General features: G+C 53.5%; 50 protein-coding genes. 28 read left to right on the forward strand and 22 right to left on the reverse strand.

The window, feature by feature from the left end; genetic code table 11:
• Positions 1–368 (forward strand): prolipoprotein diacylglyceryl transferase family protein (locus QQ91_RS06405; RefSeq protein ID WP_166281218.1); only part of this gene is annotated, 368 nt, incomplete at its 5' end.
• Between the two features lie 15 nt (positions 369–383).
• Positions 384–1,055: a glycerophosphodiester phosphodiesterase gene (locus tag QQ91_RS06410; RefSeq protein WP_166281220.1), complete on the forward strand. Its 672-nt coding sequence runs from the start codon at positions 384–386 to the stop codon at positions 1,053–1,055.
• 164 nt (positions 1,056–1,219) lie between these two features.
• Here the strand turns inward: QQ91_RS06410 and psaB are convergent, their stop codons facing one another.
• A complete protein-coding gene (gene psaB / locus QQ91_RS06415) occupies positions 1,220–3,433 on the reverse strand; it encodes a photosystem I core protein PsaB (protein WP_166281222.1) in 2,214 nt (737 codons plus the stop codon).
• 24 nt (positions 3,434–3,457) lie between these two features.
• Positions 3,458–5,713 carry a photosystem I core protein PsaA gene (psaA, locus tag QQ91_RS06420; protein WP_166281224.1) on the reverse strand — a complete coding sequence of 752 codons (2,256 nt, stop codon included), beginning with the start codon at positions 5,711–5,713 and terminating at the stop codon, positions 3,458–3,460.
• Positions 5,714–6,300: 587 nt separating this feature from the next.
• On the opposite strand from psaA, the gene QQ91_RS06425 reads away from it, so the two are divergent.
• The 3 genes from QQ91_RS06425 (at position 6,301) to QQ91_RS06435 (ending at position 9,381) form a co-directional block, all read left to right on the forward strand.
• Entirely contained in the window at positions 6,301–7,464 is a 1,164-nt protein-coding gene (locus QQ91_RS06425) for a hypothetical protein (RefSeq protein ID WP_250833274.1), read from the forward strand.
• Positions 7,465–7,771: 307 nt separating this feature from the next.
• Positions 7,772–8,002, forward strand: a complete 231-nt coding sequence (locus QQ91_RS06430) for a hypothetical protein (RefSeq protein WP_166281228.1) — start codon at positions 7,772–7,774, stop codon at positions 8,000–8,002.
• A gap of 89 nt (positions 8,003–8,091) precedes the next feature.
• A complete protein-coding gene (locus QQ91_RS06435) occupies positions 8,092–9,381 on the forward strand; it encodes a site-2 protease family protein (protein ID WP_236096103.1) in 1,290 nt (429 codons plus the stop codon).
• On the opposite strand, the gene QQ91_RS06440 is transcribed toward QQ91_RS06435, so the two are convergent.
• Positions 9,378–10,094, reverse strand: coding sequence for a lipoate--protein ligase family protein (locus tag QQ91_RS06440; protein ID WP_166281230.1), 717 nt, complete (start codon positions 10,092–10,094; stop codon positions 9,378–9,380). The genes QQ91_RS06435 and QQ91_RS06440 overlap by 4 nt on opposite strands.
• A 63-nt stretch (positions 10,095–10,157) precedes the next feature.
• Positions 10,158–10,634, reverse strand: coding sequence for a YbjN domain-containing protein (locus QQ91_RS06445; RefSeq protein ID WP_166281232.1), 477 nt, complete (start codon positions 10,632–10,634; stop codon positions 10,158–10,160).
• Between the two features lie 145 nt (positions 10,635–10,779).
• On the opposite strand from QQ91_RS06445, the gene QQ91_RS06450 reads away from it, so the two are divergent.
• From QQ91_RS06450 to QQ91_RS06490, 9 genes are all read left to right on the forward strand, one after another.
• On the forward strand, positions 10,780–11,121 hold the full coding sequence (locus QQ91_RS06450; protein WP_166281234.1) for a hypothetical protein: 342 nt from the start codon (positions 10,780–10,782) through the stop codon (positions 11,119–11,121).
• Between the two features lie 40 nt (positions 11,122–11,161).
• A complete protein-coding gene (locus tag QQ91_RS06455) occupies positions 11,162–11,476 on the forward strand; it encodes a YtxH domain-containing protein (RefSeq protein ID WP_166281236.1) in 315 nt (104 codons plus the stop codon).
• A gap of 29 nt (positions 11,477–11,505) precedes the next feature.
• Positions 11,506–11,919 carry a DUF948 domain-containing protein gene (locus tag QQ91_RS06460; protein ID WP_166281238.1) on the forward strand — a complete coding sequence of 138 codons (414 nt, stop codon included), beginning with the start codon at positions 11,506–11,508 and terminating at the stop codon, positions 11,917–11,919.
• Positions 11,920–12,135: 216 nt separating this feature from the next.
• Positions 12,136–13,149: an adenosyl-hopene transferase HpnH gene (gene hpnH / locus QQ91_RS06465; protein WP_166281240.1), complete on the forward strand. Its 1,014-nt coding sequence runs from the start codon at positions 12,136–12,138 to the stop codon at positions 13,147–13,149.
• Between the two features lie 255 nt (positions 13,150–13,404).
• Complete coding sequence (gene grxC / locus QQ91_RS06470; protein WP_166281242.1) at positions 13,405–13,668, forward strand: glutaredoxin 3; 264 nt, start codon at positions 13,405–13,407, stop codon at positions 13,666–13,668.
• An 11-nt stretch (positions 13,669–13,679) separates the two neighbouring features.
• Complete coding sequence (gene gshB, locus QQ91_RS06475) at positions 13,680–14,669, forward strand: glutathione synthase (RefSeq protein ID WP_166281244.1); 990 nt, start codon at positions 13,680–13,682, stop codon at positions 14,667–14,669.
• 53 nt (positions 14,670–14,722) lie between these two features.
• A complete protein-coding gene (galE, locus tag QQ91_RS06480) occupies positions 14,723–15,739 on the forward strand; it encodes a UDP-glucose 4-epimerase GalE (protein WP_166281246.1) in 1,017 nt (338 codons plus the stop codon).
• A 315-nt stretch (positions 15,740–16,054) separates the two neighbouring features.
• On the forward strand, positions 16,055–18,139 hold the full coding sequence (locus QQ91_RS06485; RefSeq protein WP_236096107.1) for a tetratricopeptide repeat protein: 2,085 nt from the start codon (positions 16,055–16,057) through the stop codon (positions 18,137–18,139).
• Positions 18,133–18,429, forward strand: a complete 297-nt coding sequence (locus QQ91_RS06490) for a glutaredoxin family protein (protein ID WP_166281250.1) — start codon at positions 18,133–18,135, stop codon at positions 18,427–18,429. The genes QQ91_RS06485 and QQ91_RS06490 overlap by 7 nt, the downstream gene beginning before the upstream one ends.
• 17 nt (positions 18,430–18,446) lie before the next feature.
• Here QQ91_RS06490 and coaE read toward each other — a convergent pair whose 3' ends face one another.
• The gene (gene coaE / locus QQ91_RS06495; protein ID WP_166281251.1) at positions 18,447–19,091 is read right to left on the reverse strand and encodes a dephospho-CoA kinase; all 645 of its coding nucleotides are present in this window, start codon (positions 19,089–19,091) and stop codon (positions 18,447–18,449) included.
• Positions 19,092–19,406: 315 nt separating this feature from the next.
• On the opposite strand from coaE, the gene QQ91_RS21620 reads away from it, so the two are divergent.
• Entirely contained in the window at positions 19,407–23,000 is a 3,594-nt protein-coding gene (locus QQ91_RS21620) for an EAL domain-containing protein (RefSeq protein WP_166281253.1), read from the forward strand.
• A 104-nt stretch (positions 23,001–23,104) separates the two neighbouring features.
• Here QQ91_RS21620 and QQ91_RS06515 read toward each other — a convergent pair whose 3' ends face one another.
• Both QQ91_RS06515 and QQ91_RS06520 read right to left on the reverse strand, forming a co-directional pair.
• Positions 23,105–23,824: a DUF4335 domain-containing protein gene (locus QQ91_RS06515; protein WP_166281255.1), complete on the reverse strand. Its 720-nt coding sequence runs from the start codon at positions 23,822–23,824 to the stop codon at positions 23,105–23,107.
• Between the two features lie 6 nt (positions 23,825–23,830).
• The gene (locus QQ91_RS06520; protein ID WP_166281257.1) at positions 23,831–24,436 is read right to left on the reverse strand and encodes a DUF3038 domain-containing protein; all 606 of its coding nucleotides are present in this window, start codon (positions 24,434–24,436) and stop codon (positions 23,831–23,833) included.
• Between the two features lie 186 nt (positions 24,437–24,622).
• On the opposite strand from QQ91_RS06520, the gene QQ91_RS06525 reads away from it, so the two are divergent.
• The 3 genes from QQ91_RS06525 to QQ91_RS06535 all read left to right on the forward strand — a co-directional run bounded on the left by QQ91_RS06525 (position 24,623) and on the right by QQ91_RS06535 (position 26,756).
• Entirely contained in the window at positions 24,623–25,135 is a 513-nt protein-coding gene (locus tag QQ91_RS06525; RefSeq protein WP_166281299.1) for an adenine phosphoribosyltransferase, read from the forward strand.
• A 186-nt stretch (positions 25,136–25,321) separates the two neighbouring features.
• A complete protein-coding gene (locus tag QQ91_RS06530; protein WP_166281301.1) occupies positions 25,322–26,344 on the forward strand; it encodes an ABC transporter permease in 1,023 nt (340 codons plus the stop codon).
• A gap of 130 nt (positions 26,345–26,474) precedes the next feature.
• Positions 26,475–26,756: a hypothetical protein gene (locus QQ91_RS06535; protein WP_166281303.1), complete on the forward strand. Its 282-nt coding sequence runs from the start codon at positions 26,475–26,477 to the stop codon at positions 26,754–26,756.
• A 21-nt stretch (positions 26,757–26,777) separates the two neighbouring features.
• Here the strand turns inward: QQ91_RS06535 and QQ91_RS21625 are convergent, their stop codons facing one another.
• Both QQ91_RS21625 and hisA read right to left on the reverse strand, forming a co-directional pair.
• Positions 26,778–28,424, reverse strand: a complete 1,647-nt coding sequence (locus QQ91_RS21625; RefSeq protein WP_166281259.1) for a protein kinase domain-containing protein — start codon at positions 28,422–28,424, stop codon at positions 26,778–26,780.
• A gap of 166 nt (positions 28,425–28,590) precedes the next feature.
• Positions 28,591–29,364 (reverse strand): 1-(5-phosphoribosyl)-5-[(5-phosphoribosylamino)methylideneamino]imidazole-4-carboxamide isomerase, encoded by a 774-nt coding sequence (gene hisA / locus QQ91_RS06550; RefSeq protein WP_166281261.1) that lies wholly within the window; start codon positions 29,362–29,364, stop codon positions 28,591–28,593.
• Positions 29,365–29,613: 249 nt separating this feature from the next.
• On the opposite strand from hisA, the gene QQ91_RS06555 reads away from it, so the two are divergent.
• From QQ91_RS06555 to QQ91_RS06585, 7 genes are all read left to right on the forward strand, one after another.
• Positions 29,614–30,207 carry an alpha/beta hydrolase gene (locus QQ91_RS06555; protein ID WP_166281263.1) on the forward strand — a complete coding sequence of 198 codons (594 nt, stop codon included), beginning with the start codon at positions 29,614–29,616 and terminating at the stop codon, positions 30,205–30,207.
• A 109-nt stretch (positions 30,208–30,316) separates the two neighbouring features.
• A complete protein-coding gene (locus tag QQ91_RS06560) occupies positions 30,317–30,757 on the forward strand; it encodes a hypothetical protein (protein WP_250833275.1) in 441 nt (146 codons plus the stop codon).
• A 155-nt stretch (positions 30,758–30,912) separates the two neighbouring features.
• Positions 30,913–32,511, forward strand: a complete 1,599-nt coding sequence (gpmI, locus tag QQ91_RS06565) for a 2,3-bisphosphoglycerate-independent phosphoglycerate mutase (RefSeq protein ID WP_166281267.1) — start codon at positions 30,913–30,915, stop codon at positions 32,509–32,511.
• An 82-nt stretch (positions 32,512–32,593) separates the two neighbouring features.
• Entirely contained in the window at positions 32,594–32,830 is a 237-nt protein-coding gene (gene secG / locus QQ91_RS06570) for a preprotein translocase subunit SecG (RefSeq protein ID WP_166281269.1), read from the forward strand.
• 200 nt (positions 32,831–33,030) lie between these two features.
• The gene (locus QQ91_RS06575) at positions 33,031–33,738 is read left to right on the forward strand and encodes a matrixin family metalloprotease (protein WP_201277367.1); all 708 of its coding nucleotides are present in this window, start codon (positions 33,031–33,033) and stop codon (positions 33,736–33,738) included.
• 61 nt (positions 33,739–33,799) lie between these two features.
• On the forward strand, positions 33,800–34,933 hold the full coding sequence (locus QQ91_RS06580; RefSeq protein ID WP_166281273.1) for a quinone-dependent dihydroorotate dehydrogenase: 1,134 nt from the start codon (positions 33,800–33,802) through the stop codon (positions 34,931–34,933).
• A 235-nt stretch (positions 34,934–35,168) separates the two neighbouring features.
• Positions 35,169–36,011 (forward strand): N-acetylmuramoyl-L-alanine amidase, encoded by an 843-nt coding sequence (locus QQ91_RS06585; RefSeq protein ID WP_236096104.1) that lies wholly within the window; start codon positions 35,169–35,171, stop codon positions 36,009–36,011.
• 26 nt (positions 36,012–36,037) lie between these two features.
• Here the strand turns inward: QQ91_RS06585 and QQ91_RS06590 are convergent, their stop codons facing one another.
• From QQ91_RS06590 to cysC, 9 genes are all read right to left on the reverse strand, one after another.
• Complete coding sequence (locus QQ91_RS06590) at positions 36,038–36,598, reverse strand: 3'-5' exonuclease (protein ID WP_166281275.1); 561 nt, start codon at positions 36,596–36,598, stop codon at positions 36,038–36,040.
• 44 nt (positions 36,599–36,642) lie between these two features.
• A complete protein-coding gene (locus tag QQ91_RS06595) occupies positions 36,643–37,020 on the reverse strand; it encodes a hypothetical protein (RefSeq protein WP_166281277.1) in 378 nt (125 codons plus the stop codon).
• A gap of 54 nt (positions 37,021–37,074) precedes the next feature.
• Positions 37,075–38,757, reverse strand: a complete 1,683-nt coding sequence (locus tag QQ91_RS06600) for an ABC1 kinase family protein (protein ID WP_166281279.1) — start codon at positions 38,755–38,757, stop codon at positions 37,075–37,077.
• A gap of 115 nt (positions 38,758–38,872) precedes the next feature.
• Positions 38,873–39,589 carry an LOG family protein gene (locus QQ91_RS06605; protein ID WP_250833276.1) on the reverse strand — a complete coding sequence of 239 codons (717 nt, stop codon included), beginning with the start codon at positions 39,587–39,589 and terminating at the stop codon, positions 38,873–38,875.
• 4 nt (positions 39,590–39,593) lie between these two features.
• Complete coding sequence (gene gatB, locus QQ91_RS06610; RefSeq protein ID WP_166281281.1) at positions 39,594–41,075, reverse strand: Asp-tRNA(Asn)/Glu-tRNA(Gln) amidotransferase subunit GatB; 1,482 nt, start codon at positions 41,073–41,075, stop codon at positions 39,594–39,596.
• 100 nt (positions 41,076–41,175) lie between these two features.
• A complete protein-coding gene (locus tag QQ91_RS06615; protein WP_201277368.1) occupies positions 41,176–43,467 on the reverse strand; it encodes a hypothetical protein in 2,292 nt (763 codons plus the stop codon).
• A gap of 347 nt (positions 43,468–43,814) precedes the next feature.
• Complete coding sequence (gene rplT, locus QQ91_RS06620) at positions 43,815–44,165, reverse strand: 50S ribosomal protein L20 (protein WP_166281285.1); 351 nt, start codon at positions 44,163–44,165, stop codon at positions 43,815–43,817.
• Between the two features lie 84 nt (positions 44,166–44,249).
• Positions 44,250–44,447, reverse strand: a complete 198-nt coding sequence (gene rpmI, locus QQ91_RS06625) for a 50S ribosomal protein L35 (protein WP_166281287.1) — start codon at positions 44,445–44,447, stop codon at positions 44,250–44,252.
• A gap of 165 nt (positions 44,448–44,612) precedes the next feature.
• Positions 44,613–45,215 (reverse strand): adenylyl-sulfate kinase, encoded by a 603-nt coding sequence (gene cysC, locus QQ91_RS06630; protein WP_201277369.1) that lies wholly within the window; start codon positions 45,213–45,215, stop codon positions 44,613–44,615.
• A gap of 221 nt (positions 45,216–45,436) precedes the next feature.
• On the opposite strand from cysC, the gene QQ91_RS06635 reads away from it, so the two are divergent.
• Entirely contained in the window at positions 45,437–45,895 is a 459-nt protein-coding gene (locus QQ91_RS06635) for a protein-tyrosine phosphatase family protein (RefSeq protein WP_166281291.1), read from the forward strand.
• A 99-nt stretch (positions 45,896–45,994) separates the two neighbouring features.
• Here the strand turns inward: QQ91_RS06635 and panD are convergent, their stop codons facing one another.
• Positions 45,995–46,375 carry an aspartate 1-decarboxylase gene (gene panD / locus QQ91_RS06640; protein WP_166281293.1) on the reverse strand — a complete coding sequence of 127 codons (381 nt, stop codon included), beginning with the start codon at positions 46,373–46,375 and terminating at the stop codon, positions 45,995–45,997.
• Positions 46,376–46,466: 91 nt separating this feature from the next.
• Between panD and QQ91_RS06645 the strand changes: the two genes are divergently transcribed.
• Positions 46,467–47,024 carry a tetratricopeptide repeat protein gene (locus tag QQ91_RS06645; protein WP_236096105.1) on the forward strand — a complete coding sequence of 186 codons (558 nt, stop codon included), beginning with the start codon at positions 46,467–46,469 and terminating at the stop codon, positions 47,022–47,024.
• Between the two features lie 26 nt (positions 47,025–47,050).
• Here the strand turns inward: QQ91_RS06645 and QQ91_RS06650 are convergent, their stop codons facing one another.
• The 3 genes from QQ91_RS06650 to QQ91_RS06660 all read right to left on the reverse strand — a co-directional run bounded on the left by QQ91_RS06650 (position 47,051) and on the right by QQ91_RS06660 (position 49,524).
• Complete coding sequence (locus tag QQ91_RS06650; RefSeq protein WP_250833277.1) at positions 47,051–47,272, reverse strand: hypothetical protein; 222 nt, start codon at positions 47,270–47,272, stop codon at positions 47,051–47,053.
• 83 nt (positions 47,273–47,355) lie between these two features.
• Entirely contained in the window at positions 47,356–48,654 is a 1,299-nt protein-coding gene (locus QQ91_RS06655) for a TldD/PmbA family protein (protein WP_166281295.1), read from the reverse strand.
• 6 nt (positions 48,655–48,660) lie between these two features.
• Positions 48,661–49,524 (reverse strand): Tab2/Atab2 family RNA-binding protein, encoded by an 864-nt coding sequence (locus QQ91_RS06660; RefSeq protein WP_166281297.1) that lies wholly within the window; start codon positions 49,522–49,524, stop codon positions 48,661–48,663.
• Positions 49,525–49,733: 209 nt separating this feature from the next.
• On the opposite strand from QQ91_RS06660, the gene QQ91_RS06665 reads away from it, so the two are divergent.
• Positions 49,734–50,414, forward strand: a 681-nt coding sequence (locus QQ91_RS06665; RefSeq protein WP_375340941.1) for an ammonium transporter, incomplete at its 3' end; no start/stop codon positions are given.

Genomic DNA, 50,414 nt, shown 5'->3' on the forward strand with positions numbered 1-50,414 from the left:
CCTGGAAGCTTTTTATTCCCACAGCACAACGGCCAGGGGGCCTGAAGGATGTGGCCTACTTTCATCCCACATTTCTGTATGAATCGATCTGGAACTTTGCCACCTTTGGGATTCTAATCGGGCTAATCTATGCTTTTCCGACACTAAAGCGAGGCAGTATTTTTCTCATCTATGGCATTCTCTACAGCCTGGGACGATTCTGGATTGAGGGCTTGCGCCTTGATAGCTTAATGCTAGGGCCACTGCGTATTGCTCAGGGGGTGAGCTTTGCTGGGGTCATTCTGGGGCTGTTTGGACTTTTCTGGCTCTATGGGTTAAAGCGGAGCCTTCCCGATGGGGTGCCGCTCAAATCGACCGATCGAGGATAAGGGAAAGGTCATTCCATGGAACTGTATAGCCACCGTGGATTTCATACGGATCTGTTGGAAAATACCCTGGCAGCCTTTGCCGCTGCAGTGGCCCTGGGGGTCGATGGCATTGAAACCGATCTTCGCCTCAGTGCAGATGGGCAGATCATGGTGTTTCATGATGCCGTGGCCCCTAGCGGCGAAGCCGTGGCCGCCCTTACCCTGTCGCAACTCTGTGATCAGGCCGGACAGGCAGTGCTTACCCTTCCGCAGGTTCTAGACTGGACTGAACAGCACAATTACGCCTTTCGCTGGAACTTTGAGATAAAGACCCCTGAGACTTTTGGACCGACGCTGGATTTGTTGACGACGCGATCGCTCCCCCAACCGCCGCTGGTGACGTCCTTCTGGCACGATTGCATTCAGGCAGCGGCAACGCAGCGCTCAGACCTGGACTTTGGACTGATCTGGGCGCATTATCCCGCTGACTTTGATCAGGTACAGTGGTTTGATCTCCGGGCCAATGTTTCCACCCTGGTGGTCTATCAAGAGCGGTTAACGCCGAATTTCGTTAGCCAGGTTCACCAGCGGCAAATGCGTCTGTTCACCTATGGGGATCAAAGTCTCCAGGATTTGCAGCGTTTGCACACCTGGGGGGTGGACGCAGTGATTAGCGATCGCCCTGACTGGTGGCTAGACGATGAATGATCTACTCCCCTGCGTGACTTTATAAAACCGACGTCATAAAAGACGTCATAAAAAAAGGAGCCTTGATAGAAGGCTCCTCTGATATAGCATCTAGACTTGAACCAAAAAGCTCCTACCGCTGGGTCAGGAGCTTTTTGGCGTAGCGTTAAATCACGACTTGGATCCTAACCGAACTTGCCTGCAGTGGATGCAATCAAGAAGGCGGCGTAGGTCAAGACGAAACCAACCGCAAAGTGAGCTAAGCCCACGAGACGAGCCTGAACAATGGATAGGGCAACAGGCTTGTCCTTCCAGCGAACCAGATTCGCCAGAGGAGTGCGCTGGTGCGCCCAGACAATTGTTTCAATCAGCTCTTGCCAGTAACCTCTCCAGGAGATGAGGAACATGAAGCCTGTGGCCCACACTAGGTGGCCAAACAGGAACATCCAGGCCCAAACTGAGAGATTATTGGTACCCAGCGGATTGTATCCATTAATCAGCTGAGAAGAGTTCAACCAGAGGTAATCGCGGAACCACCCCATTAGGTAGGTTGAGCTTTCGTTGAACTGGGCGACGTTTCCTTGCCAGATCCCCAGGTGTTTCCAGTGCCAGTAAAACGTCAGCCAGGCAACGGTATTCAAGGCCCAGAACAGAGCTAGGTAGAAGGCATCCCACGCAGAAATGTCGCAGGTGCCGCCCCGGCCAGGACCATCACAAGGAAAGCTGTAGCCGAAGTCTTTCTTGTCGGGCATGAGCTTGGACCCACGGGCATCCAGCGCACCTTTGACCAGAATTAAGGTCGTGGTGTGCAGACCCAGGGCGATCGCATGGTGAACGAGGAAGTCACCCGGCCCAATGGTTAGAAAGAGTGAGTTGCTTCCCGCATTAATGGCATCCAACCAACCCGGTAGCCAGACGTTCCCATAGTTCGGGAATGCCGTGTAAGCAACACTGTCTGGATTAGACAGCAGGGTGTCAAAGCCATAGAGGAGCTTACCGTGTGCCGCCTGAATCCACTGGGCAAAGACCGGTTCAATCAGGATTTGCTTTTCAGGAGTCCCAAACGCCACCACCACATCGTTGTGAACGTAGAGTCCCAGAGTATGGAAACCCAGGAACAGAGACACCCAGCTCAGGTGCGAGATAATCGCTTCCTTATGCTCAAGCATCCGGGCTAAAACATTGTTCTTATTCGCAACTGGATCATAGTCCCGCACGAAGAAGATCGCTCCGTGGGCAAAGGCACCACACATTAGGAAAATTGCAATGTACTGGTGGTGAGTGTACAGAGCCGCCATCGTCGTGTAGTCCTGAGCCAGGAATGCGTACGGTGGCATGGAATACATGTGCTGCGCAACCAGGGAAGTCACCACGCCCAGACAAGCGAGAGCCAGACCCAGTTGGAAGTGCAGTGAGTTATTGACGGTGTCATATAACCCCTTGTGTCCATCCCCAAGCTTGCCGCTCGGCGGCTTGTGAGCGCTGAGAATTTCCTTAATGCTGTGGCCAATCCCGAAGTTGGTTCGGTACATGTGGCCCGCAATGATGAAAATAACGGCGATCGCCAGATGGTGATGGGCAATATCCGTTAGCCAAAGGGCCTGAGTTTGGGGATGAAAACCTCCCAAAAACGTCAGAATGGCAGTTCCTGCCCCATTGGCAGTACCAAAGGCATGATTGGCTGTATCGGGATCTGCAGCGTAAACGCCCCAGTTACCAGTAAAAAACGGAGCCAATCCGGCAGGGTGAGGGGCCACCGTCAGGAAGTTATCCCAACCCACATGCTGCCCCCGTGCTTCCGGGATCGCAACGTGAACCAGGTGACCGGTCCAAGCCAAAGAGCTAACCCCGAACAAACCAGCCAAGTGGTGGTTCAGACGAGATTCAGCATTCTTAAACCAGGACAAGCTGGGACGGAACTTGGGCTGAAGATGGAGCCAGCCTGCAAACAGAAAGATAGCTGACAAAATCAGCAGGAAGATCGCACCCTGGTAAAGGTCCCCATTGGTGCGCATTCCAATGGTGTACCACCATTGATAAACGCCAGAATAAGCGATGTTTACAGGGCTGGAAGCACCTGCCTGGGTGAAGGCCTCAACAGCACCTTCCCCAAAGTGTGGGTCCCAAATCGCGTGAGCGATGGGACGGACGTTGAGCGGATCTTGGATCCACTGCTCGAAGTTACCTTGCCAAGCAACGTGGAACAGATTGCCCGAAACCCAGAGAAAAATGATCGCCAGATGGCCAAAGTGTGAGGCAAAAATCTTTTGATAAAGATTTTCTTCCGTCATTCCATCATGGGTCTCAAAATCGTGGGCGGTGGCAATTCCGTACCAGATCCGCCGGGTGGTGGGATCTTGAGCGAGTGCTTGGCTAAATTTAGGAAATTTAGTTGCCATAGTCTGTTATTGTCCTCCTCGCCCTTATCCGATTGACAGTGAACGAGCTAGGAAGAATGCCCAAGTTGTAGCAATGCCTCCGAGAAGGTAATGCGCAACTCCGACAGCTCGACCTTGAATAATGCTCAAAGCGCGGGGCTGGATTGCCGGTGCAACTTTAAGCTTATTGTGCGCCCAAACAATAGACTCAATCAGCTCTTGCCAGTAGCCGCGACCACTGAATAGGAACATGAGGCTGAAGGCCCAGATGAAATGAGCTGCTAAAAACATCAAACCGTAGGCGGACAATGCCGAACCATAGGAATTGATGACCTGAGACGCCTGTGCCCAGAGAAAATCTCTCAGCCAGCCGTTAATGGTAATTGCACTCTGGGCAAAATTGCCCGCAGTGACGTGAGAAACAGAACCGTCGCCGTTTACGGTACCCCACACATCAGATTGCATCTTCCAGCTGAAGTGGAAAATCACAATGGATAGGGAGTTGTACATCCAGAACAGACCGAGGAATACATGATCCCAACCGGAGACTTGGCAAGTGCCGCCTCGTCCTGGACCATCGCAAGGGAAGCGGAAGCCGAGGTTGGCCTTATCAGGAATCAACCGAGAGCTGCGCGCAAAGAGTACACCCTTGAGAAGAATGAGTACAGTTACGTGAATCGTAAACGCGTGGATATGATGCACCATGAAATCTGCTGTACCCAACGCAATGGGCATCATGGCGACCTTATTACCAACAGCAACGACATCTCCACCAAAGGCATGGCTGACAACGCCTAGGGCATTTGGAGCAGTAGTTCCTGGTGCCATGGTGTGAAGGTTTTGAATCCACTGAGCAAAGACAGGCTGCAATTGAATCGCCGTATCAGAAAACATGTCCTGCGGACGACCCAAAGCACGCATGGTGTCGTTATGAACGTACAAACCAAAGCTATGGAAGCCCAGAAAAATACAAACCCAATTTAGATGCGAGATTATAGCGTCTCGATGACGCAGCACACGATCTAGCAGGTTGTTTTGATTAACCACTGGATCGTAGTCACGCACCATGAAGATCGCACCGTGCGCAGCACCACCCACAATCAAGAATCCCCCAATCCACATATGATGCGTGAATAGTGAGAGCTGAGTGGCATAGTCGGTTGCCAGATAGGGATAGGGCGGCATCGCATACATATGCTGTGCAACGATGATGCTCAAGGATCCCACCATGGCAAGATTAATCGCTAACTGCGCATGCCAGGAAGTGGTCAAAACTTCGTAAAGTCCTTTGTGGCCTTCACCAGTGAAGGGACCTTTATGACTTTCTAGTATCTCTTTCATGCTGTGACCAATACCCCAGTTAGTGCGGTACATGTGTCCAGCAATGATGAATAGAACAGCAAGAGCTAAGTGATGGTGAGCGGTATCAGAAAGCCACAGACCACCAGTAACAGGATTCAAGCCACCCTTGAAAGTCAGAAAGTCCGCATAAGCTCCCCAATTCAACGTAAAAAATGGCGTTAACCCTTGTGCAAAGCTGGGATACAGCTCCGCCATCAAATCCTTATTCAGGATAAATTCATGAGGCAAAGGAATATCGCTAGCTGCAACGCCAGAATCTAGGAGCTTATTGATGGGTAAGGAGACATGAATCTGGTGACCCGCCCAGCTCAAGCACCCCAAACCCAAAAGAACCGACAAATGGTGGTTCATCATGGATTCCACGTTCTGGAACCATTCCAGTTTGGGAGCCTTTTTGTGGTAGTGGAACCAGCCAGCAAAAAGCATTAGACCCGCCATGACGAGGCCGCCAATCGCAGTGCAGTAAAGCTGGAAGCTGTTGGTAAAGCCGGAGGCTCTCCACAACTGAAACAGACCGGAGGTGATCTGAATACCGTGGAAGCCGCCACCGACATCCGCGTTCAGGATGTCTTGACCCACAATTGGCCAGACCACCTGAGCACTGGGTTTAATTCCGGTAGGATCACTTAACCAGGCTTCATAGTTCGAAAATTTTGCGCCGTGGTAGTACATGCCGCTTAGCCAGATAAACACGACGGCCAGGTGACCGAAGTGAGCACTGAAAATCTTGCGGGAGATGTCTTCCAGGTCGCTCGTATGTGTATCAAAGTCGTGAGCGAGGGCGTGGAGATTCCAAATCCAAGTTGTGGTTTGGGGTCCCTTAGCTAAGGTTCGGTCAAAGTGACCCGGCTTTCCCCACTTCTCGAAGGAAGTTGGAACCGGGTTGGTGTCCACCGAAACCTTGGCTTTTGTCTCGCGCCCCCCTGGGCTAATTGTCATCGAGATTCTCCTCTCTTTGAACAAGCAAGGAACGAAGACTCACCATCCACAATAATGTCCAATTAAAGGAATAAGGCCATGTTTGGGATGGGGTTCTCTCTTGAGAATTATAGGGGCCAGCCTAGGTTTATGCGGTTAATTAACAATAATTAAGGTGTCATTAATAGAGCGTCGAAAGATGAGCCAAAAGTAAAAAAGTGCAAATAATTATGAAGAGTTTTCTGATTTAACCTCCTGAGGAGAGGAGGATCAAGACCTTAGCGATGAGATTGTAAAGACCTGGGAGCACAGAAATGAGGAAAGGGCTCCGCGGTGGCCCCCCCCGAAGCAGCTGACAGCTTTGTAAAGTTTCATGCGGATTGATTGGGGTAGGGGCCATAGAAGTGCTTGAGCGTCTAGTCGTTCCGATATGATTTGGGTTGAATGCCCAATCCAAGGAGCGCATAGTCTCTTTGCTGGGTAAGCCTGCTTTAGAGGAGACAGTTTAGGTGGCTTGGCGAACAATCGTAAAGGCAATGCGCAGCATTCTGTGCATTTTTGGTTTGACTCTTTTGCTTGGATTGTCCTATGGATGCTCGTTAAAGGATTTGTCCAACCCAAAACTTCCAGACTTTGATTTAGACCTGCCGTTAATGGGGATGGGGGGAAACGAGCTTAGAGAAGTGTCTCCTCCCGAAGCTATTGAACGCTTGAAGCTTGAGATGGGCCAGGTGCAGCCGCAGATCAGCGTCAGCTTTCCCCATCAAAATGAGCAGGTGAATCGTCAGGATGTCGCGGTGCAGTTTGATCTCAAAGGGCTGGATTTATTTAAAGATCCAACTCTAAACCTGGGACCTCATCTGGTTGTCTGGCTAGATGGTTGCTTTCTCAAGGAGATCTATCGCTTAGACACCCCCCTACAGCTTGAGGATCTAAAGCCTGGAAACCATATCCTGCAAATGGCAGTGGCCTACCCTTGGCACGAGAGTTTTCGTAATCCGGGTGCCCATGCCCTCGTCAGCTTTTCCGTGTGGACTGAAACTCAAGCCAATCAGGTGAAGGACCATCAGCCTGTACTGAGGGTGTCTCCCCTCTTTGGGGATGCCACAGAGCCATTGCTCCTTGATTTGAGGGTTGATCGCCCTGGGGAAACCCCCGATCAATCCTGGGTGGAAGAAACCTTTCCGGTGAGGGTGACCTTGAATGGAACCTCGTTTATAGCAACAGAGTTAGGGCCGATTTACTTATCGGGATTGCGAGAAGGGGACAACTGGCTCAAGGTAGAGTTGCTGGATGCCCAAGGACAGGAGTTGATTTCTCCCTACCCTGAGCAAACCTTTAGCTTTACCTACGCTCCGAGCCAATCCCAGACTCCCCTAGCGCAACTCATGCAGGGAAATATTCCGTTTAGTGAAGCTCGTGCCATGATCGACCCTGCGGTTTCCCGGCAGGTTGAAGAGGCCCCCGATCCCTCTGTGACTCCATCCCCTAATTTGCCACGGGAGTCTCCTTCGTCGTCCCGCCAGCCTATGAATGCAGTGCCTCAGATGGGAACGCCATCGCCTAGCTTGCCTATGGAGTCTCCGGCGGTTACTCTCCCTGAAAATGAAGATTCTGAACCGGTGCTTCGCCCAAGCCAATCTGTCTCTCCTCAGTCACTGCCAACTGAACCAGATGCATCTTTGCCCTCGTCTTCCCCTCTTGCCTCACCCGGAAAGTCTGGTCCTCAAGATTCGTTCCAGTCCACCGCCCCAACCACCGAAGGGAGCTAGCGGGCAGCAACAGCAATTCAGTTGCGTAGTTATTGAGCCTCCCTACTTCTTGATCTAGCTTTAGTATCTAGCGTTAATTTTGCCAGCCGACCTTTGGCCCGCGCCCTACCCGGTCGGGTAGGCATCGGGCGGATGTCACCGCTGAAAAAGGGAAACCCACGCAGAGATCGCCGGGTAAGATCAATTTTTTTTAAGATTTCAAAGCTGTTTTTCCAGACTTTTCCGTAATCCCGCGGTTTGCCTCTGATTTTTGTCAGGGCACAATACCTCTATAACGAAAGATTATGAGTGTGAAAGGTAGCGTTCAATGCTGGAAAGCCTGCTCTCGGAAACCCTGGCGGTCACAGTGGATCATCTCAAGATGACGGCTGAAATGATTCAATGCGCTGAGGAGGCTGCGGTGGATCTGCCAGAGGCCTCAAAGCAAAAGCTAAATCTGCTGCATGTTGGGGTTGCCCTGGCGCTGCAGGCCCTAGAGGATGAGACCCTCGCTGCATTGATTCAAAAATCCCTGACCTATCAGGATCTCGGTTTCTAGGACGCTAACGCGCGTCTCCCGCAGTTCAGTAAAGTTCCATCGTTATCATGTAAGCAGACGTTATCGAAGGGACGATTGAAGCTGTGGCCATGGAGCAAAAGTCTGGCAACCAATGGAAACTTGGGTCACTGTTTGGGATCCCTCTGATTATTGATGCCTCCTGGTTGTTTATTGTGGGTCTTGTGACCTTTGTGAATGCGATCGCCTGGCAATCAGAATTTCCCCAGTGGGGAATTGGCATCACCTGGACTGTGGGCTTTTTGACGGCAATTTTGCTATTTGTATCTGTGCTTTTGCATGAGCTAGGGCATAGCCTGGTTGCCAAGTCCCAAGGAATCACGGTTAACTCCATTACACTTTTTCTCTTTGGGGGCATTGCGTCCCTAGATGCAGAGGCTAAAACGCCAGGAGCAGCTTTTTGGGTGGCCATCGCTGGCCCCTTAGTCAGCCTATCTCTGTGGCTAGGACTAGGGCAGGTGGCGTCTTGGATGCCGGAGCAGTCGGCCCCGCAAGTGATGTTCCAGAACCTGTCCGAGATTAATTTGATTCTGGTGCTCTTTAATTTAATTCCGGGTCTGCCCCTGGATGGAGGGCAGGTTCTACGAGCAGGCATCTGGAAAGTCACCGGAAATCGCTTCAAGGGCGCCCATTGGGCTGCAAAGGTGGGTCAGGCCTTGGGATGGACGGCGGTCATTGTAGGGCTCTTTGTAGTTCTCCTCGCCGGATCCTTCTCAGGAATGTGGATGGCGCTGTTGGGCTGGTATGGTCTGCGCAATGCCTATCGCTATGACCGTTACACTGATTTGCAAGAAAAAATTCTCGCTCTGACGGCTCAAGATGTGATGCAGCGATCGTTCCGGGTGGTGAAGGCCAAACAGTCACTGCGGGATTTCGTCGATCAATATTTAATTTATTCCGAAGAAACTCCCGTGTTTTTTGCCGCTGCGGATGGACGCTATCGAGGGCGCGTTGAGCTGGATCGTCTATCCGGAATTGAGCGAAGTCTGTGGGAACAACATACGGTCGAGGAAATTCTAACGCCGTTGCCAGCACTCCCCACGGTTCAAGAGCGTGATCCGCTCACCAACGTAATTTTAAGCTTGGAGGATCAGCAATTACATCACATGGTGGTGCTCTCCCCCGCCGGTGCGATCGCCGGACTGATTGATCGAGCCGATATTGTCCAGGCCGTGCTGCAGGCGATGGAGTTGAGTTTGCCGTCAGAAGAGCTAGAGCGCATCCGCAGTGAGCACCAGTATCCAGCCTTTTTGCAGATCCCCATGATTGCTAAAAATGCCCTGGGCACCGAGACCTCCTTAGCAACTCCGGAGAGCGATGATCCTCAGGATAAGACGCTTGTGCACCGGGAACGGGCCTAAGACACGAAGCAGTTTGTGGGAATGGCCTGCTGGATATAGGGTTTGAGACTACTCCATTCAGGGGGTTGCAGGGGCAAGATTTCAAACTGCGCTGCGAAGCATTCCGCAGCAGCCTGTTGCAAACTCGGGACAATTTCCTCTATTGACGGCAGGGGGTCTCCCATGGCTGTCCGGAGCCACGGAACATGAAGCGGGGCTGTAGAGGGAAACACTTGCCGGGTGAGGTGGGGATCCAAATGAAGGGCCATGGATCCATGCTGCAGGACCGTTGCTTGACGCCAAGCCTGGGCGCTACCGATAAATTTTGTGCCGTCGCGAACCACGAGATCGGCTCCAGTGGCCATTGCAAAACAGTTGGTTTGATGATGGTACCCGCGCCTGGCTTGACCGTAATGAATCTCGAGCCCGAGACGCTTCCATCCCAGGACTAAAAATTCGCAAATGGTTTCGTAAACTTGCCGGCGACGCCTGGATTCAGGGTGGGTGACCACCGCATAGGTCAGATCTCGATGGTGCAATACGGCTCGTCCCCCCGTGGGGCGTCTAACAAGGGTCAGAGGCTGATTTCGCCAGCGAATGTCTCGCCAAGCTTGGGGCCATTGCTTCTGGAAATAGCCTAGCGAAACCGTGGCGGGGGGCCAGGTATAGAAGCGAAGGGTGGGGGGATGGACGCCCTGGTTACATCGATCCAGCAGCCAATGATCAATGGCCATTTGGACCACTCCTGGAGCGGTAAAGGGGGGAATGTAGCGCCAATGCACTGCGGAGGCGATCGCTTAAGAGGGTTGAACGGAAGAGAATTCCTGCTGCAGGATCTCATCATGCTCATCAGCTAGGGAGGCCACAAGCGTAATCAGGCGTGAAATTTCGCCGACATCGAGATCTGAGATGGATCGAGAGGAAACCACCACAATCTGGGACTGAAAGAGGGCAAAACGGGCCTCCAGGGTTTCTAGCCAGTTCATCCGCATTAACTTTTCCAGGAGACGGTCCTGATGCTGCACAGGAAGCTGAAGAATTGGAGACCAAACGGAGAACGTGTCTCCCTCTGCAACCCCTGTGATCTGGACCCACGCCTCCACACTGCCATAGGTGAATTTCCACAGGCGGCCTTCATCGGTTTGGTTGACAAAGGCATTATGAAACTCATCCAGACTAGAAATTACGGTTTCAATCACCTCAATGAGGTTTAGATCTGGATTGATGACCGTGCCATCCTTAGACAGGACGGTTTCATTCGTTAAGTTACTCATTGTCGAAATCTAAAGTAAGCATAGAGAGTGGGTAAGGAGTGAACCGAGGGAGAATTTTGAGAAACAGGTGCGGCTACCCCTAGGATAGAAAAAGCAGCAATCTGGAACTGGCGGCCTGCCCCTTCTCCCTGACTTTAACAGCGAAATGCAAACCATCGTGATTGTTCTCAATGTTATTTTAGCCATTGGTGGTTTGTGGCTTGCCTGGCGTCTTAGGCAGTTGCAGCGCGCCTTGAAAAGAACAACCCAGGCCCTCATTTTGACAGAGATGACGGTGCAGCACACCCTCCAACTCTTGCCGCCAAAGATAATCCAAGGACAAATGACTGTGCAACAGGGACAGCTGTTTCTCCTACAGTTGGATTTAGCAATCCGCCAAGCCCAACAAATCTGGATTCTGCTCAAGCCAGGTCGATTGATCCTGCTTCTCCTCTGGCGAAGACCCCTGGCACGCGGTGGGTTAGTCCGGTATTTTCTGGGCGGTTAGATCATGTTTTGCTATGTAAGGAATCGGGTAAAAATCTGCCATGCCTAATTCTCGTTCCATTGCGTTTACCACTGGCGTGCTCCTAGGTGCAGCCGTGGGGACAGTGACGGGCCTGCTTCTGGCTCCCCGATCTGGCAATGAATCTCGCCGTCTTCTAAAAAAGTCCGCAGCGGCACTGCCAGATATGGCCGAAGATCTCTCAACCTCAATGCAGATTCAGGCTCAGCGGCTATCCGGGGCGACGGCGGCTCGCTGGGATAACACGCTGCTACGGTTGCAAGCGGCGATCGCTGCGGGCACCGAGGCGGCCAAGGCCCAGCGACAGGCCCTGCAAACGCCCCGTCGCGGGGCATAAGGCTCAAATCAAGGCTAGGGACAGTTTTCGTGGGTGAACCAATTTTCTGGCTGGGCGTTTCCTTGTGTCTTGTGGCGGTCTGTTTGGCCCTGGTCTTGATGACAGCCATTCCGGCATTTCAGGAATTATCCCGCGCTGCCCGCAGTGCAGAAAAGCTGTTCGACACGCTCCAGCGTGAACTGCCACCGACCCTTGATGCAATTCGATCCACAAGTCATCAGGTCAGCGATCTCAAGGCGGATCTGAGCCAGAGTGTCGACCAAATTCAGCATGTCATTGCGCAAGTCGATCACAGCCTGACCGAAGCACGCGAGCAAGTTCACCAAACCCAGGTAACGGTGCGCAGCCTTTGGACCGGCATGAGCGTTGGAATTCACACCTTTTTCCGTGTGCCACGCCAGCGACACCCCGGACGACGGTCGAATCGCCGACGACTGCGATGATCTCTTGGCCAGGAAGACTGGGCCATTAGGAGGATTGTCACTGCAATGACCCAGCGCACGTCGAAAAAGGGCTAGGATCACAGCCTATAATAGGTTCACTACAGCAAAATATTCATTGTAATCGGCTCTATTGCAACGTGATGGTTCTACATTGCAGTTTTAATTACGCCGTTTCCACAATCCCTATTGCTGCCTGTGGGTGTAAGGAGGATAACTATGGGAATTAGTTTGAAGCAAGCTATTGAAGTAGGGTCATACATCGTCTCGCAGCGAATGAAGGGGCGTAAGCGCTTCCCCCTGGTTTTGATGCTAGAGCCGCTCTTTCGGTGCAACCTAGCCTGTAATGGCTGTGGAAAAATCCAGCATCCCCTTGAGGTGTTACGTCAGCATTTATCGCCAGCGGACTGCTTCAATGCCGTAGAGGAGTGCGGGGCACCTATCGTTTCCATTCCTGGGGGAGAGCCTTTGTTACATCCCCAAATTGATGAAATTGTGGCGGGCTTGGTAGCGCGGCGCAAGTTTGTATACCTTTGCTCCAACGCAATTTTACTGGAGAAGAACTTACACAAGTTTAAGCCTTCTCCCTATCTCACCTTTAGCATTCATCTTGACGGATTGCGAGAGCACCATGACAAGTGCGTTGATCGCGAAGGGGTGTTTGATACGGCGGTGCAAGCCATTAAGGCAGCTAAAGCCCAGGGATTTCGGGTGACGACCAACACCACGATTTTTGAAGGGGCGGATCCCCAAGAAATGCAGGAATTCTTTGACTTTGTCAGCACCCTGGGCGTAGACGGGATGATGGTTTCTCCTGGCTATAGCTACGAATGGGCACCCGATCAAGATCATTTCCTGAAGCGAGAGCAAACCAAGGCACTGTTTCGAGAAATCTTAGCGCCCTACCGTCAGGGTAAAAAGAACTGGATTTTCAACCACAACCCGCTGTTCTTAGATTTTCTGGTGGGGGAAAAGGACTATGAATGCACTCCCTGGGGCAGTCCTAGCTACAGCGTTTTGGGTTGGCAAAAACCCTGTTACTTGCTCAACGAAGGCCATTACAAAACTTTCAATGAACTCCTGGAGTCTACAGATTGGGATCAGTACGGCCGTGCCAGCGGCAATCCCAAATGCCAGGATTGTATGGTTCACTGCGGATACGAGCCCACGGCTGCAGTGGATGCCCTACAGCCTGCTAATATGGGCCGGGCGATGGCTGGACTCTTTAGCTAGGCGAGCTGCTTGCGGCCAGATGGAGGAAGCTGTTCCTCCCCGGCACCGGTTTGTTGTGTCAGGCCGCAAGCTGTCATAATAAGAAAGACAATCGGGTTATTCAATCAATGAATGACCCGATTTGTTTGTGGATGATTCCAACCCGGCTGATCGTCTGCTGTGGCAATCCGTCAGTGACTGGGGGCCTGCCCAATCTGTTAGGACGCAAAAGCGTTCTTTACAATTTTTCTATTCTTAATTGAGGCAATCGCAGATATGAACCCCAATGTGGAAATTTACACTTGGTCGGCCTGTCCTTTCTGTATCCGGGCCAAGCAGCTTTTGTCCCAAAAAGCTATAGATTACAAAGAATACTGCATTGATGGAGATGAGGCAGCCCGCAGCGAGATGGCCGGTCGGGCTCAGGGGCGGCGTTCGCTCCCCCAAATTTTTATTAATGATCAGCATGTGGGCGGCTGTGACGATCTCTATGCGCTGGAGCGTCAGGGGCGGCTGGATTCACTCCTTGCGACTCACTAGGGCGCTGAGCGGTGAAACTAGCCTTTATTATTGACCCCATCGAAGGTTTAGATCCTACCCACGACACCAGCGTCGCGCTAATGGAGGCGGCGGGAGTCATGGGCGATCAAGTGTGGATTACGACCCTGGAGCACCTCAGCGTCATTAAGGGACAAACCTGGGCGACAATGCAGAGCATATCCGTGCCTCCGGCTGTGCTGGAGGGCGATCGCTGGCTGATTAGTCAACCCTGGTATACGCTGGGCGATCCAGAACTGCTGCCCCTGAACTTCATGGACGTGGTGTTCATGCGTAAGGATCCGCCGGTGACGGTGGCCTACCTTTACGCCACCTACCTGTTAGACTCTATCGATCCGAAAAGGACGCTGGTGATCAATGCGCCTGCGGGCATTCGGGCTGCCAATGAGAAGATGTATGCCCTGCAGTTCGAGGCGGTGATTCCCCGGACAATCGTTTCCCAGGAAAAAGCAACCATTCGCAATTTTGTGGAGTCGGAGACAGCAGCGGTGTTGAAGCCCTTGGGGGGAAAAGCCGGCGAAGGAATTTTGTTTCTGCGGCCAGAGGATCCCAACCTCAACTCCATGATTGAAATTAGTACCCATCAAGGTCGGCTGCCCGTGATGGTTCAGGAATATCTTCCAGCGGCGCGAGAGGGCGACAAGCGAATTATTTTGCTGGCGGGAGAACCCATTGGGGCCGTCAATCGAGTGCCCACAGGACAAGAGTTTCGCGGCAATATGGCCACGGGCGGTCGGGTGGTGGCGACCCCCATTACCGAGCGCGATCGCTTCATTTGCGATCAGGTGAAAGCAAGCTTAATCAGGGATGGCCTGTTCTTTGTGGGCATTGATGTGATTGGAGACTATCTGACTGAGGTGAACGTTACCAGCCCCACGGGGATTCGAGAAATTGATCGACTGGCGGGGCATGCCTCTACCTCCGATCAATCCCTTGGGCGGCAGGTGATTGCCTGGTTGACACAGCAGTGCGGCACCCCTTAAGACAGGGATTAACTGGAATTAAATCAGGATTAGATCAGCGGAGTAAGGCACAGATGACAGAGAAGCCAGTGGTTTTGGTAACTGGAGGAGCGGGCTACATTGGTTCCCACTGTGTGCTGGCCCTCCAGTCCGCAGGCTTTCCTGTGGTGGTTCTCGATAATCTCGTTTATGGTCATCGAGAGTTTGTGGAGGGCTTGGAGGCGGTGACCTGCGTGTGGGGCGATATTAGCGATCGCGCCCTTGTGGATCAAGTGCTCAGCCAGTTTCAGGTGGGCGCTGTGATGCACTTTGCGGCCTATGCCTACGTGGGAGAGTCCGTGGGTAATCCTGCTAAATACTATCGAAATAATGTGGTAGGAACCTTGACATTGCTGGAAGCAATGTTGGCCGCTCAAGTTCCCTATCTGGTCTTTTCTTCCACCTGTGCAACCTACGGCATTCCTCAGCAAGTGCCAATTTCAGAGGACCATCCCCAGCACCCCATTAACCCCTACGGAATGAGTAAGCTGATGGTCGAGCAGATGCTCACCGACTTTGATCAAGCCTATGGGTTACGCTCTGTGAGATTTCGATACTTTAATGCCGCAGGGGCCGATCCCTTAGGGCGGGTCGGGGAGGATCATCAGCCAGAAACCCACCTCATCCCACTGGTGCTCTTGACGGCCCTGGGCCAGCGGGAGGACATCACTATCTTTGGCACGGATTACGATACACCGGATGGAACCTGCATCCGCGACTATATTCACGTGACGGATTTAGCTGAGGCCCACGTTCTCGGCCTGAACTATTTGCTTGACGGTGGCAGCACAAACGTATTTAACCTGGGGAATGGCGATGGATTTTCCGTTCGTCAGATCATCCAAGCCGCTCAAGAGGTGACTCAGCGCTCTATCAACGTGCAGTTCGGGTCGCGGCGACCAGGAGACCCCGCAGCCTTAATTGGTCAGGCCCAACGGGCCCAAAAGGTTCTGCAGTGGAAGCCAAAATATCCAGAGATCGACACGATTTTGGACCATGCCTGGCGGTGGCATCTTCAGCGTCATCGCCCGAAGGACGAGGCCCAGGGTTGAACCGGACCTTCTGGGGGCAAGAATTCGTGAAATTTACGAGGGACTGGCGCCAAATCTTTTGCTATATTGGGCAACAAAGTTGACAATATCTTGAAATTCAAGGGTTGCAGGGCTAAATTAACGGGTTTCATCTGGGATTACCGAAACTTTTAGTCCTTTAATTTTGGGTGTGAACATTCGTAAATGAATGAGCCCGTGATCTTGTTTGGCCGTTATCGTCAAGGTTCTGGAATCTTTTGCATGAGATACATTGGACCTTGACGGGCAAAGCGGTTTTGTGGGAATCGTCTGAATGGAGTAAGGGGTTTGAGCTGGATGCGTCAATGGCTGCCACAGTGGGGGCGCCCTCAGGGACCTCAAGGGGAATCGAGGGAAGAATCGCTGCCGGTCTATGGCCAGGACCTGGAAAATCCAGATGCTTTGATTAATCGAGCGAACAAACGCGCGGTTAAGGGAGATATTGATGGGGCGATCGCCGATTTCGATGCCGCAATCCAAAGAAACCCGACTAAAGCCACTGCATTTTACAACCGCGGATATTTGCACAATATTGCTGGACATTCGGCTCTGGCGATTGCGGACTGTTCTGAAGCCATTGCCCTGCTGTCCAACTATGACGAGGCCTTTTATCAGCGCGCAATTGCAAAACTAGCCCTGAATGATTTGCAGGGGGCCATCGCCGACCTCAGTGAAACCCTGCGAATTAATCCGTTTTCGATTAAGGCCTACTACAAACGGGCAGAATGTTACGCGCAGCTAGGGGATCTTCAGGGGGCCGTCGCCGACTATACCCAAGCGATTCTGCGCGTGCCCAAGGATGCCAATGCCTACATCCAGCGGGGGCTGTTTTTGACTCAGCTTGGACAGTACGGCCCGGCGGTTGAAGACTTTACCCTAGCCCTGACCTACAATCCCAAGCAGGCCGAGGCCTATTATAATCGCGGCTACTGTTATGCCGAACTGGGAGAAGAGCAAAAGGCGACCGATGACTTTAATCAGGCCATGCTGTATGACCCTAGTCAGCAGGTTGCCAGCTATAACCGCGCCTATGCGCTAGGCATCCTGAGGCCTGGAGCGGTAGAGGAGGCCTCCCTAGAGTCCACCCAGGCAAGTGCGCCGACTCCGCCTGCGGTCTTGGGGCAGCAAACCAGGCTACCGGCAGTTGATCTACACATGCCAGGTCGTCGTGATCTTAGCGCCTCGGACATCAAGCAGGATCCCTCTCCTGCCGAAGTTTTTCTTAGGGAAGATATTCTTGATGATGCGCAATTGTCCCTGGAGACCGGCGCAGTTCTCCGATTCGAAGCAGAGGATCCCCCGCTAGCGCAGCGTTTTGACACCTTATTTGCCCGCGCCGCGCGCCGCGCTCAGGTGGGGGATTGGACCGGAGCGCTGCAGGATTACTCCTTAATTTTGGAGGCTGATCCCGAAAACACGCGGGCCTACTGTCAGCGATCGCAAGTTTTCCAGTCCCTGGGTGATGAGATGGCAGCGGCAACCGATCTGGAGTCTGCGATTTACTGGGCTAAGGCAAAATCTCTAGATCAGGTGAAGGATTATGCGGGTGCGCTAGCTGAGACCATTGCCCATTTAAGACAGAGTTTGCAGCCCATCTTAAGCCCGACCCTAGAACGCCACAACAATGATGGTGCCAATCGATCCATTGAAAATTCCATCTTAAAATACTCCCAGATCATCCATCGGAATCCTCTAGATGTTGAGGCCTACTTTGAGCGGGCAAAAAGCCGCGCCTTGCTAGGAGATTTAGAGGGAGCGATCGCAGATTACACGCGCACCATCAATTTAGACGCCAATCATCGCGACGCCTTTTATAAGCGGGGAATGCTGCTTTCAGCTCTGGGAGATCAAGAAGGAGCAACGCGGGATTTGGATCAAGCCATTCGCCGCAAACCCCTGTTACCTCCGGCCAAAGGACAGGCTGCTCCGCCTTCGGATCCAGAATCTAGGGTCGCTGATGCCCCCGATGAAATACGGATACGGCCCCCTCAAGAGTCGACCCAGGAGTCGACCCAGGACTTGTTGAGCGATCCCCCGATCTGGGAGGAGTCATCTCAAGATCGACCCGACGATTCGATCAATGGCAGAGCCGGTCTGGGAGCGGCGGTTCCTGCTGTTGCCGAAGAACCGCTGAGAACTGAAGAACTGCTGGAGGACGAAGAACCACTGGAGGATGAAGAACCACTGAATTTAGCCCCCCCACCGGAACTTGAGACCGCCTCAGTCGAGGTGCAGGGCAACTTACCCCCAGGGTTTGTCTCCGGTCGGCTGAGTGACTTAATGCTAGAACCGTGTAACCATGAGGGAAATGACCCCAACCATCGTTTCTGCATTCATTGTGGTCAACCCATTCATCTGGATCAGCCAGAGGAAGCATGCTGAGCGTTATCTTATACACCAAATCTGGATGTCATCTGTGTGAAGGTCTTCAGGAAAAGTTGTCTCAAGTGACGGCCTTTCCCTTTGTGCTGGAACTGCGGGATATTCAAGATTGTGCAGACTGGTGGCAACGCTATCAGTATGAGGTGCCCGTCCTTTACCTGAGGAAGTCCCAAGCGGCCCCAGAATATCCTGTGCCTCGTCCGTCCCCCCGGATGTCCGTGGATCAGCTTACCCGCCATCTCCAAAAGGTGATTGATCAGCTGCCGCACTCTGGAGCAGGAACTCCGTGATCTTGGCCTTGCGAGGGTCAAGGTTGGGTGGTTTCCGGGAAGTGCAGCAAGGCCTGGTCCACCTGTCGATACAAAGCCTCAAGGGTGCCGTTATTGTCCAGCACGACATCGGCTCGGTTTATTTTTTCTCTTAAGGGCCACTGACTATGGATGCGCTCCTGGGCTTGCTCATAGCTCAAGGCATTGCGCTCCATCAGGCGGCGGATCTGCAGAACTCGATCACAACTGACCACCCAAATTTCCGTGACTAGATCCACCATGTCGGCTTCAAACAGCAGCGGAATGACCATGACCAGGATCGGCGGTAGGCCCTGCGGATGCGGCTGGGGAGTTGGGTTTGGGTAGGATAAAAAGTTCTGCCTGGCCTGGGTGAGGCGATCGCGCACGAAGGGATGAATCAGGGCTTCTAACCAGCGACGTTCCGGCGCTTGAGAAAAAATGATTTGAGCCAGTCGAGGACGATTGAGGGTGCCATCGGGGGCCAAAATTGCAGATCCAAAATGCTGGGTGAGTGGGCGAAATAATGGGGAGGTAGGCGCTGTGGCTGCGCGGGCCAAGTGATCTGCATCGAGAATTGTCATGGAGTAATGCTGATCTAGGTAGCCGGACACAGTGGATTTGCCAGTGGCAATGCCGCCTGTGAGGCCAATAATTCTTTTCATGGAATTGGAGGGGGGAGGGAGCAGTGGGTGACGCTAATTGAGTCAAATCGGCGGCCTCGTGTCAAGATCAATGGGGTTCCGTCCTGCCGGTGAGAGCAATGGGGGGCACGACTGTCACCCGGAGGAGTGGACGATTGGGAAAAGAAGCACGATTTGTTCCATGCCTTTGTCTGCTCCTAACGGAGCGCTATTCTAGCGAACAGGATCCATTAGGATAGAAAAACTAATCGACTTTGAGCTGCGAAATAAAAAAAGATGTTGTCGTCTTAGCTCCAAGACCTATTGGTTCCAGCTGTTTTTACTGAGTTGACATCTATGTCGGGTAATCCTTTCCAAAGGTTCTTTCCCTCAAGCTTTGTAAATCCTGTTTTCGCGGTTTCTACCCAGTCCGCGCATCGACAGGTGATGTTAGGGAGTCAAGTTTTACTGGCCTTCCAACAAATCGCAGAACTCGATCAGCAAACGGGTCCAGTGGAGCAGTTTCTCCAGTCTGTCGTCAACCAGTTAAGTCAGACCATTCAGTTTCCGCTGGTGGCTGTGGAGCTTTATCAGGCAAACACTCAAACCCTAACGGTGGCGGCGAGTACGGCTCGCACCGAACGTTATTGCCAGCCCCTATCCCTCAGACCTGCTGATTTAGAATCGGGTCTAGAACCAGACTTGACGCTCTCTCAAAAAGCGATCGAGACCGGTCTGGCTCAGGTATTCTCTGCTGCCGCTGATCCTGGGTTAGAGCCTAAGGCTTGCTTTCCCTTCCAACCGGAAGATGGAACAGGGGTGCAGACGCTGATTAAGGTGCCTCTGCCGGGAGCCGCTACGACGGTGGGGGTCCTATCTCTAGCCTCGCCTCTTCCGTTGCCGGAGGCCCATCAGATCGCCATCTGGGCGACAACCCTGGCTCACTATCTTGGTAGCCTGGTGTGGCGTCGCCAGCAAATGGGACAGCAACAGCGCTACCTAGAGCGCCTGGAAATCCTGGGTTCTTCTTTAAAAGGGTTTTCCTATGACTGGAATCTCATCTCTGGAGAGGTGGAGCGGATTCCGCCCCTCGCTGCGGTCTTCGGCGGGTTGGAGGATCACCGGGAACAAGCGGCGGCGACGGCCTTTGAAGAAGTTGAGGATTGGCTTCGTTTCGTTCACCCTCAAGATCGTGAGCGGGTGACGACATTTTTTGAAGGTATTTGGAAACAGACCGATCTGTTTGAGCTGGACTATCGGGTGGTGGATGATCAAGATCGGACCTTGGCCGTGTCAGAACAAGGTCGGGTGCTTCGGAGCGATCGCGGCGATCCCGTTCGCGTGATTGGCTGGGTGATTCCTGCGGAGACGCATCTTGCGCCCCCCGCTCCAGATCCTGGAATTGCTGAGGATTCCTCCACCCCTTGGGAGGTTTTGGAAAACATTAAAACCGTGATTTTCAATACCGATCTAGATGGACGCTGGGTTTATTTAAATCCTGCTTGGGAGGCGCTGACAGGCTACAGCATTGAGGAAAGCATTGGCACTCCCCTCATTGACTTAGTGGTGCCGGAGGATCGCCAGCGCACCCTTGATGCCTTCCAGGCTTTACTAGAGGGGCAAATGGATTTTTACTCCCAGGAAATGCAGCTGATGACGAAATCGGGTGAGGCGCGCTGGCTGTCGATGGAGGTGCAGGCCACCCTTTCAAATCAGGGAAAGTTAATCGGCACCTATGGAAGCTTTCACGATATTTCAACCCACAAAAATATTGAGGCGCAGCTGCGTCAGAACGCCCTCTACGATAGCCTAACGGGTTTACCGAATCGGGTTTTATTTTTAGAGAGACTGCGGCATACCTATCGCGCCTATCGCCGCAATCATGACCACCTGTTTGCGGTACTGTTTGTCGATATTGATTCTTTTAAGGAAATTAACGATACGCTAGGGCATCTGGTGGGCGATCGGATCTTAGAGGGCGTGGCTAAACGATTGGCCGACTGTCTGCGTCCGGGAGATACCATAGCCCGCTTGGGAGGGGATGAATTTACGATCCTATTGCCACAAATCAATCTCCGCGAAGACGTGACAATCATTGCCGATCGCCTATTAGAGGCGCTACGTCCCCCCTTTGAAGTAGCCGATCATCCCAGCGTTTCCGCATCGGCAACGATTGGCATCGCCCTTTGTTGTCATCCCTACGAACAGCCAGAGGATTTACTGCGCAATGCGGATATTGCCCTGTATCAGGCGAAGGAGGCAGGGAAGGCGCGTTACGTTCTATTTCAACCCAGCATGCATCCCGGTTCAGTGGCTGCATTCCAGCTAGAGGCCAACCTGCGCCAGGCCCTTGAAACCCACGCCTTCACGCTATATTTCCAGCCTGTGTTTGATTTAAGTTCTGAGGGACTCGTGGGTTTTGAAGCGCTGCTGCGCTGGCACCATCCCAACCATGGGTTGCTACTCCCCCAGGATTTTTTGGAGATTGCCCAGGAATGCGGCTTAATTTTGCCCATGGGCTGGCAGGTGCTAGAGCAAGCCTGTGCGCAGCTCCAGACTTGGCAACAGCGCTATCAGCCGCGACCACCGCTATCGATGGGGATTAACTTGAATCCCCAGCAACTGCTGTCGCCTGATTTGGTGCCTAGATTGCGGCACGTGCTGGATCAATACGCCATAGAGCCTTTGCAGCTGAAGCTAGAACTGTCAGGGGTCCTCGAGTCGATGAGCGTGGAGGACCTGCATCGACGTCTGCAGCGGCTCAAGGAGCTTGGGGTCACGATTTGTTTGGACCGCGTCAGTGGCCTGGATCTCTCGACAACTGATAACGAGATGCTGGCTGCCGTGGTTGATGAGGTGAAGCTTGATCCGGCTTTGATTCTCTGTATGGAAAGTGAAGCCAGTCTAGAAAAAGTTCGCACCCTTGTGGTTGCGGCCCGCAGACTCAACTGTCAAGTTGGCTGTGCAGGCATTGAAGATGGCCCCAAGCTGGCGCAACTGCGGGCCTTTAAATGCGATCAAGGTCAGGGGTGGTTTTTTGCCAAACCCTGTTCCGCAGCAGAGATAGAAACCCATTGGGAAAGCCATAACATTCACCGTGACGAGTTCAGTTCTTCCCTCAATGCACCTGCAATTATCCTCAACTCTGAGACTCAGCAATCGCAGCTTTCTCTGTTTGGTCGACAGTCTTGGACCATTGGGCGCAGCACGGATAGCGCCATTGTCTTACCGGATCGATGGGTGTCTCGCTACCATGCAGAACTGCAGTGCATGAGCAATGGTGATGTTTACTTTGTGGATTTGGGCAGCGGGAACGGATCCTTTGTCAATGAGCAGCGGGTGACCATGCCGGTATTACTCAAGGGGGGCGATCGCCTTATGGTTGGCCAGACTCACCTAGAGTTTTTTATGCCTTCCAACGTTTCTGCCATTGATGAAACCCCCTCTGGGGGGCTACCTTCCCCGAAGACGGTTTTAATGATGCAGTCTTCCAAGCTGCAGGGTGAGGTCTGGCGCGAAGCACTCACATCCCAGGGCCTATCCTTAATCTGGCTGCAGCCTAACGTTGACCTGGTACAGCTTCTAGAGCAGCGGACGAAGACCCACCAGCCTCTTCCAGATCTGTTACTCCTGGATATGACGGTCATTAAACCCAATCCCTACAGCTTTTGCCGTTGGTGTGGTCAGGAATATCAAGATCTACAAATTATTTTAACCAGTGGTTCCCGTACCCATGTCCCGGCCTCGGAACGACAGTGGGCCATCAATCAAGGGGCCAAGGATTTACTCTCAGCATTTCCAGAGCACAATATTTTTGGCAACATGGTGGACGTGGTCACCAAGGTGCGTATTGTTCTATCAACTCTAGGGATGGAGCCCTCGGAACAGACCTCCCTGTCAGAGGTACTGATGTCTATCCGAACCTCGATTAACCGAGCAACCCTTCATTGAAACCCTTCATTGAGTTCGCCCCCTTGAGTTCGCCCCGCTTCGTTCCCTTGGTTCCGTCCCCACAATTGATCCCCTATCCCCTTAATTAGGTCCCGGGTGAGTAGTTAGGTCCCGGGTGAGGTTTCGGGTGAGGCTTCTGGTGTATCCCCTGGGGTATTTGGCCTGGGAGCATCCGGTGGGGGCTGCGTGGCTTCTGGAGGAATGACCTCTTCGCTGGGAATGCTTTCCTGATCCATGGGTTCAGGCTTCTTGATTTCTGGCGTAGGGAGGATAAAGGCGATCCCCGCCACAGCTGCCAGGCTGACCACCCCCAGTCCAAAGGCGATCACCTGCTGTCCCAGGCCTTGCCCAGCCCCCACCTCTTTGCGAGAAAGCGGGCGGAGCCTCAGGGAAAACTCCGGTAAGGTTTGGGTATCCTCCATGAGCTGATCTAGCGCCTCTAGGAGATCAAACAGCTGCACAGCACTGAGTTCCAGCTTTAAATCCTGGAGGGGTTCCTCGGGCGAATGCAGGAGCCTACGGGGAATTTGCAGTAAAAAGGTGTCCTGACCCACCGGTTCTAGGCGTAACTCTTCCTTAACAGGGCTGTTAGACTTCCGATCAACTCCGCTGAGAATGGCTTGAGCCTGGGCATGAACTTGCTGTGCCAGGGCGTTCAGGAGATCGCGATCGCCCTCAATCACGGTGGATTCGTTGGCAAAGTGGCATTCAAAGTGGGTCAGGGTTGTCAGCGGGGGGCGACTTGAGGGGTCGCTGTCGGTATTAAACCCCTCCAGCATCAGGACGCAGTTTGGCAAGCTGTACTGTCGTTGAATCGTGATCATAACGCCCTAGGCCACCTCTCCATCGAACAGACTGGTCCAAAGACGCTGCATTCCCGCGGTTCCAGTGCAGAATAGCGCCTTTTGCAGCAGCGAGAGGGCGAGTTGATTGAGGTCCTCTGCTGAACCGTAGAGCGCCACTGCACTCCGGTTAGGATTCATGCGACTGCGAAAGTGTCCTCGAAAGCGCTCCAGATATTGGGACAGCTGAAAGTGGTGGTCGGGGGTTAAATTTTCAGCCTGGAGCTGAGCATTGGCAATCAGCAACTGCCGAATTTGCGCGGTTTGACGACGAGATAGATAGCAAATGAGCGCCACCAGTGCTTGAGCTTCCACCAGTGAAAGAGGACGTCGCTTGCTGAACCGACGCAGCGGATTCGAGTTACGAATTCGCCACAGAGCCACCCGATTCTTGATAAGAGTGGTGAGCTGTAGTTCACGAATGCCGCCTTTGAGATGCTCTGCCGCGTCTAAATCCAGGGATTCTAAGGCTATCAGGAGAAAATCAAGGTTTATTCGGCTCCTTCTTGGGCAGACTTCCCCCGGAATCTCCAGTTTTGGTAGATCTTCCAAAATATAAGGGATCGGTTGTTCTGGATTTATCGTGGCTTGCATGGGTAATTGAAGGCGATCTCTGAAGAGGCGTTACTGATTATATTGCCCGAGTTCCATCTTTGATCGGGCGAGGCAGGACGTCTACTCCTCCCTCTATTGTCTACCCTACCGGTGGATTGCAGCAGGAAGCGGTGGGAACCGATCTTCTGGTGTAGGATTTTGGTCGTACTTTCAATCATGTCACGCATGGATCTCAAGGCACTCATCCGCGAAATTCCTGATTTTCCAAAGCCCGGTATCTTATTTCGGGATATTACAACGCTCCTGCAAAGTCCAGAGGGTCTTAGCTTTGTCATTGAGCAGCTAGTTCATCGATTTGACGGTCAGGGAATCGACTATGTTGCGGGGATTGAATCTCGGGGGTTTTTATTTGGAACTCCCTTGGCCTGTCGCTTAAGCGCTGGGTTTGTGCCCGTGCGCAAACCTGGCAAACTACCGGCTGAGGTTCATTCCATGAGTTATGACCTAGAATACGGCACAGATGCTTTAGAAATTCACCAAGATGCCCTCCGGCCGCAGAGTCGCGTGCTGATTGTGGATGATCTTCTGGCCACGGGAGGAACGGCACAAGCGGCGGCAAAGCTGGTCCAAAAAACTCAGGCTCAGCTGGTGGGGTTTGCCTTCATTATTGAGCTGGAGGATTTGGGGGGACGGCAAAAGCTGGACAGCCATCCAGTGATGTCTCTGATTCAATATTGAGGTGCGCTATGATGCTCTCACGCAGAGCGATTGACCCCTATGCTCAGCTGGTAGAAGGCTCCGCTTTGGCCGCTGCAAAGCCAGGCTAGGGCACAGTTTTCCTCGCTCTTGCATTGCACCGGTATAGTGTCTAGTCCTTTTGCCATGGTCGTCCCTCAGCCTCAATCCGTTCAGCAGCCCTGGTTTATGAAGCTGGGGCGATCGCTGATGCGATTTCTCTCTAGTGATGCCTTTGCCTACACGGTCAAACGTCTCCTTCAGGGCATTTTGACGCTATTTCTGGTCTCGGTGTTAAGCTTTGCCATTATTCAGCTAACGCCGGGAAACTACTTAGACACCTTAAAAAATAACCCGCAAATTTCGCCGGAGCGCATTGAGGAATTAACAAGGCAGTTTGGCCTAGATCAACCGGCCCAGGTTCAATATTGGCTGTGGCTGAAGCAAATTTTGCGCTGGCCTCCAAATTTTGGCGAAAGTTTTGCCTACCAGCGTCCGGTCTTTGACCTCATCTTGGAGCGAGTGGCGGCAACCTTACTGCTGGCGATTGCCTCAATCCTCGTAACCTGGAGCATTGCCATTCCCCTAGGCATCGTGAGCGCAGTTAATCAGAATCGCTGGAGCGATCGCTCCTTGCAGGTTTTTAGCTATGTCGGTCAGGGATTTCCCAGCTTCATCACAGCGCTGCTGTTTCTGTTTCTGGCGCAGAGTACCCCCCTGTTTCCTGTGGGCAATATGACCAGTATTGACCATGCGGATTTTTCCACCCTGGGAAAGGTTTTGGATGTCGGTTGGCATATGATTTTGCCCACCCTAGCGCTCAGCGTCACCAGCTACGCAGGACTACAGCGGATTATGCGGGGAAATCTGCTAGACGTGCTGCGCCAGAACTACATTCAAACGGCGCGAGCAAAGGGACTGCCGGAAAATCGGGTGATCTATGTGCACGCCCTACGCAACGCTGTGAATCCCCTGATCACCTTGCTGGGATTTGAATTGGCAAGTTTGCTCAGCGGCGCTTTTATTGCTGAAGTGTTTTTTAATTGGCCCGGACTGGGGCGATTAACCCTCCAGGCTGTGTTGTTAAAAGATCAGAATCTGGTCATGGCGAGCTTAATGATGGGGGCAGCCATGTTAGTGCTGGGCAATCTTATCGCTGATTTGTTGCTCCAGGTGGTTGATCCCAGAGTGAGCGCGGGGGACCACAGCTAACCTTTGGCGGGCTTCGCCCAGTCAGGAAAAGACCTTGCTTGGCATCATGGCTGGTCGACGGCCAGAAATTTCAGCAAGATAGACCCAATGGCTTATCAGGTGCTTTCCGGTGCTGACCTTTTATCATGTAATGCAGTCCAAGAAAGACGGGCAGTATCTTTACGCCTGCCCCGATCCCCACACTGCAGTGAAATATCTACTGGTCTTTTCTGAACAGGCGGAGGCGTTGGGATATGTCAACACCCATGCCCCGGAAGTGAGCGATCGCTTTGCTGTGCACAGCCTGTCGTCCCCTCAACTCCAGGCTGTGATGGCGCGATGGGAATTTCAAGGGATTGGGTGGGTTCAGGACTACCTCACCCCGCGCATCCAATTTATGCATCAGCCCTTGAGGGGAGAGCCCACTCCATAAAAAAGGCGCATGGGCGCGCACTCATTCCTCTGCCTCTGGAGTCGGAGCTGGATCTGGGGCAGAATCTGGAGCCGGATCCGGGGCCGGATCTGCAGAGGGGCTAGGCGTGGGCGACGCCTCTGGGGAGGTCGGAGTAGGGCTAGGAGTCGGTGAAACCTCTGGACTTTGGGCCGGGTCCGGATCCGGACTGGGATCCGGACTGGGTTCTGGCGAGGGGGGCAGGGGATCGGGATCCGGCGCGGAAACCGGGGGGGCCGGAATATCTGCAACCTGCTGGAGCTGAAGGTTGCGATCCTGGAGGCACCGTCTCAGGGCAAACTCATTTTGAATTACGTCAAGGTGTGCCCAGCCTACTTCCCCGGAGGCAAGTTGTAATTCAATCCATCCCCCAGGCGTTTCTTTTCGGCCAATGGTGAGGGCTTCCCCTTGCGCCGATCGCAGGAGATTTTGATTTCCCAGTCGGGACGTGGGCGTACTGCGGATGTTGCCGCGCACAATGGCAACACAGGTTTTTGGGGTGACGGCGGCAGGCGTCCGGTCGCGCTTGACCAAAGACATCGAGTCCGGGTTGAGCAGCAGATAAATTGCACCGCCCACCCCAGGAATCACCAAGGCCAGGGTAAGGCCGACCAGCCAGGGGTAGACCGACGGCGGGCGCCGGGCGGGCGCCGCTGAGTGTGGGGGACGGCCTTGAGGCGAGGGGGATTGCACCGGGGGAGGCATGGTGGACGAAGAGTCCCAAGAGGCAGGACTGACTGCAAGTGTGGGACCCGTGGGCTGAGAGGCAGCCATGGGCTCTGCCCTGGGGGCTGGAGGCATAGGTCCAGGATTCGGGGGAGCCGCCCTCTTGGAACTCAGCTGATTGAGATCGCGTAGAACCTCGGTGGCGCTTTGATAGCGAGCTTGGAAATGGTAGCGTACCATTTGATTCAGGATTTGCGCCAATTCAGGACTCACCGTTGCGAACTGCTGCCATTCTACTTCCCCCGTATGAGGGTTATCGGGCAGTCCATAGGCAGGATGGCCGGTCAGCGCGTGGATCCCCAGCATTCCCAGGGCATAGATATCACTGTTGGGTCGAGGTTTTCCCTGGGCCTGTTCGGGGGGCATATATCCCTGGGTGCCGATGGACGTTCCGGTGCGGATGGCACCACCGGGAAAGAAATGGCCCTGCTCAAGCTGCTTGATAGCGCCAAAATCAATTAGGACCAGGCGACCATCGCTGCGACGGCGAATTAAATTCTCGGGCTTGATGTCTCGATGGATGACACCCTCGCTGTGCACGTAGGTCAGCACCTGCAGCACATCTTGTAAAAGCTTGACGACCTTGGCCTCTGGCCACTGCTGAGTTATTCCTAGCTCCTCACTGAGCGCCTGCCCCTCAATGTAGTCCTCAACCAGATAGAATTCCCCTTGCTCGGCAAAGTACGCCAGCAGTCGGGGAATTTGGTCGTGATGCCCCAGGCGGGCCAGAGTAGCGGCTTCTCGTTGAAATAACTCCTGGGCGAGCTGAAGATCCTTCGGATCCTGGCTGGTGCAGTGCAGTTGCTTGACAACACACTGGGGATATCCAGGAATTCTGAGGTCTCGAGCCAGGTAGGTTTTGCCAAAGCCGCCTTTGCCCAGGGCTTGAATTAGTTCATAGCGGCCGTCAAGTCGTTGTTCCATGCTGCTTACGATATGCCGATCCAGCCGGTTTAGACGGTCTAGATCTCCAGGGAGGGCGATCAAATCGCATCCTATCTTACTCTCGCCCTGGACTCGCGGCTGTGATCACCGGTTTGAGACCAGGGGAACTGGCGTCTCAGCGCCAGCCGCTGATCTCCGCAAGGGGCTAGCCAATTGCCGTTGATCCCCACGGTCCTGGCACGTCCTGAAGTCGTCCTGGTCCAACAGCTTGGAGCGCTTCTTTGAAGTTGAGGTTATGGGTGTAGAGCGCTCGTCCTACGATGGCACCGGATACCCCCTCCATCTCTAAACTCAGCAGGCTCAGTAAATCGGTGATGGAGCTGATGCCTCCAGAGGCGATTACCGGAATGCTAAGGGCTGTGGCCATCTCTCGCAGTGCAGGAAGATTCGGGCCGCTGAGCGTTCCGTCTCGCTGAATATCGGTGTAAATAATGGCACTCACGCCGCAGCCTTCCATCCTCTGGGCCAGGCTCAGCGCATCGGTGCTTGAGGTTTCCAGCCAACCCCGAGTGGCCACTTTGCCATGACGGGCATCGATGCCGACTAGAATCTGTCCCGGAAATTCTTGACAGAGCGATCGCACCAGGTCTGGGTTTTCGAGGGCAACCGTTCCCAGGATTGCGCGCTGCACCCCAAGGGCTAAAAGCGCCGCAACGCGATCGCGACTGCGTAGTCCCCCCCCGACTTGAATGGGAATCGATAGAGCCTCAGCAATTTGGGCAATGATCCCTAAATTAGTGGGCTCCCCCGTCTTCGCACCGTCGAGATCCACCAAATGCAGCCAGGGGGCCCCCATCTGTTGCCAGTGCTGCGCCATGGCCACGGGATCCTCTGAAAAAACCTCAGACTGCTGATAGTCTCCCTGATAGAGACGGACACATTTTCCCTCAAGGAGGTCAATGGCTGGGATTACATCCATGGGAACGTTTGATCTTGAGTCGGTGTCACTCACTATACAATTCTTGGGCATCCTGGAGGGAATTAACGCCCCTGCAGATTCGGTGTACTTGGATGGGCTTGGACGAGCTAGGCCCAGGATCTGCGGCACCCTCTGTAGCGATCTAAGAAATGCACTAAGCTGAAGGCTGTGCGTTCCCTATTTTCAACCGCTGCTAGAGGCGTGTGGATTGTCGCAAAGGCAGCAGCCCCTAATCATTGGAGTATTGATATGGCAAACCATGGGAACTTTCGAAAAACTGGCCGCACCAGCCGAAAGGCAGCTTGGGTGGCACTTCTGGGGATTTTCCTGGGCTGGAGTGCGCCCGCGATGGCCGCAGAAACCATTGTGATGAAATATGGCCCCATTCGTCGATCGCTGCCGATTCAGGATCTACGCACCCTGGCCGACACCGGCAAGCCGTCCCGGCAGCTCAATACCTATCTCAGACTTGCCAAGCAGTCCCCTGAAAGTCTTCGAGCAAAATTGACCGACCCCATGAACGTAAATGTGCTCACCCTGGACTCTGGGTTAAATAGCATTCCGGGAAATCTCATCCTTGACGAAGCGGGAAAATATATCTCCCCCCCCCAAGAACAGGGGCGACGAGAAGCCTTACGCTCAGCTTTAGTGCTATCGGCTGCCGGAGATAACCAGGTGACCCTCGTGGAGATCCTGGAAAACTACCCAACCCCAGTGGTTGAGGTTGAAGTGGATCGTGCCGTGGCCACCTATCGTCAAATTGATGGGGTACTCAACCGTCAACGGGCGATCTCCCCCCTGTTTGACCTGCTACAAAGGGGAGTCCGCTCGTTTCTGAAGTAGGTCGGGATCTGGGCACGACGCGGAACATCAGGATGCTCAGGGGGGCTGGCAACCGCCCTGAAGATCAAACGCAAAGCCTGTCCCATTGTTGAATCATGTAGAACGGACGATGATGATTGCAGATAAAGTCCCCTTGATCCTGCACCTTTTGAAGGGAGGTCGCAGGGTTATGTACGGTGTGTTGGCTAGCTGCGGGTTTGCAGGAGTGGTCACCCATGGCAGCGATCGCTACCTGGAACTTCTCAGCTCTTGGGTAGCAGGAGGGCAGGCAGCCGAACCCCTACCTTGGCTGAGCGCCTGGTGGATACTGGGGACCACCCTCCTGAGCATGGGGCTGGTCATTTTTGCCCTTTGGTTAGGACCTCAAACTTGGCAGGTGTTTCGCACCGGAGAATATCCGGTTCCCAGCTCTCGGGATTTGTATGCTAACCTCAGAGTATCGGGATGGCGCGCTCAGGTGAAAGCCGGTGCCGGGCTGATTCTAGTGGTCGCTGCAATCATCAGCGTAGCGGGGCTTGGCCTTCAGGTCTGGGAATTTGTGAAGGTTTGAGGTTTAAAGCATTAATCCCGCTAAATTCTATAACCAAGGCACGTTCAAAAGAGATTGTCAAAGTTGAACCAATCGCAACGCTTAATATTTTTTTAAGGTTGGTTCAAAATGCTATTATTTTACCCAATTGAAAGCCTAGAGGAACGTCGGTAATTATGACACCCCCTTCAGTGTCCCCGGTTGTCCTAGCAATTTTGGACGGGTGGGGCTATCGGGATGATACCCGCTGTAATGCGATTGCCGCGGCCCAAACCCCTGTCATTAGCAGTCTCTGGGACACCTATCCTCGAACCCTCATCAACACATCGGGGAAAGCGGTGGGCCTTCCAGAGGGTCAGATGGGTAACTCTGAGGTCGGCCATTTAAACATCGGGGCCGGACGAGTAGTTCCCCAGGAACTGGTGCGAATTTCTGATGCGGTCGAAGATGGATCGATTTTAGAAAACTCTGCGCTTGTTCAGGTCTGTCAGCAAGTGGCACAACGCGGAACCAAGCTGCACCTGGTTGGTTTGTGCTCCCAGGGTGGCGTTCATTCCCACGTCAGTCACCTGTTCGGGTTACTGGAGTTAGCCAAGGCTCAAGGCCTGCAAGATGTCTGTATCCACGCCATATTAGATGGGCGGGACACGCCTCCCCGCGCTGCCAAAGAAGAAATTCAGCGCTTGATCGCAGAGCTGTCCCACCTTGGAATTGGGCGATTGGTGACCCTGAGCGGACGCTACTACGCCATGGATCGAGATCAGCGCTGGGATCGCACGGCTCAAGCGTACCGAGTCATGACTGATGAGGCAGAGATGCAGGCGCAGTCAGCAATTGACGTGATTCAAACAGCCTACGATCAAGATTTAACCGATGAGTTTCTGACCCCCACGCGCATCGGATCTGGGAGTATTGAAGCGGGGGATGGGGTGGTGTTTTTTAATTTCCGCCCTGATCGGGCTCGGCAGCTCACCCAAGCCTTTGTTGACCCAGAATTCTCTGGATTTGAGCGATCGCTCCTGAAGAACCTAGCCTTTGTTACCTTCACGCAGTATGGTCCCCAACTGCCGGTTCAAGTGGCCTTCGAGCCCCAAAGCTTTAAAAATATCCTGGCGGATGTCATTGCTCAGCAGGGGCTGAAGCAGTTCCGAATCGCGGAAACTGAGAAATATGCCCATGTGACCTACTTTTTTAACGGCGGCATCGAGGAGCCTTTTCCTGGAGAAGATCGGCACTTGGTGCCCAGTCCGCTGGTGTCAACCTACGACAAAGCCCCGGCAATGTCTGCCCAACAGGTGACGGAAGACGCCATTGCGGCCATTGAGCGCCAAGAGTATGCCCTTGTGGTGATTAACTATGCCAACACCGACATGGTTGGGCATACCGGAGATATGTCCGCCACTGTGGAAGCCGTAGAAGCCGTAGATACTTGCTTGGGATCGCTGGTGGCGGCCGTGGGTAAGGTGGGCGGCACCTTGCTTATTACTGCGGATCACGGCAATGCTGAGGTGATGTGTGACGAGCAAGGCAATGCCTGGACCGCTCATACCACTAATCCGGTGCCGTTCATTGTCTTAGAGGGGGAAAAGCGGAAAATCCCCGGATTCGGCACGGATTTAAACCTCAGCCAAGATGGTTGTCTGGCGGATATTGCGCCCACAATTTTGCACATTTTACAAATCCAGCAACCTCCTGAGATGACCGGTCATTCCCTGATTGTGGGAAGCGACGTCGAGAGTCGGACCAATCGCACCCCCGTTCGCATTGGTCTGTGACGCCTCGGAATAGAAGCTGAATGCTTCTGTTCTGACGCGCTAATCACTATTGTTTTTTTCAGTTTTTCCTATCGGATTCTTTATGCTAGTTCAAATTCTTCAGGGTATCTGGGTGTTTTCAGCGGTTGGGCTGGTGATTCTAATTTTGCTCCACAGTCCCAAGGGGGATGGGCTGAGCCTGAGCGGCCAAGCCCAACTCTTTACGAGTACAAAAAGTGCGGAGGCGACGCTTAATCGGGCTACTTGGACCCTGGCAGTCCTCTTTATGGGCATAACCGTGATTTTAAGTTCCGAAAAGATTTTGACGCTGTTGACCTAATCCAGGCTGCAGTCTAGCTCTTGCTGATTTGCGCTACGCAGAATTAGATCAGCCAGGGGGCACCTGAGTGGGTTAGGGAGAAGCAGCGCCTCAAGCGGAAAGGTTTCGCTATCGAGAAGAAAGGAAGCATGGGAGCGGTGGGAGGAACCCTCAGACGTCTAATTAAACTTGGCTCCGATGTCCGGTTCCGTTTTGTGGCGATGGTCAGTTTAGTGGCTCTCCTCTGCACTGGGCTGGGTTCGCCTGTCCTGCACGAGGAGGGGCGGCCATCTGTCGCCATCGCCCAAGCGGCCCCAGGGACTTTGGATCCGAAGCCTCATCCTCTGCCAGCAATCCTGCAGACCTGGTCACCAACCCAGACCTCAGAGGATTATTTTGACCAGATTTCACAGCTGTCCGTAGGATACTTGGTGTGGGGCGATCGCCCAGTTTCTGTGTATGTTGCCCCTTCGCAGTTTCAAGATGCTCAACGCAGTCAGCTTTGGCAACAGGGCGTGAATGAAGCCATCGGGGAATGGCAGAAATACTTCCCACTGCAGCAAACCCAAACCCCCAACGCCGATATTGTCATTGAACAGGTTAAGCCCAATCGGACCAGTCAAGGCCGAGTGCGATCGGGGCAAGCGATCCCGGCGGCCTACTGCGATGGGGATCGCCTAGCGCATCGTTTTCAGGTGCAGATTAGCCCTACCCAGGCCAGTCAGTATATTCGGGCTGCCACCCGCCATGAACTTGGCCATGCCCTGGGAATTTGGGGCCATAGTCCAAACCCGGAGGATGTGCTGTACGCCGCTCAGGTGCGTCAGCCGCCACCTATTTCGGATCGCGATATCAATACCTTAAAGCGGATCTACCAGCAGCCGACCCTCTTGGGCTGGCCGGCTCCAGGCTACTGTCCCAACTCGTGACCTTGCCAAAATCTGATGGGTACGACCGTCAACGGTTGAGTTGCTTCTGGAAGGTGAGCTAATGAATTTATATAAAACCCTGTTGCGACCGATGATTTTTTCTGGCTTCAGGGCTGATCCAGAAACGGTGCAGCGTCAGCTGATGGGGCTTTGTGCCCAAGGCGATCGCGCCTATGCAAACCCCTGGGTCCAGTGGAGCCTGGATCGCTTGGGCCGGCAGTTGGGGGTGCAAGATCCTCGCCTGAGTCAAGATCTGTGGCACCTCTCCTTTCCCAATCCAGTGGGACTGGCGGCAGGCTTTGATAAGGATGGAGTGGCCAGTAATATCTGGCCCCATCTTGGCTTCGGGTTTACCGAGGTGGGGACGGTAACTCACCAGGCCCAGCCGGGTAATCCTCGCCCCCGACTATTTCGCCTGCCCGAGGATTTAGCGGCCATTAATCGGATGGGATTTAATAACCAGGGAGCGGCGGTGATGGCCCAGACTTTAAAGGAAGCGCGATCGCGTCGCCGCACTAGAACGCCCTTGGGAATTAACCTCGGCAAATCAAAGGTCACGCCCTTAGATCGGGCGGATCAAGACTATGTGCAGAGCTTTCGGCTGCTCCAGTCCCTTGGAGACTATTTTGTAATTAACGTCAGTTCGCCGAATACTCCCGGTCTGCGGTCTTTACAGGCAGTGGAGCAGTTGGCCCCAATCATTGGGGCTATCATGACAGAAAATACCTCTAAAAAGCCTATTTTGCTGAAAATATCCCCCGATTTGGCCCTTGAAGATCTACGGGCGGTGGTGGATCTTGCCCAGGCGCAGGCCTTGGCCGGCATTATTGCCACCAACACCACCATTCAGCGTTCAGGTCTCAAGACACAGCGTATTCCGGCTACCGGGCAGGCCCCCCAGGAGGAAGCGGGTGGCTTGAGCGGGATGCCCGTGCGCGATCGCGCTACGGCAATGATTCGCCTGATCTGGCAGCAAACCCAGGGAACTCTGCCCGTTATTGGGGTGGGAGGAATCTTTACGGCGGAGGATGCCTGGGCCAAGATTACGGCGGGAGCTTCCCTGGTGCAGGTATATACAGGATGGCTCTACGAAGGACCCACCCTGGTCCGGCAGATTCTTGAAGGCCTGATTCAAAAGCTGGACGAATATCAGATTGACTCCCTTCAAGATGCGGTGGGTCTGGATCATCAATAGCAGCTTTCGTCACAGTTTCAGCTAAAAAAATTCTTAGAATATAGACACCCCAACTGATTCCGTAAAAGCATTGAGTTGGGCCCGATTAGGGATGGGTTCTGTAGCACCGATCCGGGTGACTCAGTCCATCGGGCTATGGGGGGGAACAGATCTTCATCCATCGAGGAGCGCGATGCGCAAGTATATTGAAGCGGGAATTATTTCCTTCCTTTTTTGCCTGGTCGCGGGGACGGCGATGACGCTTGTAAAGACGCAGCCAGTGGTCAATCAGGCAGATCCTGCTCCCCAAATACAGGAGGTGAGCGCCGCCCACTCTCCAGCACTTCAGCCCGTTATGCCCGCATTTCGCTTGAGTCCGACCCTGCCAACCATTACTCCAGAGGAAACTCGATCTCAGTCTCTAACTCAGTCTCTAACTCTGGAGGAGAGGACGGATTGGGAAGAAAACTTGGCAGCTACGAGTCTAGAGTCCGTGTGGGATCAACGCTGGGACTTTTCCGACACGTCTCTCTACAGTCCAGAGGCGCGGCAGTATCGCTTGGAGATTGATCCCAGTAATTATGGCGATCGCATGGCACAGGACGTCAATGGCAATCCTGCTCAGCAAGAGATTTTAGTGGTTTTGCATGAAACCACCAGTTCTGCAGAAAGTGCAATCCACACCTTTTTAACCCCGCACCCTCGGGACGAGGATCAAGTTAGCTACCATGCCCTGATTTTGCTCGATGGCCGCATTGTGCATTTGGTGCCGCCGGAGAAGCGAGCCTATGGGGCTGGAAACTCCGAGTTCCCCGGCCCCAATGGTCCGGAGGCGGTGCAAACGAACCCCAACTATCCCTCTTCGGTCAATAATTTTGCCTATCATATTTCCCTAGAAACACCGTTGGAAGCTCAGGATAAGCCCGTGGACTCCCACCTGGGCTACACCTTCGAGCAGTACGACGCGCTTGCCTGGCTGATTCGGCAGCTAGAAATTGACCCGGCACGAATCGCCCTGCACCGGGATATTGATCGCGAACTAGCCCGGGCTGATCCCCGGAGCTTTGATCGAGATTATTTGCTAGCCCTGCTCTATTAAGAATTAGGAAGAATTAGGAAGGGTTCCTAGAGGGGGAGGTCAAGGGATGATCTAGCGCTGATTTCTGGCTCTGCTGACGAAACCCTAGCTGCCCTAGGGGAATTACGATAGGCTGCGATCGCAATCTGGGCACAGGCTTCAGCATCCGAGAGGGCATGGTGATGATCCAGCTGAATCCCCAAAAACTCACAGACATTATTGAGCTTGGTGGGACGTAGTTTCCAGGTCTTGCGAGCCAGTTGCACGGTACAAACAAAGGACTGCAGAGGTTTAGCCAGACCGTAGGAATCACAGCAGGCATACAGCACCTTTTGATCAAATCCTGCGTTGTGCGCCACTAAAAAGTCCGCGCCCTGGATGTACTCCTGCATGAGTGGCCAGACCCGTGCAAAATTGGGCTGATCTCGCACATCATTCCAGCAAATACCGTGAATATGGGTAAATTCAAAGGTCGATCGGGGGGGACGAATCAGGGCATAAAACCGCTGGGTAATCGCGTTACCTTCAACGCGAACCAGACCGACCGCACAGGCACTGTCTCGACCCCGGTCCGCAGTTTCAAAATCAATGGCGACAAAGATAGTCACTGCATCCCTAAGATTGGCTTTACCCTCGGCACCGCCAATCGACGCTATGACCGGCGCTCTAGCGCATCTAGATCAAGGGCCTGAGATCCCCCTTCCTGGAGAATTTGCAGAATTTTGCCGAGCTGGACCCAGAGCAACAGTCCCGTGAACACGGTTAGCACAAGCGCCATGGCAAAGCTCAAAGAGGCGGGAACGCCAAAAATCATCATGCCGCAGCCTAAAAACACGAGGGTCCCCAGACAAATGCCGTAGTAGGGAATGAGCAGCTGCGCGCCTTGAAGCTCCTGCAAAATTCGAGAGGAGCGTGATTTAGACCACAGATCAACCTGCTGTTTTAAGGTTGCTTCAAAGGCTTTGCCGCAAGCAATGGCGGCGAGTAAGCTCGCCACAAACAAAAAATAGGGAGGGTTAAAGAAGTACACAGGTTGAGATCCTTGGATAACTGGATGCGAGCCTCAGCTTGTCCCACTGAAGCCCTAATTGGAACTGCCCATTAAGGCTATCATGGGGGGCCATCCGGAAACTGTTTCCGCTGAAAAGCTTTTCAGCGCCCCCACTGCAGCGCTCCAGAGTTTCTCTGGACTGAGATCTTCCTTGATGAGAGACCAAAGTCGCTGAACTTCCTCGGTATGGAGCCGGTCGTCTTCCACCAGGGCTAGGATGAGCTGACGTCGCAGAAATTTGCCTTCCTCTGACATCAAATATTGTAGGCCCATCCCTGCGGTGGGAATGAGATCAAAGCTTTGATCGGTTTGGGCGATCGCAATCAGATTTTCCAGGCGGTGCCACTGGAATTTACCGTCTTTAAACAGCACCTCTAGGAGGCGGCGTCGAAATTCCGGCGTCTCCTCACTGAGCAGCCGTTGTGCAATGTAGGGATAGCTGACCTCCACAATGCGAAAGTCAGGATTGAGGCATAGAGCTACCCCCTCTTGAGTCACCAGAGAGCGGATGATCAGGGCGAATTTTGCCGGTAGGCGAAATGGATATTCGTAGACCAACTCCGCAAAGCGATCGGTAATGGTTTTGAAATTAAATTCTCGAACGCTGACGCCAATCACGTCCGTGAACACGGTCTCCAGGGCGGGAATAATCGGCGTGATGTCAATGTCCGGCGTCAGAAAACCAAGCTTAATAAAGTCCTGGGCAAGGCGGGAATAGTCATTATTAACCAGATGCACCAGCGCGTCCACCAGGGTTTCCTTGGTGCCCATATCCAACTGGTCCATCATCCCAAAGTCAATATAGGCCATGCGACCATCTGGCAGCGCAAACAGGTTGCCGGGGTGGGGATCGGCATGAAAAAAGCCAAATTCTAGGAGCTGACGCAGGCTAGAAATAACGCCAATGCGAACCATTTCATCGTTCTTGATATTGGCGTCTAGGAGACACTGCGTAGCGGTGAGCTTGACCCCCTCAATCCACTCCAGGGTCAGAACCGTCCGACTAGAGTAGCGGCGATAAATCCTGGGCACTTTGACGGAGGGATATTGCTGGAAGTTCTGCGCAAAGCGCTCCGCATTGCTGGCTTCGTTTTCGTAGTCTATTTCCTCAAAGAGCTTGCCTCCAAATTCATCCACAATCAATGAGAGATCATGGCCGAGATTGAGCGGTAAAAACGGCTCTAGCCACACCACAAGCTTGCGTAGAATATAAAGATCTAAACTAATTTTCGGGACAAGATGGGGCCGCTGGACTTTGACGGCAACTTCCTCACCCGTGTAGAGCCGGCCCCGATAGACCTGACCCAAACTGGCGGCGGCAACGGGCTTGGGAGAAATTTCTTTAAAGATATCCTCTAAGGGTTCACCGAGCTGCTGTTCAATGATGGCAAAGGCCTGAGGGGTGGGAAAGGGCGGCAGCTGATCCTGGAGCAGGGTGAGTTCGTCTAAAAAGTCCTTGCGAACGAGGTCCGGGCGGGTGGAGAGCGCTTGACCAATCTTGATAAAGGTGGGTCCCAAATGGGTAAGCATCTTGCGCAGATGAATGGCACGCCGGATTCTCCGAGCCTCAGAATTACCAAGAATTTCGTCGGTTTGCAGGCCGATAAAAAATCGTAAAAGAGAGGAGAGGATACGAAACGATCGCCAGAAGGTCTGAATTACTCGAAATCGGTAGTACCGAGCAAATTCCCTGGCATCGTATCGTTGAAAAGGCATGGTTCCTGCAAACCTCCGCGATCGCGTGAAGTGGAAGGTGAGTAAAAGATATCGCTTAACGTTAAGAAAACTTAACTTTGCTTTTAGTATATCGCAATACTTCTGGCGTGCAGAGTTAGAGTTTGCCTTGCCAGGCCTGATGGGCATGACGAAGTTTGGCAATAGCTTCATCAAAGGTGTCGACGCAGTGAGGAATCTGGATATCCTCAGGGCTGGCCAGGGGGAATTTCTTATCTAGCATGGATTCTCTGGCCCAGGTCACCAGATCCGCCCACATGGGGCCAATTAAGATGAGCGGGCGATCGCGGAGCTGCTGAACCTGTAGGAGCTGCCAAATCATCAAGGTCTCCAGGGTGGTGCCAATACCGCCGGGCACCACCACGAAGGCATCGGAGCGCAGCACAAAGTGATGCAGGCGACTAAAGAAGGTGCGGTGATGGTAAAGCTGCTCGACAAAGGGATTGGCGTGCTGCTCAAAGTCCAGGTCAATTCGAATTCCTATGGAATCGGTACAGTTGTTGGGATCGGCCTCAACACTCCCTTCGTTGGCCGCCGCCATCAGCCCAGGGCCGCCACCCGTGATAATGTCACAGTTAAGGCGGGTCAGTTCGCTGGCCAGAGAGCGCACCCCCGCATAAATCCAGGAGTCTCGACTCAGACGAGCTGAGCCAAAAATTGAAACGGAATAACGCGATCGCTTAGGCTGCGGCAAGCTGGAGAGTTGATTAACGACCTCCCAGAGTCCGAAGACCGCCGTTTCAATGACTTGGGCATGGTGCTCCTCTGGCGTAATGGGCTCCCCACGCGGAGTGGGACAAACATCCTCCGACACGGGCTTATTTTTGCTCCAGTTTCTGGGTGAGGAGTTGGTTGGCCAGTTTGGGATCGGCCCGCCCTCCGGTCTTTTTCATCAGCTGACCCACAAAAAAGCCCTTGAGCTTTGTTTTGCCGCTGTGGAACTTTTCAAGTTCTTCCGGATGGGCTGCGAGGACCTCATCAATCATGGTGTTGAGCTGATCTGGATCAGAAATTTGGGTTAGGCCTTTTTGCTTCACCAACTGCTTCGGTGACCCGCCCTGACGGAGCAGTTCGGGCAGCAAGTCCTTGCCAATTTTGTTGCTAATGGTTTGATTCTCAATCAGCTCAATCAACTCTGCCAGATCCTTCGGGGTTAGCGCAATGTCATCAATGGACTGCTTTTCATTGTTGAGATACCCGGTAATATCTCCCATAATCCAGTTCGCGGCGGGCTTGGCGGGGGCACCTGCGGCCAGAGTTTGCTCAAAATAGCGCGTTATCCCAAAGTCATCGGTGAGAACACGGGCATCGTAGGCCGACAGTTCTAGATCAGACTCATAGCGGTGCCGTTTCTGAGCTGGTAGTTCTGGAAGCTTACCCTGCCAGGCAGCTAGCTGCTCGGGGGTAACCTCAATGGGAGTCAGGTCGGGTTCAGGAAAGTACCGATAGTCACTGGATCCCTCCTTGGATCGCATACTGACGGTGCGTTGCTTGCCTTCTTCCCACAGGCGGGTTTCTTGCGGAATGGTTTCTCCAGCTTCAAGGGCTTTGATTTGACGATCAATTTCGTAATCAATGGCTCGCTGAATGGCGTTGAAGGAGTTCATATTCTTAATTTCAACCTTCGTGCCAAATTCTTGTTGCCCCACCGGGCGCACGGAGATGTTCACATCGCAGCGCAGCGACCCCTCTGCCATATTGCCATCGCAAACGTCGAGATAGCGCAGAATCCGGCGCAGTTCCTGGGCATATTCTGCAGCCTCTTGCCCGGTCCGCAGGTCCGGCTCAGACACAATTTCACACAGGGGTACCCCAGCACGATTATAGTCCGCCAGGGAAAAGGAGGACCCAGCCAGGCGATCGCTGCCACCGTGGACCAGCTTACCTGCATCCTCTTCCATGTGCAGACGGGTGATACCAATTTTCTTGCGGAGGGGATTCCCCGCCTCATCCAGGAGCTCAATTTCTAACCAGCCGTGCTCTGCAATGGGCAGATCGTACTGAGAGATTTGATAATTTTTGGGTAGATCGGGATAAAAATACTGCTTGCGATCAAATTTACTGTAAGGGCTGATGGTGCAATTCAGCGCCATGCCAGCGCGGACGGCATATTCTAAAACCGTTTCGTTGAGAACGGGTAAGACCCCAGGCATGCCCATGCAAACGGGACAAACGTTTTGATTGGGATCCGATCCAAAGGCTGTGGAGCAATGACAGAAGATTTTAGTGTGGGTGGTTAATTGGCAATGGGTTTCTAGCCCAATGACTGCTTCGTACTGAGTTTTTGTTGCCGGGGCCATAGGGTCTTAAAGGAGAGTAGAGAGAGCGAGGCGGACTAAAAAGAAAGTCCTGGAGAAGAAGGTTCTGGAGAAAGAAGGCCCTTGACTCAGCGCCTAGGGATTAAAAGTTTTCCTGGGGACCGCCACTTTCATCAGCCCCAGAAGCGCTATCGACGTAGGATTCCTCCACAGAGACGGCCGGGACGCTTTCCTCAATATAGTTCTCTTGAGGAGGCTCGTAATAGTTCTCCGGGGGGTCATCGTCATATTGCTCGGCTTGATAGGTCGATTCCTCCCGTCGGCGTGGCTCTGGCGGACGACGGGCTGCTTCAAGGCGGTTGCGTTCTGCCACCCAGGCAGAAATATAGTCCTGCGCTTCGTAATAAAGGGCACGTCCATAGCCAATTTCAGAGGCGCGGGAAATGGCCGTCGAGAGCTGACCATTGCGAGCAAGGGCCTGAGCATCGCTGAGAATGGGCCGATCTTGGGCAATTTGTATTTGGGCAACCCAATCAGCGATCGCATCCTGGGCTTCATCGTAGAGGGCCCGCTCTGGTCCAATTTTTTCAGCAATGCCGATGGCACTGTTGAGATCTCCAGTTTTAGCGAGAGCGAAGGCTCGATCCAGAATGGGCTGGTCTTCGCGCTTTTCAAGCGTCGCGCTCCATTCGGCCATTAAGGTTTGGGCGCGGATGCGTTGGGGGCTTTCTGGCCGAATGCGCTGAACCTCCGCAATGGCAGTTTGCAGTCCCCCGCGATCTTGCCCCTGAGCTAGCTGATTGGCGCGAGCAATGATCTGCCGATCAACCACCGAACCTTGCTGCTTTTCCCACTGGGCAATCAGGGATTGAGCTTGAACCCGACTGGGATGATTCGGTTCGATGAGGGCGGCATGATCAATGGCAACTTGATAACCGCCGGATTGATCAAGGCGAGTAAAGAGTTTTGCAAACTGCATTTGTCCCCAGGCCTGCACCTGCTGTTCCCATTCGCTGGCTTCGGTCTCAACCGTTGCCGTGACTGCGGTGGCGTCAGCTTCTGGAACTTGATCCACGAGGGCGATGGCCTGAACATAGCCCAGTAGGTTCTCGCTTTCAGCCACTTCCTGGGCGCGACTGGCCTGAAGGTAGGCAATAGCTTTTTCTCCAGCCGCTGATCCGGGCGGCACCGCCTGGGAGGCTTTCACGGCAGCTGAATAGTCACCAACACTGTAGTAATAATCGGCGAGTTCCAGCAGCTTCTCACTCCATTGGTCCACGTACTTTTGTAGCTTTTTGCGCGCTAAGCGATTGGGATCGATTTGAGTACTGACCTTAATGGCAGCCTCAATATCCTCCACGGTTCCGTACTGAGCACGGTCGTTCGCTAAATTTAGCTTTCTAAAAGCTTCCTGCTCCACAGACATTTCTGAAATCAGCTTGTCTGCTCGCTTTTGCCAATGGTCTCCCTCAAGCTGCACCAGCTGCCGGAGACGGTCGGTCGCCACGAGCCAATCTTGCTCTTGAACCGCGTCTCGGGCCTCCTCTAGAAGGGCCGCACCGCTTTCCCAATCCTGCTTCCAGTCTTCAATCACGGATCGGGACTCTTTGTAATAGCTACTGCTGGGGGGGACTTTCTCCGCCAGGGCGATCGCCTCTTCGAGCTTACCCTCCTCTAGTGTTTGTTGGGCAACGACTAAAATCGAGCGGGACCAGTCGTTCGAGAGCTTACTCACTTGCTCAAACATGGGATCGTTCTCGTCCCAATTTTTGACCATTTCCAACGCCTTGGAAAGATTTTCGGGATCTTGCTGTCGAGCCGATTGATCTGCGCAATAAAGGCGGCCCGCTTCGGACCAAGAGGCGGATAACTGATTACAGTTTGGAGTTGGCGGTAAGCCAGAGAGCCAAGCGAAGGCCCCGACACTAGTGGTACCAGAAATTCCCAGGGCAATCATCCAGGGCCAGCCGCGAAACTGCACCGCATGCCGAATCCCAGGCAAAGCGTTGAGGTGCTTCCCTACCTTGGCCCAAGACTGGCGAGGTGAAATCCTTGGGCGGCGATGCTGGGCCAGGATTTGGCGGCGTCGCTGCTTATAATTAATCGGCGCAATATCCTTCGAATCAGGTAAATCAGGGTCTGTTTCGGTCAACTGGGTGGACAACGAAGCATCCAAATTGGTGGCTTCGATATGGGTCGTTTCGATATGGGTCGCTTCAAAATCCGGATCCAGGCTGCCCAACATGGAATCGTGGAGGTCAGATCCCGATGGGTCAGGGGGCAAGGCGGCATCCGCTTCAAAATCCTGGACTTGAGGCGAGACAGGAGGAACGGAGGCCTCGGAAGCAGAATGCGCTGGACTGAAAAGAAAGTCGGCACTTTGACCGTTGTTCCCCAGGCTGGGATCTGGATTCATAGGTTCAGGCTTGTTCATGACTGATCGGTGAACTACTTCAGGCGGTAGACCCTGGAGCACTGGTCTGCCGCTGCCAGGGCCGGGGTGCCGGGGGCAACGGACTACTCAAGGGAACTCATACAATTCAGTCTCAATGGCATCCATAATAATGCAAATTCAAGGCAATCCTCACAGGCGATGGGGAGAGTCTTGGGTGCCGCCGCTGTTTTCTAGGTAAAAATGCAAAAAACCCTGCCCCGAGTCAATCTCGATCCTAGGGCAGAGCTTCGCCGTTCAAAATCAGAAAGTGCCCCTGATCTTGAAGGTCGTTGAGGATTAAAGGCAAGGAAGGAAATGCAGCCAGGATCAAGCACCAAGCTGCGCTCCTAAGATGCAGTGGCCTGATCAAAGATTTGTTTAAAGCAGTCTGGGTCGACGGCAGCAAGCTGGGCCAGCATCTTACGGTTAAGCTGAATATCTGCCTGCTTGAGGGCATGCATGAACTGGCTATAGCTCATGCCATGCTGGCGAACCGCTGCATTGATGCGAGTAATCCAAAGACGACGGAAATCTCGCTTGCGCTTGCGGCGATCCCGATAAGCATTGCGCAGGGCCTTCATGACCTGCTGGTTTGCTGTCCTAAATAACTTAGAGTGGGATCCTCGATAGCCCTTAGCGAGCTTGAGAATCTTTTTACGCCGCTTACGGGCGACGTTCCCGCGTTTGACACGAGCCATGGCTTACGTTCCTAAGCAATACAAATTTCAGGGGGAGGGAAATACCGCAACACATGGGTTCGCGGCTTTGTCCGAAGCAATTACCTATGCGTAGGGCAGCATGAGCTGAATATTTTCAGTTTCAGTCTCGCGAACCACAACCTTTTTCCCCAATCTGGACTTTCTGGCGGTGGACTTATGCTCGAGCAAGTGACTTTTAAAAGCTTTACGACGTAAAAACTTTCCACTTCCGCTGCGCTTGAAGCGTTTGGCGGCCGCGCGTCGCGTTTTTAGCTTGGGCATGATAATCCCTACGTTTTGGACACAGTCAAATATCTTAGTGGAAACCCTAGGCCTTGATCAAGGCCTGGATCGAATTATTCAATCTCATGGCGGCTGCATTGAGTTGTCGACCCGCCAAAAGGACGACAGCCGATCATCTCCTTGGCACGCTGAACTGCCGTCCTGCTAGTCTGCCAAGATGCCCCGCTGGCGTAGGTAGTGAATGACTTGATCCACGCACTCTTCCAGGGGGCGATCGCCAGTGTCAATGGTGAGTTCTGGGGTTTGCGGAGCCTCGTAGGGGGAGGAGATCCCGGTGAAATTAGGAATATCGCCTGATCTTGCCCGCTTATAGAGTCCTTTGACATCACGCGATTCACAGACCTCTAGAGCAGCGGCGCAGTAAATCTCTACAAAGTCTCCCGCTGGCACCAGCTGGCGCACGCGATCGCGATCGGACTGGAACGGGGAAATAAACGCGGTTAACGCGATCACCCCAGCATCGGTAAAGAGCTTGGCGACTTCGCCAATGCGCCGGATATTCTCAACTCGATCCGCTGCGGAAAAGCCGAGATCGCCACACAGGCCCTGGCGAATATTGTCGCCGTCAATCACAAAGGTGCGACAGCCCAGCGCATGCAGTTTTTCCTCCACTGCATGGGCAAGGGTTGACTTACCCGCGCCTGATAGTCCGGTAAACCAAAGAATCGCGCTTTGATGGCCATTCTGCTGTTGGCGATGTTCCCGAGTGATGATGGCAGAATGCCAAACGGTGTTAGAAGACTTCATGCTCACAGTATGGATGCTCACAAAATAGGGTGGTTTACAGGGAGAGGGGACGGCTGAGATTCCATTAATTTAGCGGAAGAAGCACCGCGAATGGAACACAATCGGGTATTGAAAGCTCTACTATGAGGGGTGATCCTCACACATCATGGAGTCCTTCCTGCTTCGCTGATCCAGGATAGTTCGCCAGATCCATCAATATTAACGCTAGTCAGTTTGAACCTATGTCTAAACGGTTTTCCTGGATTGTCCCTGAACAGCTCGCTGTGGGATCTTTCCCGGAGGATACATCCGCAGTTTATAAGCTTCGCAAGGAGGGGATCACAGCGGTCCTCACCCTGACCGAAGAGCATGAAATTCTAGTGCCGGACGAATTGAGGCACAATTTTGTCTGGGAGCGCGTTCCCATTCCCGATGGTTATACGGGTGGGATTCCGTCGGTGGAACAATTTGCGCAGGCTATGGGAATTTTGAACCGATGGTCCCAGAAGATGCACTCTATCTACGTCCACTGCCTGGCTGGAGTGGGGCGATCGCCCTCGGTGTGCTGTTTATTTATGGTGTCCAACCAGGGGATGAGCCTTGAGGATGCAATTGCCCATGTCAAGCTGCAGCATTCCTATGCTGCACCGGATGAGCACCAGGTGAGAGTGATGCGAGAGTTGTTGCTCACCTCACGCTAAATCCCACGGGGTCTGCCTTGGACAGATCCCACCATACGGGTTGCACTCAGGGGTCCTGGAAGGCCAGATGCGCAGATCTGCGGAACGCAGAAAAACACTTTAAGCGTAATGGAATATCAAATCTCGACGAACTTCCAGCACCTGATTGCGATCGCCCACAACAACGACCGTGGGTTCATGCTGCTCTGCCTCAACGGGATCTAGCAGGGCGTAGGTCATAATAATAATGCGATCGCCCGGGGCTCCCAAGCGAGCTGCGGCTCCGTTGAGTTCCACCACCCCTGAATGGGGGGGAGCTTCAATCACGTAGGTCATCAGCCGTTCGCCGTTGTTGACGTTGACCACCTGAACCTGTTCATAGGGGCCAATCTGAGCGGCTTGCAGCAGTGCTTTATCAATACTGATGCTCCCCACATAGTGCAGGTGGGTTCCGGTCAGCGTACAGCCATGAAGCTTAGAGCAAAGGAATGTTCGTTGCATATGATGAATCATACCCTAATCCGAGAGGAGTCATGGTGGTGTTGGTCCTGACTCCAGGGCTTAAAAACTTTCCCGATTGGTCACATTGGTTATGGAAGATGCAAATCAGCCTGATTCAAAGCCGCGGTCGTTAGAGGCGGCCCAGGCATCCTTTTTGCAAGGACAAGGTCTCTTTGAACGAGGTGAGTATCGGGAAGCGATTCAGGCCCTGGCTAGGGCAATTGCGCTGGTGGATACAGGATCTAAACTCGCAGGAGAGGTGGGGCTGTGGCTAGCGCTGGCCTATGATGCTGCGGGGGATCGCCAGGAAGCGCTGGGTCTATGCCGCCGCCTGGCCACTAGTCCTTACCAAGAAGTGCGCAAGCAGAGCCGTCGGTTGCTCAGTATTCTGGAAGCCCCGAAGCTATCCGTCAATCCAAACTGGATGACTCAGATTCCAGATCTCAATGCGGTGCAGGGCGAGAGCTATCGTGCTGTGGGGCGATCTGGGGCTTCCGGGGTCAAAGCACCTCACCGTCCTTCTCCCTTTGACCCAGCCTCAGAAATTGATTTCAGCCAGGTTGAAACCCAGGATAACGGGTTTATCGGCGTCGCCTTTGCGCTCAGTATTGCCCTCATCGGTGGGCTGATCTGGATGGGACTGCGTTAATCGATAGCTTGAGCGAAGCCTGGGGACTAAGCATCTGGCCATGGCGGTAGATCGGGCAAATTGTCGCCCTGTATAGATCGGGTCAGGCGCTTGTGTAGGCTCTCTTCGGCAATCTCCACCATGCGATCAATAGAAGTGTTTTGAATAAATTTAGAGGCCGCTTCTCGATAGGCTTGGTGAGGGCAATCGTCGCCTAACACGCAACCGTTCACACATTCAACCGCGCAGTTTACTGTTGGCTCAGCCACGATAGTTCCTCAACTCTATGGTTCTTGTCCCATGATACCGAGCAACCGAGGAGGCTGGAACCGCTGGGGGTGGATTGAGGGAACTAGGCGGTCACCGAGAGGCCCCCAACCAAAATTGAGGGTGAGTAAAAGATATTATTCCACTGATGATCGTTGCCCAGCATCAACACCTGCTGGAGGGCCTGGTAGGTGTTGCCCGAGATCATCACGTCCTTGACGCGCCCGGTAATCTTTCCTTGGCGAATGCGATACCCTAAGTCCACATTGATGGAGAGATCGCCTCCGATACGGCTGTTATCGCCAAGAACCTGGTCCACAAGGATGCCATCACTGAGGGCACCGATGATCTCGCTGAAGGACTTCGATCCAGGCTGAACCACCAGATTGATTAGTTCGGGATGGGGGTATTGATTCAGGGTGGGCCGAAACCCGTTGCCAGTGGTGCCTGAGCCCAGCAACTGCCCTGTTCTAAGGTCAGTGTAAAACAGTTGGAGCTCTCCCTGATGAACCAGTTCCAGGGTTTGGGTGGCCTGGCCTTCGTCATCGAAGGGACAGCTGTAGGGACCCAGGGAGGGGATTTGGGATAGGGTCAGTTGGGGGGAGATCACCGAGGCACCGAGGCGATCGCTCCAGGGTGAGACCCCCTCAATAATTTTTTGAGCATTTAGGGCTGCTTGCAAAGTGGCCCAGAGGGTATCGGCCGCGCGGGGGGTAAATAAAACCGGCACCGCACCTTGAGGGGCAGGAACCCGCTCGGCAGCCCAGGCCAGCCGCTGCTCAATCAACTCAATCAGAGCTTCGGGGTTGAGCTGGTTGCGCTGCACCTGGTCAGCTTCAATACATAGGAAGTCCTGCCCTTTAATTTTCTCAGCGGTGAGCAGTCCCCGGAGGGTGATGTCGGTGTAGCGACACTCCATCCCTGCCGAGTTAATCAGGTGAACATACTCGGTTTCACATTCATATTCAGCACTACAGCTGCAGTCGGCATGGGCGTCCAGGATGCGATCAATGGAGTCATGGCCCCAGCGAATGAGCTGTTCAGCCGGGACCGCCAGTCCGCGATCTAGCTGAGCAGGCTGCATCACTGATGCCGAGAGCGGATAGTCCTGGGGAGGATGCAGTTCGCTAAGGGCAATGGCCTGGGCAACCAGGGTGTCCTGGTCGAAGGGGCCATGGGCCACCGCGAGGCCGGGCCGATGCTGGTTCCAGACACGCAGGGCCATGCCCCCCGATTCAAGATGCTCCAGACGCTTGAGATGGTTGGCTTCAAAGCAGGCCGTATGGGCACTGGTGCGGAGTTCGTAAACCTCTGCAGCTTCGACGTTGGCTGCCATCGCCCGAGCTAACAGCTGCTCTGCTGAGGACGAAGACGCGGCACTCATCGCAGCTTAAACAAGAGAGAGAGCCTGGAGAACCCAGAACCCTGCAAACTCTTGGGATTCCGGGCCAGACTGCACCGCAATAAAGTGCAGATTCGCCGCGGCCTGTTTAGCTTCCTCAAAGGCTATGGCTTCCTGCTGCTGCTGGGCATTGGTCATCCGCGCTAGCAGCCAGCGTTCGCTAATGCCAGTTTCGAGCAGCAGTTGCGGTTTAGGATCTAGCTCGTAGGCGATCGCCGCAAGTTCAAACCCGTTCATCCAGCCCGCCAATGGGACTGCCCGTTTGGAGTAAATCACTAAGCCTGGAATCAACACCTGTTCATCCAAGCGCGCGAGTTCGGGAGGCAGTTGGGCCTGAAAAGCAATAGACCAATCCTGGAGATTCTCCAGGTCTCGCTTCTGAAGCGTCACAAACTGCCAGCCTTCCCCCACCAGAACCGGGGGGAGGGGCTGGGGAGTCGCCGGCTCAAAGGAGGCCGGCGCTGGCATCAACGGTTGGTAACCCGGATGCTGGGGATACACTGACTGAAAGCGCTCCTGCAGCCATTCGTAGAGGGCAAAGGTCCGGCGGCTAGGCTGAGCCGTTAATCGGGCGCTGTCACAGGCGCGACTGATAATGGTGCTCATGGGACGTCGAAAATAACGCACTTGATCGGGCAGTGATCCCGATGCAAGCTGCCCCCCTTCATAGCAGCTGTCTAACGCCTCCAGGATGGCACTGGCGAGCCAGCGAGCATTGGCTTGGGAACCCTGGCAATAGCGAGAAAATTCAAAGGTGCGATCCTCGCTACAGATCAACAGCTCCCACAGCTTTTTCTCGTTGTCATCCAGGATTGGACGGGAATAAAAATCAAGCTCCCAGCTAACAGACATGGATTAAAATGATTTTTCTTTAAGAAATGAAATACAGCAGAATGTATCGCTTGATACAGAAAGCGTTTGCTTGACCTGATGGAATCGGTTAGGTTAAGAAACCTTTTCGCCGAAGAATTTGAACGTTTCCGTTCTAAGCATAGATTGAAGTGTTCCACTTCGTAGCTAACACCTAGTTTTTCGTTGAAGTGAGGGAAAATTTCGTGGTGATGTCTAAATCTAGTTTTGTGGGGGGGAAACCTGCTGCAAAATCCTTTTCATCAGCTTGGCAAGCCTGTATTCCCATTGCCTTGCTGATTGTGTTGTTCTGGGCTGTGGCAGCGGGCGCTCAGGAAGGTGCCTCTGAAGCAGCAGATCCCACAGCAGAACTAAAGGTAGCGCTCGATACCGTTTGGGTGATGGTGGCTGCTTTTCTCGTGATTTTCATGAACGCGGGATTTGGAATGTTGGAGACTGGGTTCTGCCGTCAGAAGAACGCAGTGAACATTCTTTCAAAGAATTTAATTGTATTTGGCCTGTCCACCATTGCCTACTGGGTCATTGGATTTGGCATCATGTTCTCAGACGGCACACCGTTTTTCGGAACAGGCGGTTTCTTTTTAAGTGGGGCTGACAACAGCCCAGCCATGGAAGACGCCTATCAAGGGATTTTTAGTGCCTTGAGTTGGACTGGCGTTCCTCTGGCTGCCAAGTTTCTGTTCCAGCTCGCCTTTGCGGGCACCGCGGCCACCATTGTTTCGGGAGCCGTGGCTGAAAGAATTAAGTTTGTCTCATTCCTTATCTTCAGCTTGATTTTGACGGGAATTTTGTATCCCATTACCGGTCACTGGGTCTGGGGTGGCGGTTGGTTGGCCAACCTGGGAACAGCCTTTGGCGACTTTGCTGGATCA

This window comes from Lyngbya confervoides BDU141951, from assembly GCF_000817775.3.
Taxonomy (GTDB): Bacteria; Cyanobacteriota; Cyanobacteriia; order Thermosynechococcales; family Thermosynechococcaceae; genus Lyngbya; species Lyngbya confervoides.

Coding starts and splice junctions, on each gene's coding strand:
- QQ91_RS06645 (WP_236096105.1), top strand. CDS start 46,467: ATGGAAGATGCAAATCAGCCTGATTCAAAGCCGCGGTCGTTAGAGGCG.
- QQ91_RS06585 (WP_236096104.1), top strand. CDS start 35,169: ATGACGCTTGTAAAGACGCAGCCAGTGGTCAATCAGGCAGATCCTGCT.
- psaA (WP_166281224.1), bottom strand. CDS start 5,713: ATGACAATTAGCCCAGGGGGGCGCGAGACAAAAGCCAAGGTTTCGGTG.
- QQ91_RS06530 (WP_166281301.1), top strand. CDS start 25,322: ATGAAGCTGGGGCGATCGCTGATGCGATTTCTCTCTAGTGATGCCTTT.
- QQ91_RS06435 (WP_236096103.1), top strand. CDS start 8,092: ATGGAGCAAAAGTCTGGCAACCAATGGAAACTTGGGTCACTGTTTGGG.
- QQ91_RS06485 (WP_236096107.1), top strand. CDS start 16,055: ATGCGTCAATGGCTGCCACAGTGGGGGCGCCCTCAGGGACCTCAAGGG.
- QQ91_RS06515 (WP_166281255.1), bottom strand. CDS start 23,824: ATGATCACGATTCAACGACAGTACAGCTTGCCAAACTGCGTCCTGATG.
- gpmI (WP_166281267.1), top strand. CDS start 30,913: ATGACACCCCCTTCAGTGTCCCCGGTTGTCCTAGCAATTTTGGACGGG.
- QQ91_RS06430 (WP_166281228.1), top strand. CDS start 7,772: ATGCTGGAAAGCCTGCTCTCGGAAACCCTGGCGGTCACAGTGGATCAT.
- QQ91_RS21620 (WP_166281253.1), top strand. CDS start 19,407: ATGTCGGGTAATCCTTTCCAAAGGTTCTTTCCCTCAAGCTTTGTAAAT.
- panD (WP_166281293.1), bottom strand. CDS start 46,375: ATGCAACGAACATTCCTTTGCTCTAAGCTTCATGGCTGTACGCTGACC.
- QQ91_RS06635 (WP_166281291.1), top strand. CDS start 45,437: ATGTCTAAACGGTTTTCCTGGATTGTCCCTGAACAGCTCGCTGTGGGA.
- QQ91_RS06410 (WP_166281220.1), top strand. CDS start 384: ATGGAACTGTATAGCCACCGTGGATTTCATACGGATCTGTTGGAAAAT.
- QQ91_RS06555 (WP_166281263.1), top strand. CDS start 29,614: ATGGCAAACCATGGGAACTTTCGAAAAACTGGCCGCACCAGCCGAAAG.
- QQ91_RS06615 (WP_201277368.1), bottom strand. CDS start 43,467: ATGAACAAGCCTGAACCTATGAATCCAGATCCCAGCCTGGGGAACAAC.
- QQ91_RS06575 (WP_201277367.1), top strand. CDS start 33,031: ATGGTCAGTTTAGTGGCTCTCCTCTGCACTGGGCTGGGTTCGCCTGTC.
- secG (WP_166281269.1), top strand. CDS start 32,594: ATGCTAGTTCAAATTCTTCAGGGTATCTGGGTGTTTTCAGCGGTTGGG.
- QQ91_RS06655 (WP_166281295.1), bottom strand. CDS start 48,654: ATGAGTGCCGCGTCTTCGTCCTCAGCAGAGCAGCTGTTAGCTCGGGCG.
- psaB (WP_166281222.1), bottom strand. CDS start 3,433: ATGGCAACTAAATTTCCTAAATTTAGCCAAGCACTCGCTCAAGATCCC.
- QQ91_RS06580 (WP_166281273.1), top strand. CDS start 33,800: ATGAATTTATATAAAACCCTGTTGCGACCGATGATTTTTTCTGGCTTC.
- QQ91_RS06445 (WP_166281232.1), bottom strand. CDS start 10,634: ATGAGTAACTTAACGAATGAAACCGTCCTGTCTAAGGATGGCACGGTC.
- QQ91_RS06440 (WP_166281230.1), bottom strand. CDS start 10,094: ATGGCCATTGATCATTGGCTGCTGGATCGATGTAACCAGGGCGTCCAT.
- QQ91_RS06520 (WP_166281257.1), bottom strand. CDS start 24,436: ATGCAAGCCACGATAAATCCAGAACAACCGATCCCTTATATTTTGGAA.
- coaE (WP_166281251.1), bottom strand. CDS start 19,091: ATGAAAAGAATTATTGGCCTCACAGGCGGCATTGCCACTGGCAAATCC.
- QQ91_RS06560 (WP_250833275.1), top strand. CDS start 30,317: ATGATGATTGCAGATAAAGTCCCCTTGATCCTGCACCTTTTGAAGGGA.
- rpmI (WP_166281287.1), bottom strand. CDS start 44,447: ATGCCCAAGCTAAAAACGCGACGCGCGGCCGCCAAACGCTTCAAGCGC.
- QQ91_RS06450 (WP_166281234.1), top strand. CDS start 10,780: ATGCAAACCATCGTGATTGTTCTCAATGTTATTTTAGCCATTGGTGGT.
- QQ91_RS06490 (WP_166281250.1), top strand. CDS start 18,133: ATGCTGAGCGTTATCTTATACACCAAATCTGGATGTCATCTGTGTGAA.
- cysC (WP_201277369.1), bottom strand. CDS start 45,215: ATGAAGTCTTCTAACACCGTTTGGCATTCTGCCATCATCACTCGGGAA.
- QQ91_RS06525 (WP_166281299.1), top strand. CDS start 24,623: ATGGATCTCAAGGCACTCATCCGCGAAATTCCTGATTTTCCAAAGCCC.
- grxC (WP_166281242.1), top strand. CDS start 13,405: ATGAACCCCAATGTGGAAATTTACACTTGGTCGGCCTGTCCTTTCTGT.
- galE (WP_166281246.1), top strand. CDS start 14,723: ATGACAGAGAAGCCAGTGGTTTTGGTAACTGGAGGAGCGGGCTACATT.
- hisA (WP_166281261.1), bottom strand. CDS start 29,364: ATGGATGTAATCCCAGCCATTGACCTCCTTGAGGGAAAATGTGTCCGT.
- QQ91_RS06455 (WP_166281236.1), top strand. CDS start 11,162: ATGCCTAATTCTCGTTCCATTGCGTTTACCACTGGCGTGCTCCTAGGT.
- rplT (WP_166281285.1), bottom strand. CDS start 44,165: ATGGCTCGTGTCAAACGCGGGAACGTCGCCCGTAAGCGGCGTAAAAAG.
- QQ91_RS06660 (WP_166281297.1), bottom strand. CDS start 49,524: ATGTCTGTTAGCTGGGAGCTTGATTTTTATTCCCGTCCAATCCTGGAT.
- gatB (WP_166281281.1), bottom strand. CDS start 41,075: ATGGCCCCGGCAACAAAAACTCAGTACGAAGCAGTCATTGGGCTAGAA.
- QQ91_RS06535 (WP_166281303.1), top strand. CDS start 26,475: ATGCAGTCCAAGAAAGACGGGCAGTATCTTTACGCCTGCCCCGATCCC.
- QQ91_RS06600 (WP_166281279.1), bottom strand. CDS start 38,757: ATGCCTTTTCAACGATACGATGCCAGGGAATTTGCTCGGTACTACCGA.
- hpnH (WP_166281240.1), top strand. CDS start 12,136: ATGGGAATTAGTTTGAAGCAAGCTATTGAAGTAGGGTCATACATCGTC.
- QQ91_RS21625 (WP_166281259.1), bottom strand. CDS start 28,424: ATGGAACAACGACTTGACGGCCGCTATGAACTAATTCAAGCCCTGGGC.